We start from the raw sequence: 57671 nt of genomic DNA, 5'->3' as shown, positions 1-57671 counted from the left end.
AACAGAATCTATACTTGTTCCCTTTTTAGGGATAGAGATAGAAACTTCGGAAGTTCCTGGATTGATAACCAGATAATCAGGTCTTGAATCGCCAAGGGTTCCATAACCACCGCCAGGATATGGATAACGGGTTTTAATTAAGGTACTAACCCTTTGTCCGTTAATATTAATCTGAACGTTTGGGTCTGCACTGTAAGCGATGTTGTAATTCACCTTCAACATTGCCTGATCATCTTTTAAAACTGTAAAATCTCCGTAGTTGATTTCGTTTTTGCCACAAGAGATTGCAAATGCAATTACCCCAAGGGCTAAAAATATTCTTATAATCGATTTCATATCTATAATTTTAATTTATGGAAGATTAGACCATGTTTCTTTGGTATGATAATCCGTTTGCAATCCACCCCATTTAGCCAGTTCATCCTGATTCCAGACATATTCAGAGCTATATCTCGGTCTTAAACGGTAAGCATATTTTCCGTTGTTTCTTTCAAAGAAATCTCCCGCCTCAAGCTGTTTATACGTTTTATATACTAAAGGATCGTAATGATATTTTCGCAAATCGCTCCATTGTTCCATGCCAGCCCAACCCCATTGTGCAATATACTTTTGTTGCATAATATCGGCTATTGTTAAGGCGCCCGCATTTTGAGCCACTTCTGTGCTTGCCAAATAGTTGTTAATCTCTGTCGTCGAAATGGTAGCGGGAGCTGGCGAACCCGTTCTTCCATAAAGATTAATAAAATCCATGTGCCCTTTAATTCCGTTTACGTAAGCTGTGAATGCAGTACCCGTTGTTCCTTTTCTAAATAAGGCTTCTGCTTTTGCAAACTGTAGCTGAGCATAACTCATAATCGGATAGCGAGCCGCATTTGAATAAATGTATTTTCCAGGAAACGGTACTGTAGATGTTCCGGTTAATGCACCCAAAATATGTGGTGTTGCTGCAGTTCCGGCAAAAGGCAAAGCTCCTCTATAAACACCTGAAACCGGGATAGGATTCATCATTCGTGTTAATCTAGGATCTACACCTGGCGTAGTTGGATCAACCGCAGCTGTACCTCTAACACCACCGGTTAATAAGCTAACAACTGGCTGACCAATTCTACCATAGGTAGGTGCTGTAGTTGCTGTTGCTGTGTACATTCCAAAATTCTGGCTAAATGGATTTGAATCATTACTGTTAGATCCTCCAAAATTTATCGTTGCATCATCAGCAGCTGAAGTAAAAGATAAATCGACATATTTTACAACACTATCTGCATATTGGGTATTGAATTCTGCCTTGTTAATTAGGTGGCTATATTGTTGAGCCAACAAACCATATACAAATTTTCTCCATTTAACTCGATCGCCTTTATACATTTGATCTCCTGAAACACCTGCCAATAAAGCCGCAGTACCATTCGCATCGGTTTTATTAAAGCATTCTAAGGCCTTTTGGCTCCACTGGCGAACCCTTGCATAAACCTCTGGCTGATCCTGGTATTTAAATTTTAACTGGTTTGCATAAGCTTCATCTAAAATAACCGGCCCGTGAGCATCCGTTAACAATTGAAAGCCCCAAGCTTTAATTGCATAACCAATTCCGGCGTAAGTCCATTTATTCGTTGCTTCTGCATCCTTGATCATATCTTCCAGATTCAATCCGAAATTTATATAAACCATTCTCCACATCGATCCGCCCAAATCACTGGCGGATTGATATCCATGTTTTTCCCATGCAACAGTAAAGGTTGTTACATCCTGTCCAAACATATCCTGGGTATATTTAAAAATCAACCTATTATCTGTAGCCGTGTTGTTTGCCATTTGAAACATAATCGGCGAAAGCAGATATTCTGCCTTGGTAACTTGTGGCGTAGCAGGATCTGTATTTACATCGAGCCATTTTTTACAGCTTGTTATGCACAGCACAACAGCCGAAAACATTATTATTTTAAGATATTTCATGTTCTTACAATTTTAAACGGAAACCAATATTTACACCTAGTGGCCTTCCCATATTTCCATAATCTATACCATAACCACCAGCACCACCCAATGATGGGTTATTGGAATTTGCATCAGGATCTGTACCTGAATAATTGGTAATTAAAAAAACATCTGTTAAGGTTACGTACGCACCCAAACCCTGAAAAACTTTTGTTCTTGAAAGCATTTTAGCCGGAAAATCGTACGAAACGGTTACGTCTCTTAATCTTAAGGATTTGATGTTTTTTTCTACAAACATTTCTGGAGCAATACCGCTTGTGGTTGAGCTGTAATAATTCGTATTGGCAGAAGGGGTAACCAAAATGGTATTAACTGTAGGATTTGCTGTATTTTCCAAACCATCTTTTAAAACTCCAGTAATTACCCTTGGCACATCTCTATCAAGTGTTTTAACACTCAAGCCTCTTCTATACAATTCATACTGGGTTTGATTATACACATCGCCGCCTACTCTTAAATCTAGCAAAAAGGAAACATTAAAGCTCTTATAGTTGAAGCTGTTTACAAAGCCCAAATTAAACTTAGGTGTTCTATCTCCTATTACCGGGAATTCCTGATCGCTTCCTAAAATAGGCAAGCCAGTTGCCGGATTAATTAAAAGATCTCCTCTGCTATTGCGTTGGTTAACCCAACCAGAAATGGCAAGCGTACTTGCGCCAGGGAATACGGCACCTCTTAAACCATTTGCAACCCAGGTATCAGAATCGTAAAGCTCTGGCAATTCATCTGCTATCGATAACACAGTTCCTTTGTTGTGCGTAAAGTTAAAAGTCATATCCCAATTGAAATCTTTCGATCGGAAGGGCGAACCTTTTAACTGAATTTCGACACCCTTATTTACCACATCACCACCATTCATCAACCGAATTACAGAACCTGTTCCGTAGCTAATTCTCGGTGCAATAATCTGTTTGTGGCTATTAAGCGTGTAGTAGGTAAAATCTACGCTGATGCGATCTTTTAGAAATCCAAACTCAAAACCTGTTTCGAAATTTTTTGTTTGCTCTGGTACTAAATCTGGATTCCCACCATTGGCAAGATCATAATTAAATCCACCGCCAGTACTATTTACCGTTAATAACCTGGTAGCCAAAGCATACGCTTTATAGGGTTCTTTACCGGTTATACCATAAGAAGCCCTCAATTTACCACTACTAAAAACATCCCATTTCTTTACCGATTCCAGCTCAGTAAAATTAAACGCCAGACTCGCCGATGGATAAGCGAAATATGGATTGCTCGGCATTAACCTTGAAGCGGCATCAACCCGACCAGAAAGTGTTAAAAATATTAAAGACTGGTAACCCAAAACGGCCTGACCAAAAGCACCTGCATTTCTGTAGCGATTAATGGTTAACCTAGCCGATTGTGTTGATGGTAGGGTATTGTTGATGCTATAAAAATCTGGATCGAACATATTTTGTCCTCTGGCAGAATTAACTGTATTATTTACATCAGAAAAGTTGGCACCAATGATGTAGGTGTTATTAAACTTTCCGAATTTATGCACTGCCGATGCCGTAACCGAACCATCCAATCGTTTGTTTAGAGATTGGTAAGTATTTATTGTGCCTCCCGTTGGCGTTGCCGCACTTCCAGATCCCGAATAAGATTGAGTATGATAAACGGTTATTCCGGTTGTGTTGGAAAGATTGGTTCCCAAAATTCCTGTAACGGTTAACCATTTGGTTGGTTTGTAAGAAAGATTTGCATTACCAACAATGGCATTCGTTTTATCTTCAGATAAATTTTTATTTACATCCCAAAACGGATTATCGCTTTCACTATAAATTGTACCGGTTGTAACTACTCTATTTCCAACCGGATCAATCCAATTGTTTACATCAAATCTGGATGGGAATCTTAATAAACCCATTAAATAACCTTGAACACCTTTATTTGCCTTTTTATTGTAAGCATTGGTGTAGCTAAATCTTGTGGTTACCTTAATCTTATCAGAAACCGGAATTACTCCAGTTACGCTTGATGAAAATCGCTGATACCTTGTGGTAGGAATGGTTCCTTTATTATCTGTGTATTCGTTAGACCATCTATAAGTTAAAGCTTCTTTTCCACCTTCTACAACCACGTTATGTTTTTGTGCTGTACCTGTTTTAAAGAAACTTCCAACGTTATCATAAATTGGTAATCCCTCTGGATATTTCGGTCCGAAGAAGTTAAACGAGCCACCATTGAAAATACCATTTGCATCACCCTGGCCATAAACCTGCTGAACTTCTGGCGAATTATTAACCGTTTCAATTCTTAACGAACCATTGTATGAAACAGTCGATTTACCAACCTTAGCTTTTTTTGTTGTAATTACGATGGCACCACTGGCGCCCAAATTACCATAAAGTGCTGTTGCTTCTGGGCCTTTTAAAATTGTATAGCTTTCAATATCTGCTGGGTTAATATCCGATGCCCGGTTGGTATAATCCTGACTTCTATTATTACCGTTCATGGCCGTACTCCCCTGGTTTAACACCGAGTTATCGATCGGAACCCCATCCAAAACAATTAATGGAGAATTGTCGCCTGTCATGGAAACAATCCCTCTTAATACAATTTGCGATGATGCTCCCGGATCGCCAGAGGTTTGGTTTACGAACAAACCCGGAACCCTTCCTGCTAAACCGTTAATAAAATTTTCTCTACCGGTTTGGGTAACTTCATCGCCGCTAACTTTTGGGGTAGAGTAGCCTAAACTTTTGGCATTTCTTTCAATACCATAGGCCGTAACCACTACTTCGTTTAGCGTGCTGGCATCTTGCCTAAGCACAACATTAATTGTGCTATTAGCGCCTACTGTTTTTTCTTGAGTAACGTAACCTACATAGGTGAAGGTTATTACATCAGATTTAAGCGCTTTAATACTGTAAAGCCCGTTAGAATTTGTTTGGGCGATAACATTCGTTCCCTTAACACGAATGGATACGCCTGGTACTGGTCCATCATCAGATGTGACCTTTCCCGTCACGGTGATTTGTTGCGCAAAGACATGCGCAATCAAAAAAACCCCAGCAAGAAAAGTTAGGAGTAGTTTTTTCTTCATAAAACTGCTTTAAGAAATGGTTAAAATGAAATTAGTTGTTGTTCCGGTTTCATGTTTAAACACGCATAATAACGCATTATAACATTAGTTATCGTAAATATATAAATGTTTTTTAATATAAAAACAAAATTATGTGTAACATTTGCAATAAGCCTCAAAACTTTATCGCATAAAAACGCAAAAACACGCAAAATTTAGAAAATCACAAAATCTTTTATACATTCGTTTAAACCAAACCATCTTTATGCTGAAGAAAGAACGCCATGATTTTATTATGCGCCAAATTAACTTACATAATCGGGTGCTTACTTCCGATTTAGTTCAATTGCTTAACGTTTCCGAAGATACCATTCGAAGGGATTTACAGGAATTGGTTGATGAAGGCCTTCTTTTTAAGGTTCATGGAGGAGCACTTTCAAAATCATATCACAGCTCTTTTGATGACAGTACCGTGTATGCAAGAGATAGCAAAATCATTATTGCTAAAAAAGCTACCGATCTGATTAAAGATGGCATGGTGGTTCTTATTGGAGGCGGAACAACGATTTTAGAATTTGCTAAACAGTTGCCACAGGGCTTATCTGGAACTTTTTTTACCATAAGTCCTTTGGTTGCGGTAGAACTTGCCAAGTACAATAATATTGAAGTGATTTTGATTGGTGGTTTGTTTTCGAAAAACTCACAGATTACCTATGGTGGCCATGTAATTTCTCAACTATCAGAAATCAAGGCCGATTTGTGCTTAATGGGAACAAGTGCACTCCATCCAGAAGGTGGTTTAACCGATACCGACTGGGAAATTAATCAACTTAAAAAAGCAATGCTGGCCTGCTCGAAAAAATCAGCGGTTCTGTGTATATCGGAGAAACTTGATATAACGCTAAGGCTAAAAGTCTGCCCCATCGAAAGCATTAGTTATTTGGTTACAGAGTTAGATAAGGATCACGAATCGTTATCAAAATATCAAGTTAAGGATGTAAATATATTATAAAACAAAAGGCTCGAAAAAATCGAGCCTTTTGTTTTGTTTGCTAAAATGATGGGTCAGCAGGTGTATTTGGATTATTATCTCTTTCTTGGAAAGGATAAGGGAAGAAGTTTCTTTTCCTATCAGTTAAAGGCTGATTGAACCTTCTCATATCTTCAATTTTTAAACCAGAAGCATACAATTCGATTGAACGGTGTTTATAAATAAGATCAAGCAATTGTTGTTGCGTGTATGGCCCGGTTAATGCCGGAAGTGCTGCCGCAACTCCAAACAGATCTGATGTTTTGGTAACCACTTTATTCAGTTCGATAAGCGAATTGGTTAAATCTGGTTGCCTTGCATAAGCTTCTGCTTTAATTAACGTAATCTCTCCTGGCAAATAAATCGGAAAAGGAGATGCTGTTGCTGCAGCAAAACCATTCATCCTCAAAGTTGCAGGACTGCCCACCAAAACCGTATAAAATGGGATTCTTTTATCGGCCGCATCTGGCACGTTTGCTCCAGTAAGTCCTAAATTCGCATTTAATGGCTGGAAAACGTTATTCGAAGAGATAATTGTAAATAAAATATTTGGCGATGTTGCATCAAATTTAAAGAAAGATGTTTTCGTCAAATCTACCGCGTTTGCCTCAGTTAAGGCCAAAGTATAGTTTCCGCCAAATAAAGCATATCTAGCTTTTAAGGCATGGAGTGTATTTACAATATTAACATCAGATGGTACATTGCTGGCAAAACTTGCTGAAATTGGATTAGCGGCGACAACAGCAAGTGCATTATCCAAAACCGAAATGGCCTTTGTAAAGCCCGCGGCCCTTGTAATAAAACCAACATTTTTGCCTGTTCCATCTGGAATTTTTTCCCAGTACTGAGACATATTGCCAATTGCAAGCGCTTTAAAAATGCTCGAATAAGCGATTAAACCAGATGCATATCCTTTATCACCTAAATTATTCGCATTAGAAATTACCAAGTCTGCATCGTAAACAATCTTATTGGCGCTTGTCCATAAATTAAATAAAATGGTGTTTGTTCCATCTACAGCGCTTCCTCCGGTACTTAACTGTAACTCGGGAATGTTACCCGCATTTAACAAGGAAAGTTCGTTTGTTACAAAACCATTGGCCGCAATCGAGTTAAACATAACACCAGTTCTGCTTAATGTATAAACGCGTTGTAAACCAATTGCAACAGCCGTTAAACCTTGTTGTGTCGTTAACGCGACATCTGTTTTTGCTCTTGCTGGATCTTGATATTCTTTTGTACACGAAGATGAAAACAACATCCCAGATAGTGCAAGACAGGTTATATATTTTGAAGTATTATTTCTTAAACTTTTCATAAAATTTCCTTTAACGATTAAAATTTAACTTGTAAACCTAAACTAAAGGTTCTTGGAATTGGAACTGAACCAAAATCGATATTTCTTAAAATTGTAGATTGACCACCCGAATTCAGCTCTGGATCATATCCTTTGTAATTATCCCAAGAAACTAGGTTTCTTCCGCTTAGCGTAACTGTTAAATCTCTTAAATACTTAACCTTTCCAATATTGTAACTTAAAGAAACCTCTCTAAGCTTTACAAAAGAACCATCATCAATTCTCCATTCTTCTGTAGCATAAACTCCTGCAACATAACCTCTAGGTACTTGACCAAGATCTTCTGCCTCGGCTACTTTACCATTCCCAACACCTTGACGCGTTCTCCAATCTGCATTCCAAACATCGCCACCTTGCACGGCATCTAGTTGAATGTGAAGATTAAACTTTTTGTAGGTAAAATCATTTACAAAAGAGGCGGTGTAATCTGGGTTTGGATTTCCAAGAACCTTACGAAGGGTTGTTCCGGTTGGAAGTCCGTTTGCATCACGTTGAGGTGTAAAAGTTGTTGTAGAATTTTGGATTCCTTTTTCTAATTGAGGAATGCCTGCAGCGTTGGTTAACAAACTTCCATCTGGATTACGAGCAAAGAATGTTCCGTAAAAAACACCAATTGCCTGTCCGTCGATAATTGCAACAGGAGCGCCAGGATTGGTACTGAAAAGCCTTAAACCTCCAACGTTAAGGGCCTCATTTCTGTTTCTATTAAATACAACTGTTGTATTCCAGCTAAAATCTTTTGCCTTTAATGGTGTTCCGCCCAAAACAACTTCGATACCTTTATTTCTCAACGATCCAATATTATCTAAGAAGCTTGAGAAACCCGTTGATGGCGCCGTAACGCTTGCGATTAACAAATCGCTAACTTTTTTATTATACCAGTTAAATTGTAATGACAATCTATTTTTAAAGAACGACATATCGGTTCCCAACTCCAACTCACGTTGACGCTCTGGCTTAACATTTTCGTTTGCCAGGGTTGCGCTAGAGAATAAAGAAGCTCTGCCTAAAAACGACTGGGTTGAGTAAGCATTAATTCTATCATATGCACCAATTCCGGTTAAGTTACCCGATTCGCCATAAGCTGCTCTAATTTTAAAAGTGTCCCACCAAGATGACACACCAAAATCTTTCCAATAATCGGCAGATGATAATACATAACTCGCATTTCCTTTAAAGTAGGTTTGAGTTCTGTTATCAGCCCCAAAAACGGTTGATTGATCTACCCTTACTGCGCCCGTTAAAAAGAAATGATCTTTGTATTTAAAAGTCTGTTGCAAATAACCGCCAGTTACGGATAGCTGAGTTCTACCATCAACACTTGGCAATTGCGTAGCCGCAGCATTAACCGTTTGAATTAAAGGCGCAAGTCCGCGACCGTTAACCAATTGATATCGAGTTTGCTCATATTGAAATGAATAACCCAATTGTGTAGTAGATGAAATTAAATCCGAAATTTTAGCCTGATAGGTTGCATTAATTTCATTGTTAAACTGGAAAGCGTTGTTGCTGGCAGCACTTGCGTAACCATTTAAAGTACCATCTAAAGTAGCGCCACCGCCATAAAAATCGGGATTAACATTGTATGCAAAAGGTGGTATGTACGTCGATCCATTTGATCCAGAATTATCGGCACCGATTAAGAAATTTAAGGTTAGATTTTTTACTGGGTTTAATTTCAAATTTGCGCTGGCAATTATTCTATTTGTTTCTTGGCGCTGTTTAATATCTTCAATTACCGAAACAGGGTTAACCCGGCCACGTTCGCCCACTGCCAGTAAGTTTCCATTGGCATCTCTCGCAAAAATATCATGAAAATTACCAATAATGGTTACTGAATTCATTGGAGAGAAAAACGAGTTTCCATCAGGTTTCTCGTCTGCAGCACTTCTAATATAATTCATTCCAACGCTTAAAGAAGCCCAATCTGTAATCTTTTGATCAACATTGGCTCTTAAATTATATCGGGTGAAATCGGTATTTTTAATAATCCCCTGATTGGTAAAATAGCTTGCCGAAGTATAGAATTTGGTATTGTCCGTTCCTCCGCTTACAGAAACCGTATTGTCTGTTCCGTAACCGGTTTGGAAAATATAATCTTGATAATTATATCGGGTTACAGGTGTTGTATTGGTTAAGGTCGGCGTTAAAATATCCTGCGTTTGCGTGTTTACCGAGCCACCAAATTTAATCGGGGCCTGATTTACTTCAACCTGTTTGCGAAGTTCGCTCATGGTTAAACTCGTATTAAAACTTACTTGAGCCTTACCGCTTACGCCTCTTTTGGTAAAGATCTGAATTACACCGGAGTTTGCTCTAGAACCATAAATTGCAGCAGCGGCAGCACCATTTAAAACCTCTATCCGATCAATATCAGCCGGATTAATATCCACCATTCTATTTTGTCCGATACTTCCAACAAAGTTACCTCCATCATAATTTGCAGAAGTATTGGTAACGCGAGTGGTTGAGTTATTTACAATTACTCCATCGATAATGTAAAGCGGCTCTGATGATGAGTTTACAGAACTAATACCCCTTAACCTTACCGACATTCCTCCGGCAGGATCACCAGAGTTTTGACTAATCTGTGCCCCTGCCGTTTTGCCTTGTAAAGATGAAAGCACGTTTCCGCTTGGGGCTTTATTTAAATCATCGCCCTTAACAGTACTTACATAACTGCCCAATTCTTTTCGGGTTGTACCTGCAGATGTACCTGTAACAATCACTTCGTCTAAGCCTACAGCATCTCCTGCTAAAGATGCACCCAGCTGAACGGAGGTATCATCGCCCAATGTTATAGTTTGCACATTGGCTTTGTAACCCACAAAAGAAAACTGAAGCTGATATTTACCAGGTGCTAAATCTACTGCGAACGAGTACGCTCCGGTGCTACTCGTGCTGGTTGCTAATGTTGTGTTTAATATTTTAACAACTACTCCTGGGATGGGATCGTTATTAGAAGCATCGGTTACTTTTCCACTAATGGTATAACGCTTGCTCTGAGCCTGCGCCATTTCTGTAAACAAGAGCAACAGCAATGGCATCATCAAAATTGCTAGAAACTTTGATGACCATTTTAGGTAACTTTTTTCCATAAAATTTGGTTTTGTTAGTATTGATTAGGATTTAAACAAATTTAACAAAATCCGCAACATAGAAAATTTTTTATTCGGGCAAGCTAATTTTACCCATACAAACAGAAGGCACGCCCTGCCTGTTGCCAAAGTTTATTGGCTTTCCGCAAAGGGTTTCATTAGCAAGCACGGCAAAAAGTACCGCTTCTTTAGCATCTGGATCGATGTTTAAATCGTCTGTAGTGGCAAAAGCAGATTTAGGCAAAGATTCTTTTAAAAGCTTAACCAACAATGGATTATGCATTCCGCCGCCACTCATAAAAACTTTTGCCTTCGCATCATTTCCAAAACATTTTTTTATTGCATCGCTAATGGTTACGGCCGAAAAGTGGCAAAGCGTAGCCATTACATCTTCAGGTTTTAAGTTTTGTGTTGATGAAATTTTTTGGGCTTCTATCAAATAATCCAGATTAAACAATTCTGGCCCAGTTGTTTTTGGAAAATCGAAACTAAAGAAATCACAATTCAGCAAAGCTGATAATAGATTCTGATTGTACGTTCCTGTTAAGGCCACTGATGCATTTTTATCGTAAAACTGATTGTAATGCTTTTGCATGTACTGATCCATCAAGGTATTGCCAGGGCCAACATCGGTAGAAAAAATCTCACTCGCATTTAAATTTCCTGGCAAGTAAGTGAAGTTGGCAATACCCCCAATGTTTAACATTACTCGATCCTCATCTGTCTTCGAAAACATTAAATAATCTCCATAAACAGCTAAAGGGGCGCCTTCACCGCCAGTAGCCAAATGCTTTTGTCTGAAATCAGATAAAGTGATGATCCCGGTTTTAACGGCTATATGATCTCCATCACCAATCTGCAAAGTACCATTTGGATAATCATCCATTTTGTGTAATGATTTTGGTGCATGGAAAATGGTTTGCCCATGGCTGGCTATAAAATCAATTTCTTCATTTTTATAACCCCATTCTTCCAAAGCATTATTGATTAAATCGGCATGAGTATTGGCAATGTGCTCGTTCATTAAGCAAACCAATTGCAAATCGACTTGCTTTTTCGAAAAAACCGCTTTTATCTTGGCTCGGAAATCATCGGTAAAATCTCCCGTTTTAAATTTTAAAACTTTAATATCGGTTTCTGCACCATGGCCACAAACACGGCAAAGGGCAATGTCCAACCCATCCATCGATGTGCCGCTCATTAAACCGATAATCAATCGCTCGCTTTTACTGGCTTTGTTGTATAGTTCTTGTATTTGGCTGTTCATGAGGTTATTTTTTTCAAAACGATCAAACGTTTGTTCTTTACATTAAGGACAATTTGCAGAAATAGTTGGAATAAAAGTAGATAACCTTTGTTAGAAATTGAGCATAACTCTCTATATTTACTGCTCCGTACATTAAAATCCATACAAAAAAAATGGCTAGATTAAATCTACTGGAGGAGACACGCTTCGAAAAACTCCCTGTTAGCGTGTTCGAAAATCCAAAAATTGCTTCTGTTAATGTAGCACATCGCATTGCGAATCTCATTAAAACAAAACAAGCAAACAACGCACCTGCAGTACTGGGCTTAGCAACAGGTGTTACCCCAATTGCAGTTTACGCCGAACTGGTGAGACTGCATAAAGAAGAGGGTTTAAGTTTTAACAACGTAATTACTTTCAATCTGGATGAGTATTATCCGATGCAGCCAACGGCAGCGCAGAGTTACGTTACCTTTATGAACGAAAATCTTTTCGATCATATCGACATCAAAAAGGAAAACATTCACATTCCTGACGGTACACTTCCGTTAGAGGATATTCCGGCATTCTGCTTGGATTATGAAAAGAAAATCGGAGATCTTGGTGGCCTTGACATTCAGATTTTAGGAATCGGTCGTACCGGCCACATTGGTTTTAATGAGCCAGGTTCTGCACCAAATTCTGGAACGCGTCTGGTTACTTTAGACGACCTTACCCGTAGAGATGCGGCTAGGGATTTCGGGGGAAAAACCTTTGTTCCAACCAAGGCCATTACTATGGGCATTGGTACTATTTTTAAGGCTAGAGAAATTATCCTTATGGCCTGGAGCCGTAAAAAAGCTTCGATTATTAAAAAAGCTGTTGAAGGTGAAATTTCTGGCGATGTTCCGGCTACATATCTTCAATTATCTGATAACGTTGAGTTTATCCTAGATTCGCCTGCAGCTTCTGATCTTACCCGCTTTGATACACCATGGTTGGTTAAAGATTGTATTTGGACTGATGGCTTAATTCGCAAAGCGGTAATCTGGCTGGCCAATACTTTAAAGAAACCGATTTTAAAACTTACCGAAGATGATTACAACAACAACGGTATGGCACAGCTGGCAACAGAAAAAGGGCCTGTTTACAATATTAATATCCACATTTTCAATAAACTACAGCACACCATAACCGGCTGGCCGGGAGGAAAACCGAATGCAGATGATTCGCAGAGACCTGAAAGGGCTGAACCGGCAAAGAAACGTGTAATCATATTTTCTCCGCATCCAGATGATGATGTTATCTCTATGGGCGGAACGTTTATCCGTTTGGTTGATCAAAAGCATGATGTTCATGTTGCTTACCAAACCTCTGGCAATACTGCTGTTTGGGATGATGATGCGCTGCGGTTTGTAGAATTTAATGTAGATTTTACTGAAAAAATGGGAATGGATAATGCTCATCTGAAAGATCTTTATAACAGCATGCGAACTTTCATTGAGCAGAAAAAGCCAAATCAGGTCGATACTCCAGAAATTCAGACCGTGAAAGGTCTGATTAGAAAGGGTGAGGCTATTGCAGGTGCACGTTATTGTGGATTAGACGATGATCATATCCATTTTCAGGCGCTTCCGTTTTACGAAAGCGGAAAGAACCAAAAAAATCCTGTTACAGATGCAGATATAGAACTTACTATTGATCTTTTACAAAAAGTTAAGCCTCAGCAGGTTTTTGCTGCGGGAGATTTTGAAGATCCACACGGAACGCATATTGTTTGTTTTAATATTATTCTTGCAGCGTTGACACGTCTTCGTAAAACAGAAAGCTGGGCACAGGATTGCTGGTTGTGGATGTACCGTGGTGCTTGGCACGAGTTTGAAACACACGAAATCGAAATGGCCGTTCCGATTAGTCCGCAGGAACTGGAGCGCAAGAAATATGCAATCTTTAAACACCAGAGTCAGAAAGATAGAGCTGTTTTCCCTGGAGATGACGCGAGAGAGTTTTGGCAACGTGCTGAAGACCGTAACCGCGATACAGCCAAAGCTTATGATGAATTAGGCTTAGCCGAATATGAAGCAATGGAAGCTTTCGTTCGCTGGAAATTTTAAAAAGCTTAAAACTTGCGAAGTCTCAAAGGCCAAAAGCGTAGAAAGACTTCGCAAGTTTTAAGTGAACTCAATTCCTTGTAAGACTGATGAAGTTTCTCCAACGCAAAACAATGCTATGCGAGATGTTAGCAAAGCGTATCCCGAATAACGAATAAAATTTTTAAGGTGGACTTGTAAACCTCGTAGGTTTTAAAAACCTACGAGGTTTATTATTTGTTGATTTTTGCTGAGTAAATTTTGATGTTAAGACTTAGTGATAAACCGCATCATCTCCCTTGTAATCCAACCATTTAAAACTTGCCGAATTGCTCGAAGGAATTGCTGATGAGGTTGCATACAATGCAAATAAAGATCCAATAAATCCACCGGCCATTTGGGTACTCAAAAACTTTCCGTCAATTTTATCTTTTAATAGTTTCCAGCTATTTGATTTACTACCGTAAGAAAAACTATAATTTTCTTTGTTTGCAACGATTTGCAAATAAAGCTTACCAGAAAAATCAAGATCTTTTTGCTCAAGCAAATCCATACTTTTTGTTTTGGCATTGCCCTTAAATAATTGGATTACAGCCTTACCTTGATTTATAGATTTGCAGATGTAATAAAAATTATATTCACTTTGGAAAATTAACAAGCCTGCCTTTTCATTTTCCTTTTTTGCTGTAAAATCTAAAACTGTTGAAGCGGAACAAACCATGTGTTGCTGGCGTTTTCCGATAAAAGCAGGATTACCGTTGCCCATACAGGTTTCAGACTTTAACTTCATGGTCAGGCCATTCTTATCATCCGTTTTATACCACGAAGTATCGCGGGTTCTTAAAAACAAAAGCGACTTATCAATCCCTTTATCAAAAGTTGTTTTATATGCAAAATTTCCACTTTGAGGCGGTGTGTTTTTTTGTTTAACCGCTTTAAAATCCGCAGTATAATTGTATTGTATCTCTTTAAAATCAGGGTTAATAATGGGCCAGCCATCTGTCCATTTTACAGGAGCAATGAAAGTTTCTCTTCCAGTATTGTAAAAATTTCCCTCGTAAGGTCTAACCGCCAAAAATACGGCATACGTTTTTCCATCTGGCCCTTCTATTAATTCTGCATGCCCGGCTGATGTTATCGGATTTTTGCGGTTAGGGTCTAAATCCCGCTGGGTTAAAATAGGGTTATGTTCAAAAGGAATATATGGGCCTGTTGCTGATTTACTCCTTAAAATAACCTGCGAATGATTCACAGAAGTTCCACCCTCGGCAGCGCATAAATAATACCAGCTATCCCGTTTAAAAATATGCGGACCTTCTATCCAAACGGGTTTTTTACTAAGATCTACCCCACCATTAACCAATTGCTTTTCTTCACCCACAACCTTAAGATTTACTGGATCGAATTCAAAGGTCCTGATGGTTCTATGTCCACTATAAAGCGGTTTGTTTTCTGGTGCATCACTATTGTAAACGATATAAGCTTTATCTGTATCGAAGAATAACGAAGGGTCAATTCCCTTAACCTCGGGCAACCATGTAGGATTGCTCCATGGGCCGGCAGGATTTTTGGCCGTCATAACAAAATTGCCTTTTCTATCAATCAAAGTACAGGTTAAGTAATAAGTGCCTTTAAAATAATTAATAGATGGAGCAAATAAACCCCTCGAAGTGCCATCGCCCATAAAATCCATTTGTGCTGGCCGATCGATTACATTGCCAATCTGCTTCCAGTTTTTTAAATCTCTACTGTGAAATATGGGAATGCCCGGAAAATAGGAAAAAGTAGAATTAACCAAATAATAATCCAGCCCAACTTTTGTTATGCTTGGGTCTGGATAAAAACCAGCTAAAATGGGGTTTGTAAACTTAATTTGTGCTGAAACAGATATCGTTATGCACCATAAAATCAGCAGTAATATTTTTCTCATAATAAACTCATTTGGCTATTTCTATCGAAAAGTATAAATAAAAGATAATATATGCAACCGATTGCAGAAACTAATTTTTTTCTTATTTTAGTAGTCGATTTGATTAAGCCAGAATCTAACCAAAGCCATTACTATGAAATATCCATTTCTTTCATTTTTATTTTTAACCATTACCGTACAAGCGATTGCACAAACCTCATTAAAGCAACAGGGAACAACCAAACAGCTTTATGTTCATGATAAACCCTTTCTTATTTTAGGCGGAGAGCTTGGAAACTCCAGCGCTTCTAACAGCAAATACATGCAACCAATATGGCCGAAGGTAAAATCTCTTCATTTAAACACCATACTTGCTCCGGTTTATTGGGAACTGCTTGAACCAGAGGAAGGCAAATTTAATTTCGACTTAGTGGATAGCCTAATTTTTAATGCTCGAAAAAACGATATTAAGCTCGTGTTTTTGTGGTTTGGTGCATGGAAGAATAGCATGTCTTGCTATGCTCCTGCTTGGGTAAAAATAGATCAGAAAAGATTTCCTAGAGCTAAGGATAAGAATGGCACTGCACAGGAAATCCTGAGTCCGTTTTCGGCAAACAGCTTAAATTCAGATATAAAAGCTTTTGGGGCCTTGATGGCTCATATTAAAAAAGTTGATGCCAAAGAGGAAACCGTTTTAATGATACAGGTAGAAAATGAAATTGGAATGTTGCCCGAAGCTCGTGATCATAGCGATTTGGCAAACGCAGCATTTTCTAAACCCGTTTCTCAGAAATTTCTATCCTATTTAAAAATGAATAAGGAAACCCTGCTTCCAGAACTAAAGGAAAAGTGGGCAAAAAATGGCTCTAAAACTTCGGGAAGCTGGGAAGATTTATTCGGAAAGAGCCTAGCTACCGATGAAATTTTTATGGCCTGGTACTATGCCGATTTTATCAATCAACTTGCACTTGCTGGCAAACAGCAATACAATCTGCCCATGTACCTTAACGCTGCATTAAACTATAAAAAGGAAGCCAAACCTGGTGAATATCCAAGTGCTGGCCCTTTACCGCATATTATGGACGTTTGGAAAGCTGGAGCGCCAAGCATCGATTTATTGTCTCCCGATTTTTATAACCCTGACTTTAAATACTGGAACGATTTATATGTGAGGAGGCAAAATACACTGTTTATTCCCGAAATCCGCTTCGAACAGGGAGTTGCGGCTAAGGCATTTTATGCTATCGGACATTACGATTCTATGGGCTTCTCTCCTTTCTCAATAGAAAATGGAGATGAGAAACTGAATAAAGAAATTTCTGGCGCTTATAAACTGCTTAATCAGCTTAAACCTTTAATTCTCCAAAATCAAGGCAAGGGAACCATTAACGGAGTGCTTTTTGACAAAACCAATTCTAAGCAAGAGGTTAGGTTGGGTGATTATATTTTCTCTTTTTCTCATGATTTAAATTTGGGCTGGTCTGCAAAAGCAAAAGATGAAAATTGGCCTTTAACCGGAGGGTTGATTATTCAGCTTGCACCTGATGAATTTATAATTGCCGGAACCGGAATCGTTGCAACGTTTAAACCTTTAAAAGATGGTTCTAGAGCAGGTATTCTTCAAATAGATGAAGGCACATTTGAAGGTGGAAAATGGATTCCCGGATTAAGAATGAATGGCGATCAAGATCATCAAGGCAGACATTTAAGAATTCCAGAGGGAGATTTTAGTATTCAAAAAGTTAAACTTTACGCTTATTAATTATGAAAAAGTGGACTTTATTTTCCGTTTTACTGTTTGGCAGTTCTATCGGCTTTGCACAGATTAAACTGCCAAAATTAATTAGTAACGGAATGGTTCTTCAACGGAACGACACCACAAAAGTTTGGGGATGGGCATCGCCAAATGAAAGCATTACGCTAAGTTTCAACAAAAAAACATATCATACCAAAGCGAACAAAGATGGAGATTGGTCTATAAAAATTACTCCACAAAAAGCTGGCGGCCCTTATGAAATGATTTTTTCGGCCAGCAACAAAATTGTATTGAAAGATATTTTGTTTGGAGATGTGTTTCTATGCAGTGGCCAATCGAATATGGAATTGCCAATGGGCAGATTGATCGACAAATACCCAAAAATTATTGCGAAAAGCGAAAATTCAACCATTAGGCAGTTTCTAGTGCCCGATGAATACGATTTTAAGCAAGAACGAAAAGATTTTTCTAATGGTTCATGGCAATCTGCCAATCCTAAATCGGTGTTGGATTTTTCTGGAGTCGCTTACTTTTTCGCACTTCAAATCAATAAAAAATATCATGTTCCTGTAGGTATTATCAATTCGGCTTTGGGTGGCTCACCGGCGCAGGCCTGGATTAGTGAAAATGGAATCAAAAAATTTCCATTGTATTATTCCGAGGCTCAAAAATTTAAAAATGATGAGCTGATCAAACAAATCGAATCATCAGATCAGGCATTGTCAAATGCGTGGTACAAAAACCTAAACTCGAAAGATGAGGGCATCAAAAATAACTGGAAAACCAATATTGATGATCAGAATTGGAGTGAAATGAATGTGCCAGGCTATTGGGCGAACGAAAGCTTAGGTAAAGTAAATGGCGTAGTGTGGTTTAAGAAGGATATCGATGTTCCAAAAACGATGATCGGCAAGCCTATAAAATTGCTTCTGGGCAGAATTGTGGATGCAGATTCGGTTTTTATCAATGGAAAATTTGTAGGAACTACAAGCTACCAATATCCGCCAAGAAGATATCTTTTTGGTACCGATATTTTGCAAGAAGGGAAAAATACCATCACTGTTAAACTCATTAACAATTCAGGAAACGGAGGATTTGTATTGGATAAAAGCTATCAGCTTATTGCAGGACAAGATTCCATCGATTTGAGGGGTAAGTGGAAATATAAATTGGGCGCTAAAACAGAACCTTCACCATCGCAAACTTTTGTTAGATGGAAACCTGTTGGATTGTATAATGCAATGATTGCCCCTTTAAAAAACTACAGGGTTAAAGCCTCATTGTGGTATCAGGGCGAAGCAAACACCAGCAATTCAAAAGAATATTCGGAACTGATGAGAACTCTAATTGCAGATTGGAGGACACAATTTTCTAATCCATCACTTCCTTTCCTTTACGTTCAATTGCCAGGCTTTATGGAGACTAATTCAAATCTTACGGAAAGTAGCTGGGCCGAATTAAGAGATCAACAGCGAAAATTATTAGCTGTAAAAAACACAGCAATGGCAGTAGCTATAGATTTAGGCGAGTGGAATGATATTCATCCTTTAAACAAAGAAGATGTAGGTAAAAGATTGGCGCTTCAAGCGGAATACTCAATTTATGGCGATAAGGCTATTGATCCTTCAGGGCCATTATTCAAATCAATACTTTTGAACAACAACAAACTGGTTTTAACTTTTGATCATGTAGGAAAAGGATTGGTTTCCAAAGGAAATTCTGAGTTACAGTATTTTGAAATTGCGGGATCAAATAAGAAGTTTGTTTGGGCCAAGGCCGAAATTAAGGGCAATAAAATAACGGTTTGGAATGAGGCAATTACAAAACCTATTTATGTACGTTATGCCTGGGCTGATTATCCAGCACGTGCAAATCTTTATAACATTGAAGGCTTACCTGCATCGCCTTTTGAGGCAAGTGTAAAATAAAATCCTAATAAGTTCTATCGTCATGCTGAATTCATTTCAGCATCTTTCAAGCAAGTAAGACCCTTAAATAAATTCAGGGTGATGACCATTCTAGCCTAGAAAACATATAGTCAGCTTATCAAGCTTTGGCAACTTTCTTTCAGTAGCATTATTAAAGTTCTTAAAGCTAACTCCAAATAAAAAGCCGCTCTGAAATTAATCAGAACGGCTTATAGCTAACCAAAAAATCTTATTGTCCTTTTAAACCCTGTAGCATTCCGGCAAAGGCAACTTTCTTATTGTAAGATGCATCAAATAGTAATGGTGCATCGTTTTTGCCATTGCTTACCACAATCCAACTGTCACTATCCGCAACTCCCCAAACGGTAATTCCACCGCGTTGTGCTTCTGGAACATATTTAAAGTATGATTTAATAACATAATTATACATTGCGGCTTGTAAATTTAGCAAAGCAGCAGATGTGCCAACTGCCCCTACTTTTTCTGATGGATTTAATCTAATATCTAATTCAGAGATTCTAACCTTTAAACCCGTAGCCGCTAACTTTTGAAACATCCCATCAATCATGGCATAAGATGTATTAATATTACAGTGCATTTGCGTTCCAACTCCAGTAATACCTGTATTTGCTGCTTTTAATTCTTTCGCTAGGGTTACAAAAGCATCTAATTTTGCCGTACTCGATTCAAGATTATACTCGTTCATGTACAAATCTGCTGTCGCATCAACCGCTCTTGCATAGGTAAAGGCTTTAGAAGCATAATCTCTACCCAAATAATTTTGCCAAACAAAAACATCCGTTCTTCCTGCCGGAACTGGGGTATTGGTATTGTTTCTTAATTCAGCAGCATCAGTAAAAGGCTCGTTAATAACATCCCAAGCAGTTATTTTACCTTTATATCGATTTACCACCGTTTGGATGTGGTTTTTCATTGCATTATCAACAATAACGGTTAATGCCCCGCCAGTTGGTGGTGGCACCACAGAAGCATCAGTTATGCTTACATCGTCTAAATACAAGGTGTTTTGTGTACCGCCCAAATCGAAAGCCAACTGAAAAGCAGTTACGCCCGCAGGCACTAAGTAATCATAAGAGATTTTAGCATAACTCGTTGTTACGGCTTTTCCTCCCTGATAGCTGACTGATCCGGCAGTTGCGCCAGCGTAAGGTCTAATTTCAAATTGAATATTTTGACTTGCTGCACCTTTAATGTAATATGAAATGGTGTACGTTTTGCCCGCAGTAACCGGAATTTGAGCTTTGGTAATCAGCTGTGTGTTATAATTTTGGCCACCAGCTGGTACGTTAACCTGCAACGCCTTTAAACCACCGTTTACATTCGTGGTGGTACTTACAAACTGACCTGCCCCATTTAGTACCTGCCATCCATCTGCAGGTTCTGCAGTAGTACCAACAGTAGTGGTTTCAAACCCAGGGTTTACAGCAAAATTAGTGGCGGTAGAACTGCTTCCACCTCCGATTAAACTGTTGTAATAAGAAGCTCTTTGTTGCGTGTGCCAAACTAAAGTATGGCCAAAAACCTTTAGGCCCGCAGCCGTAGCCAAGTTGTAAAAATTATCAGCTGTAGTGAAATCGTATGATCCATCGGCTTTTACAATTGATGAATTTTTAAGTTCGTTGCCAAAGGTAATCCAGCTTGCTTCTCTTTTTACAACATTCCAATAGTTTGCATTTGATGATGCTAAAGGATATTCGACAGCCAAACCCAAAGGAAAAGATACTGCTGATTTCAATGTACTTCCATCATCTGTAAATTGTGCACCCAAAGTGCTATCGGCGCCATTGTAAACACCTTGTTTTTTGCAAGAATACAACCCAAGCACTGTTAACAACAGCAAGCCAGGTATAGTTAATTTCTTTTTCATTTCTTTCTAATTATAAGACTAGTAATAACCTGGATTTTGATATTTATTTCTGTTCGGATCTCCTTGAGGATCAACAACGCTATTAATCTGGCTTTGTGGAATCGGTCTCAAATTGTGGAAATCCTTAATGTTTGGCGCACCATCTGGGTTATAAAGTTTTACCCTTTCTACCAATTTTTTACGTACGGCCAAATCTGCCCATCTTATCCCTTCACCACAAAGTTCGCGGGTACGTTCATCCAAAATAAAATCGAGGTTAATTTGTGCTACGGTGATTGTCATTGCTGCCTTTCTTGTTGCAACATCAGCGGCGGTAAGCCATGATCTATACGCAGCACGTTCTCTTAAAGCATTGATTAGAGGTACTGCATCTGCCGGATGTCCATCTTGTAAAGCGGCTTCTGCCGCAATTAAATAAACCTCAGAAAGCTTGGCTACAATATATGGTCTACCAGAAACATCCTGAAAGTTATTACGGACGCTATCATCATATTTTTTCAAATTAGGATAAAGCTGATTGGTTTTGTTTTGATTGCTCCAAAATTCTGACGGACCTAAAACTTTATATTTTTTCCCAGCAGCTTTTAGTTGAGCAGCCATTGCATCTGTTCTGGCTAAATAAATGGCTGTATCGCCTATTGCAAAACCAACCGTAGCAAGCTTCGCTTTAAAATCATCCAAATCTTTTCCTGTACGCAATGTTGCGACTCTCCAAAGTGTTCTAAATGTAGCATCGTAGCGACTGTCGTTTGATTTATCTGCAAATACTCGATTGAAAACATTAGCCGTTGGAGCCAATTGTCTTAACGGACGGCCATACTGCAACGGACGGTCATCAATTAGGGAAACACCACCAACTGTTGCTGCGTTTTGATAATTGGCATTAAATAAATTGTTGGCCAGATTTACTTTTCCATCAAACTCAGTTCCAGGACTTGTGGTTTCGTTGTTCGAGTTATTTAAAGCCAAACGTTCAACAGAATACAAAATTTCTTTATTGTAGTCGTTTCCTTGTTTGTGCACCTGGCTGTAATCCTGAAGTAAGTCTGTTCCGTATTTTGCCTTGTTATTGATTAATTCCATCGCAGTTGTATAGGCTTTGTTAAAATCTGTCGATTCTTTAACATCCGAATACCCACGATATAAATAAACACGAGATAACAAGTGTAAAGCCGCTGCCTGAGACAGTTTAAAAGCATTTGCTGGTCTGGTTACAGGTAAATTCTGACTTGCAAAAGTTAAGTCGTTAATCATTGCCTGATAATCTTTCTTCAAAATATCATTAAAAGGAAGACGATTAAATCCATAGTAGGCAACATCGGTAAATACTTGATCACCCGAGCCCAAATCTAAAGGCACTGCGCCAAACTGCTCTACCAACAATAAGTAATAGTGTGCTCTTAAATAGCGTGCCTCAGCAATAATTACGTTTCTGGCCGCATCGCTCATGGCTACTTTTGGCGCAGCATCGACAATGAAATTACATAGATTAATGTTTGAATAATTTCTGTTCCATGGTGTTAAAATCGCACCATTTGTTGCCGGAATTTGATATGTTCCCAATTCTAAAGTCTGGCCAGAGTTACCTTGGTCGCCAAAGGTCCATTCATCTGTACCCATATTGGCTAATAATACTGCACCGATTGGTCCATAATCATAACGCATACCTGCATAAACCGAAGTTATAGCAGCTTGCAAACCATCAGGTGTTTTAAGGTATTCTGTTGTAAATACAGTATAAGGATGCTCCTCTAAGGCTTTTTTACATCCTCCAAGCAAAATTACCGCTGAAAGGAGGATAGCTTGTATAAAATATCTTGTTTTCATTTTCTAAATATTAAGATTGAGGATTATTAAAATGTAACGTTTAATCCAGCCAGGAAAGTTCTGGTTGGAGATATGGTAGCACCAATGGTTAAGGCTCTAGTAGAAATATTTCCCGGGTTAGAAACTCCTTGATTTCCTGTTCCAGTAGCTTCTGGATCTAAACCACCTGCTTTAACATAAGGTGAATACAGGATAAATGGATTTTGAGCCGTTACATAAACCTTTATTTTTTGAGCACCTAATTTATTCGCGAGTTTATTGCTTAATGAGTAACCGAAGTTTATACTTCTCATTTTAATAAAACTGGCATCATAATAACCCAAAGTACTTCCAGCATCACTTGTAAGAGCCGTTGTAATTAGGCCACCTGCAACATTTGGCGATGGGAATGCATTGGTTGGATTAGTTGGTGTCCAATAATCAACAGCCAGCTGATTTCTACGTCCATCGTTAATGGTTAAATAACCTGCAAGTGGTTGATGGATCTGACTAATTAATGTACCACCGAAGCGTGCATAAAGTACAAACGAGAAATCGAATCCTTTATAATTGAAACGGTTGGTAATACCACCCTGAATCTTGGCCTGTGCGTTACCAATTACATATTTATCATCTACAGTCAGTTTTCCATCACCATTGTGATCTTCTAACTTAAGCTGACCAGGAACAAAGCCATATTTTGCCGCTTCAGCAGCCTCATCAGTTTGCCAAATACCTAATTTTTTATAATCGAAAATGGCTGTTAAAGGCTCGCCAACAAACAATTGTGCATTTGTAACCTGTGTAACACTTCCGTTTAAGGCAACTAATTTATTTCTGTTGAAATAGAAGTTTAAATCAGTTCCCCAAGAAAAACCACTTTCGGATTTAATGTTCTGACTTGATATTGCTACCTCTAAACCTTTATTTGATACATTACCAATATTGGTGAGGTAAGGTTCCGAAATTCCAGAAGTTGGAGGCAACGGAACGCCATACAAAAGCTTGTCGGTTTTTGCAGTATAGTAATCTACACTACCAGTAATGCGGTTGTTTAAAATTCCAAAATCTAAACCGATGTTGGTTGTGCGTGTATATTCCCAATCTAATTTTGGATCTACAATTTTAGTTACATAATAACCAATTTGTGATGAGGGACCATAATTGTATCGAACATTATTTGATGCCACACCTCCCAAAGTGCTATATGCTGGTACTGCTTGATTTGAGGTAATACCAAAACCTGCACGAAGTTTTAAGTTAGAAATTACCTTTAGGTTTTGCATAAACTCTTCGTTTGTAATGCTCCAACCCGCAGAAACCGCTGGATATTCTTTCCATTTATTTCCTACTCCTAAACGTGAAGATCCATCTCTACGGCCGGTTAAGGTTATCATGTATCGATCATTGTATACATAATTTGCTCTCAACATCATTGAAATTAACGTTGCCGAGGATTCGCTTCCGCCCAATACAGCTACCGGACCAACAGAAGATTGCCCTAAATTGTAAAATTGAACAAAGTCAGCAGTAATCGAATCTTTGCTTACAGAAGTATTGTGATATTGCTCACGTTCGAAACCGAATAAAGCGGTAACCGAAACACGATGTTTTTGAGCAAAGGTTTTATCGTAGGTCACTAAGTTATCCAACGAATATTTTGTACCTGTTCCGTTATTTACGGAAGCCGTGTTTCCTAAACCTGGTCTGAAATAACTATTCGCTCCTCTAAATTGATCGCCCTCTTCCTGATTAAAATCCAAACCAGCATTTAAGCGGTATTTTAATCCATCAATAATTTGAACTTCACCATAAAGACTGTTAAACGTACGGAAACGACGAACACGGTCTACCCACTGGTTTTCGTTTGTTAGCAACATCAATGGATTATAAGTTGTGTTTAAATCGTCTAAATTTCCAGAAGGTTTAAGGTTTACGCTTCCATCAGCATTATAAGGTGAAGTTAGCGGACTTAAAGCCAACAATGGAAATACATTCAATCCAAATTGAGAACCGTTTGTAACACTATAATTGGTTAAGTTATTGAAACCAATTTTAACACGTTTGCCAATTTTAAAATCGCCGGTTGCTTTCATAGAAGCACGGGTAAAATCCTGGCTTGGCAGCGCTGAAGTTTGTTTGAAATAACCGCCGCCAACTGAAAACTGACTCTGCTCACTTCCACCAGAAATGTTCAGGTTGTTGTCTGTCATGAAACCATCTTTATACAGTAGGTCTTGCCAATCTGTATTTCTACCACTTGCAATACCCGCTTTTTCATCTGCAAGATAATCTTGAGTATAAATCGAATAATCGCGTAAAGCCCTGTACTGATCGGCATTGTAAACGTTGTATTTATCGGTAATCTTACTGATACCATAATACGTATTAAATGAAACTCGGGTATCGCCTGCTGTACCTCTTTTGGTTGTGATTAAAACCACACCATTTGCACCACGCGAACCATAAATTGCGGTTGCTGATGCATCTTTTAATACATCTAAACTTGCAATATCATCAGGGTTAATATCGTTTAATGTTCCGCTGTAGGGAATTCCATCTACCACAAAAAGTGGATCGTTCGAAGCATTGATAGATCTTTCTCCACGAATCCTAATTTGCGCACCAGCACCTGGCCTTGTGCCAACCGACTGAACTTCTACCCCGGCCATTCTACCCTGTAACGCTTGCTGAATGTTTGCAACCGGAACCTCTTTAATAGCAGCGCCACTTAAAGAAACTACCGAACCGGTAACATCTCTACGCTTTTGCGTACCATAACCAATTACCACAACCTCGTTCAGGTTTTTAGAATCTGGTGTGAGGGTTACATTGTAAGTGGTTACACCATTTTTAATATCGATTTCTTGTGCCGGATAGCCAATAAACGATACAATAATTGTTTTTTCGTTTTCTGGCGCACTAATGGTAAAAGATCCATCATCACCAGTAACGGTTGCTTTTCCAGAAAGCTTAAGTTTTACACCTGCACCGGGCAAGGGCAGATTTTTTTCATCCAATACTTTTCCCTTTAAAATTTTTTGTGCGAAAAGCAGGGAGGGTGTTAGCCCTAATAATAGGATTAGCAACACCACACACTTTAGAAAAGTTTTTTGTCTAGGTTTTCTCATAAAAGGTTCATTTTAATTCGCAGTTTTTTGGCCTGCCTTTTAAATAACCTTAAGGTTCTATTCGCCTGGTTAGAAGTGGAGAATGGAGCTTAAGTATATTTGGTTAGGTTAAAAGTAGAAATTAAAAAATTAATTTGCAACCGATTGCATAAAATATTTTTAATTTTTATTTTTTTATCTCTCAGATAGATAAAAATGGTGTATTTTTATACTGTACCGATTGCATAAATAATTTAAACAAGCAAAAAATATGAATATGATACAAACCATGCGCTGGTATGGACCAGATGATATTGTTAGCCTTTCAGACATACACCAGGCCGGATGCAGCGGAGTGGTTACAGCCTTACATCACATACCCGTTGGCGAAATTTGGACAGTAGATGAAATCCAAAAAAGAAAGTTGGAAATTGAAAAATATGATATGATTTGGAGTGTGGTAGAAAGCTTACCCGTACACGAAGACATTAAAAAAAGAGCCGGAGATTTTAAAACCTACATCGAAAATTATAAAATAAGCTTAGAAAATCTTGCAACCTGTGGTATTAAAGTCATCACCTATAACTTTATGCCTGTACTGGATTGGATGCGAACCAATTTAAAGTACAAAACCAATACTGGTGCTTTAGCCCTAAGGTTTGAAAAAACAGCTTTTATTGCTTTTGATCTGTTTTTGCTTAAAAGACCAAACGCGAAGGATGATTATACGGAGGAAGAAATAAATAAGGCTACATTATATTTTGAACAGTTAAGCGAAGAGGCTAGAGTTGAATTAATGGGAAACTGTCTTCAGGGTTTACCTGGAAGTAAAGATCATTTTACGCCAGAACAGGTTTTAGCTTTGCTTGATGGATTTAAAGGAATTACGGCTGATATTTTGCGGGAAAACCTAACTACCTTTTTATCAGAAGTTACACCCACTGCCGATCAGCATGAAATGCAAATGGCCATCCATCCTGATGATCCACCCTACCCAATATTAGGTTTGCCAAGAATTATGAGTACAGAGGCTGATGCACAGCACATTTTAAATAAAGTGCCCGCAAAATCTAATGGCTTATGTTTCTGCAGTGGCTCTTTTGGCGCCAGACCAGATAATGATTTACCCGGAATGATTGAACGCCTGGGCTCTAGAATTTATTTTCTGCACCTGAGAAGTACACAACGGGATGATGAAGGCAACTTTTATGAAGCCAACCATTTAGAGGGCAATGCAGATATGTTTGCCTTGGTTAAAGAAGCCGTAAAGTTAATGCAAAAAGAAAACCGGTCGATTCCGATGCGGCCGGATCATGGACACCAAATGATGGATGATCTTGCAAAAAATCCTTACCCTGGCTATTCGGCTATTGGCCGTTTAAAAGGATTGGCAGAAATCCGTGGATTGGAAATGGGCATCAGAAAAAGCCTTTTTGAATAATACTTAGCAAGGCAATTTATCAGTAGATTGCCTTTCTACCACTGTTGGGTTAAGTACCACGTGATCTATGTTTTGATAAGGATTTTCTTGAGCAATCATTTTCAAAAACATTTTTGCACACTCGCTTCCCATTTGGTTGGCATGCTGATCGATGGTAGAAAGATTTGGTGTAATATAGGCTGAGAAAGCTTCGTTGGCAAAACCAATTACACCGATTTGTGGTGGTGTCGCATCAATTTCCTTTAATTTTTTAATTGCGCCCAAAGCCGTAAAGTCATCTCCAGCAATAATTGCATCAGGCTTTTCGGTACAACGCATTAATTTTCCAGCCCCAAATCTGCCATCCTTAATAGATAGGCCACCGTAAATAATATGCTCCTCTAAAATTGGCAAATTATTTTCTTCTAGTGCAGCTTTGTATCCTTTTAATCGATCGTTAAAGATTTTAATTTGATGAATAGTTGTAATGAAAGCGATTTTCTTGTAGCCTTGGTCTATCAAGTGTTGCGTTGCTAGATATCCGGCTCCAAAATCATCTAGTGTTACGGTTGGAACCTTTAAAACTGGATTAACACGGTCGAATAGCACCAAAGGTTTATTCTGCTTCACAATTTCTGCGAAATGCGAAACATCTTCAGTTTCTAAAGATAGTGAAGCCATGATCCCATCTACCTGTGCTTCTAAAAGTGTTCTCACACCGTTAATTTCATTTTCTAAAGATTCGTTAGATTGATATAAGATTATTCTATAGCCACTATCTTTTAAACCTTCTTCTATACTATGGATTATGGATGCGAAAAAGTGAGCCTGCACACTGGGAACAATTACCCCAATAATATGTGTTTTACCCGATTTTAATGCGGAAGCGAGCCTGTTTGGACTGTAATTTAGTTTTTTGGCCGTTTCTATAACCGCCTTTTTGGTTGCATCGCTTATTGCAGGAAATCCGCTTAAGGCTCTAGACACAGTTGAAACTGTGATATTTAGCTCCTTAGCAATATCATATATGGTGGTTTTCTTTTTCAAACTTCAGCTTAATTCAATCGGTTGTTTGGGCCAATTTAGCAATTATACTTTAATTATGATGTTCTTTTTATACATAATCCAAAGGAGTACGTAAAAGCCAAGAACGTAAGTAATTGCCCAAACAAGTGACGCATTTATAGGCGAGAAAAAGGGCTGGTAACAAGTAGCGTAAAAATGAACAAGCAAAGGTGTTTTGGTACCATCTGCCTGAGTTATGCTGATCATATTCAACACTCTCGGCATTAATCCGGCAAGAAAGAAAACTGTGATTGCATTTACGCCATAAACAACAAAAGGTGTGGTCATTTTTTTATATCCCTGAACATCAATGAGCCAATAACATAATGCTAAACCAATGGATGCCAAACCTCCGGCATATAAAACGTAGGAGCTTGTCCACAGCGCCTTGTTTATTGGAAACTGTAAATCCCATAATAAACCAGCTACAACAGATAGTAACCCAACGGTAAATAGCCAAGAAACTTTAGTTGCAGCATCAACATCTTTTCTGCGCATCCAAACCCCAACCAAAATCCCGAATAAGCAAGTACCTATGGCAGGCAAGGTGCTCAAAACGCCTTCAGGATCCCAGGTTTTTGAAGATGCCCAAGTATGTGCTTCGGTTAAAATACCGCGATCTATCCATGCAGCCAGATTGGTTTCTTTTTCTAGGTTTGCATAACCCACCCCCGGAACTGGAACAAAAGTCATCAGTGCCCAATAAACCGCTAGGATTACAATCAAGGTTTTGAAAATAGTTTTTTCTGATGCTTTAAGAAAAATAATGCTGCTGATGATAAAAACAATCCCGATTCTTTGCAGTACACCGAGAATCCTTACGGTTTCAAAAGCCTCCCAAACCGATCTATGATCAATTATTGCATTTATAATTTTTGAAAATATGGCAAGAAAAAAACCCAGAAAATAAAGTGTGAGTCCCCTTTTAATCGCCTTTAAAATGGTTTTGTTATGCGCAGCTGGATTGGCTTTGCTCCCACTCATGGCAAATGCGATTGAAACGCCAACAATCCACAAGAAAAAAGGGAAAATTAAATCTGTTGGCGTGCAACCATTCCACTCTGCATGTTCCAATGGGGCATAAATATGCCCCCAACTTCCAGGGTTGTTTACTAAAATCATGGCGGCTACGGTTAAACCTCTAAAAAAATCTAGAGAAAGCAAGCGTTGTTTTGGTTCGGTCATGATTTGGGTTTGGTTGAGAAACCTAATTTAAAACTTTGTTTTTATAATGAGAAATAAATCGTTGAAATCAACTGGAAGTTAGATGCAATTAACAAGTTAGTATAATCGACTTACAAAATTTTGGAAGGTTGTGTTTGGGTAAACTTTGTCAGTCTTACAAAGAAATTAAACTTTCCTTAAAAACTGACGAAGTCCTTCTGCGCTCTTGGCCCTGGAGACTTCGTAAGTTAGTATAATCGACTTGCGAAGTTTCGGAGGGTTGTGTTGGGGAAACTTCGTCAGTCTGACCAAGAAATTAAACTTTCCTTTAAAACTGACGAAATCCTTATACGCTCTTGGCACTGGAGACTTCGTAAGTTAATCGAATCGACTTGCGAAGTTTTGAAGGATATTGCGCTGGGAAACTTCGCCAGTTAACTTACGCAAATTTTTTCCGCATCCATTTACGAACTGGCTCATCATACCATTTTAACGAGGCATAAGCTAAAATTATTCCCCCTATTAAAATGAGCAGTGCATAAGGCCAAGCCTGTACAATCGTTGTGCCTTTATTATTACTGATCCACGCAACGTAAAAATAAACTAGGGGATAATGTACCAAATAAAGCGGATAGGATATATCACCTAAAAATTTGCAGATTTTGCGCTCTCTTTGAGATTGAATAATACCACTTGCTCCAATATAAACTATAAGTGGAAAAATGATGATGATACAAATAGATTCATAGAGTCCATTCATCCAAAGATGCTCAGCTCCGCCAATGCGTGGCATATAAAGTACAATGGCGACCAAAAGACTACACCATAAAAAAGCATTTTTAATTTTGGCTGGCTTCGCTATCCGTGAAAGTAATAAACCAGCAAAAAACGGATACATGGTACGGGTTAACCCAATGCGTACCTGCTCTACGTTTAGTGTCCACCCACCACTAACATCACCATTTGTAATGGCCAATTGTGCAAGTGCGATGGCTGCAACAACAACCAATATGCATAAGGCGGTTTTAGAAAACTTTCTGATCCAAACAGCATAAAGAATGTTGGCAATATATTCGAAAAACAACGACCATCCAACGCTATTGAGCGGATGCATTTCTTCCCAACCACGAATATCAAGCGATAATGGCACAGGCAAAATGGTGTAACCGATAAGCATGACCAATAGCATTTTCCAGAGCGGAATGGTGTGGATGAGTGGCCAAATTGTAGAATCTGTAAAATAGAATCCGATTGCGCCAAGCGTCATGCCCAAAATTACCATTGGCTGAAGACGTTGAATACGGCGCTTGAAAAAATTGCCAACTGTCATTTTGTTCCAGCGATCATCATAAGCGTATCCCATTACAAAGCCCGACAATAAAAAGAAAAAATCCACGGCAAGATAACCGTGGTTAACCAAAATATCCAAGTGTCCGGTACCTAGTGGTTCAGTTAAATGAAATGTGACAACTATTATGGCTGCAATACCGCGAAGGCCATCTAAGATGGGATAGTGTGGCTTGGTGGCCAGTTCATTATATTGGTCAGTTTTCATGTAATGTATTAAAAATTGCAATTTGTAAAAAATTGCCAACATTAGCTGCTAATTTTTAACTCAAACACATAACTACATAAAAATTTTACCATTTTATCTGGTTTGATGCAAACTTTCAGAAAATTCAACCTTATTTTTTTTTGTTCATTAAAAGCGAAAATCGGGATGAATTAAATCGACTTGCGAAGTTTTGCAGGATTGTGTATTGGGAAAACTTCGTCAGTCTCGCAAAGAATTAAACTTTCCTTTAAAACTGGCGAAGTCCTTCTGCGCTCTTAGCCCTTGAGACTTCGCAAGTTGATATCACCGACTTGCGAAGTTTTGCAGGATTGTGTATTGGAAAAACTTCGTCAGTCTTAGAAAGAACCAAACTTTCCGTTAGAACTGGCAAAGTCCCTTTGCGATCTTGGCCCTTAAGACTTCGCAAGTTGATATCAACGACTTACGAAGTTTTGAAGGGCTGTGTATTGGGGAAACTTCGTCAGTCTTGCAAAGAATTAAACTTTCCTTTAAAACTGGCGAAGTCCCTTTGCGCTCTTGGCCCTTAGAAACTTCGCAAGTTGAATTATTTTTTCATCGGCTCGATCAGCGCAATGGTTCCATCTGGGTTATGCGTTAATTCAGTTACTTTAATATTTCTTAAATGGGTTTTACCCGAAAGCTGCGTATCGTGATAGAAAATGTACCACTTGCCTTTGATTTCTACAATAGAATGGTGCGTTGTCCAGCCTTCTACAGGATTCATAAAAGTTCCTTGATAAGTAAATGGGCCATAAGGTTTATCGCCAATAGCCGAAGCCAAGAAATGGGTATCGCCAGTGGAGTAAGTAAAATAATATTTACCGTTGTATTTGTGCATCCAAGCGCCTTCAAAAAACCGCCTATCGTGATCTTTAGTTAAAAGCGGTTTTCCGTTCTGATCTAAAATGACCACATCTTTAACCGCCCCATCGAAACTCAGCATATCTTTACTCAATTTTGCAACTTTTGCCGTTAAGGCAGGTTCATTTTCCTTTCCAGAATCGGTTTTAGAACCATTTGCATCGTATTTTCCGTTGTTCCACCGTTGAAGCTGACCACCCCAAATACCACCATAATACATGTAGGTACTGCCATCAGTATCCGTAAATACAGCTGGATCGATACTAAAACTGCCTTCAATAGGTTTTGCTTCGGCTTTAAAAGGCCCGGCCGGATTTTTAGCTGTTGCCACTCCAATTCGGAAAACATCATTTTTATCCTTTACAGGAAAATATAGATAGTAAGTTCCGTTTTTAAAGGCTGCATCGGGTGCCCAAAGCTGTCTACCTGCCCAAGGAATATCCTTTACACTAAGCGCTACTCCATTATCGGTCACTTTTCCATTAATGCTATCCATGCTGAGGATGTGATAATCCCGCATATCAAAATGATCGCCGTTATCGTTTTCTTTTATTCCTGCTTCAATATCGTGAGACGGATAGATGTAAATTTTCCCGTTGAAAACATGTGCCGAAGGATCGGCGGTGTAAATATCTGAGATTAGTGGCTGAGATAAATATTTAGATTTTTTAGAAGTATCGCCAGTTTCTGAAGTAGTTTTTTTAGCGTTTTGCTGACATGCACTGGTTATCGCCACCGTCATCATGAGCGCCAGCCCAGATAATTTTTTAAAATTGTTCATCGTTATTCGGTTTATAAATGGTTAAGGTTATTTTATTTCGCTAACAAAGGTTTCTGGCGGACCCAAGAAACTCGGTTTTAGTCCTCCAAGATCTAAAATCAGTTTTTGCAATACCACTCCAGGATTTATCATCCAGTATTTGATGGTGTACTTGCCGGATTTAGCAAATTGAAGAGATGTTTTAAAAATTTTAATGTTATCTGCAACCGATTGACGCCAAGCACTTTCTGTTTTATAATCAGCACTAATATTTACAATTATCGGCGCTTCTTCATCCACCGAAACTGCAAATTTCAGCCCATCACTGTTTGTAAAATCGATTGTTGGGGAAATAAAAGTATTTAGTTTAAATGTGCCAGTTTCATTGAGATAAACATCGTATTCTAAGTGTGGTGTATTGGCATCTAATTTTTGAATTGGAGCAGTAACCGGAACTGGAATTACGCCACCCAAAGTTTTACCATAATTCGGAATGGTTTTCCAAAAAACTGGCCGACTCCCAACGGCTTTAGTATAATTTTGGGCTTCAATAGAAATATATCCATCTTGCGGTACAAAAGCGTTGATCTTCTCCTCGGCAAAACGTGCATTATTTAGGGTTATCGGGATCAACATTTTTGATCCGTCATTTCCTGAAACTGCAACTGTTGTTTCCGTTTTTCCCTTAGGTGCCTTTGCCCAATCTATGGTTAAGAAAATTCTATTCTCGGTGCTTATATTTCCCTTTGGTTCGCTAGAAATTATATATGCTGGGGTTTTGATCTGATAAGTAAATGATCCTTTAGCTTTATTAAATAAATCTATATAATGAGGTTTGTTATTGTAGTAATCGAAAGTTGGAAGGGCCAGATTTACTTTTTCTTTACCTATCCAAGATGAATCGCTTCCCTCAATAGCCAAACCCATTTGGGCTTTATTTATATTATTTGTAAACGTAAGAATCTGGGTTTCTGGGATCGAGTTTTTTTCTGGTTGTTGCCAGTATGTGTAACCGATATGTGTCTGGTCCATCATGTGGTCCCACTTTCCACCAGCCATGGTTTTGTTGTAGTAATTCGTAATTTCCGAATCTCTTTTGTAAAGGCTATCAACCTTTTCGGCTAAGGCATTCGCAGCAAAACGACCCTGCTTTGCGTAAAGTTTATTTTTGGCAACGGTATAATAAAGTTCGTATAAATTTGCACTGGCCTCTACCGGGTGGAGCACCAACTGATAAAAAGCATCTTTTTGATTGTCAGGAATGTTATTGTAAATGAATTTGGCTTTGGTTTCTAGCTTTTTATAATCGTTAACTACAGTTTCAAATTCATTGTAATTATTTAGGCTATAGGTGTTCTCGTTCAGCAATTCTGGCTTAATCCGCCCGTTATATTTCGAGTAAAAATCTAAAATATCGGCAATTTCTTCTGCGTATTGTACTCCAAATTGTTGAATTACCCAATTTGTTGTGTAGGCTTTCAGTCTCTCTGCTGGAATGGCATCAGGCGCCCATGCATAATCTAGAAAAAACGAAATTGGAAACTCCATTGGCTTTAAATCGCCCACATTTACAATCCAGATTTGATTGGCATTGTACTCGTAAGCCAAGTTCATTTGTTCCCAAACTTTTTGAATGGGATTGGTATTAATCCACTTATAATTTCGAGGATCGCCTACATAATCAAAATGATAATAAATGCCATAACCACCTGTTCTTGGTGCTTCGTTAAGTTTTGGAAGTTTTCTAATGTTGCCCCAGTTATCATCGCAAAGCAAAAGTGTAACATCATCTGGCACCCGCATTCCTTTGTCGTAATACGCCTGAACTTCTTTATATAGCGCCCATAATTGTGGTGTTTGTGAGGCAGGTTTTTGAGTTACTTTTTCAATAATTTCACGCTGATCTTTTACAATTTTTTCGAGTAGAGCGGTTGCCGTTCCCTCTGTCATTGGTTCATCGCCATCACCACGCATGCCCACCGTAATAATCTGTTCCTTATCGGCAACCCGTTTCAATCCGCTTTCCCAAAATGCTCTTAACTGTTCCGGGTTTTGATCGTAATTCCACTTGCCTCCTTTGTATCTTTTCCATTCGTCATGTGCCCTGCTTAAGGGTTCGTGGTGCGATGTCCCAATTACAACTCCATATTCGTCTGCCAAAACAGGGTTCATTTTATCATCGTCGTTAAACGCACTTCCCCACATTGCAGGCCATAAATAGTTACCTTTTAATCGAAGAATAAGCTCGAAAACCTTCTCGTAAAATTTGTGGTTAAAACCTCCAAATTCTTTTTGGCTCCATCCGGATAATGCGGGTGCTTCATCGTTTAAAAAGATTCCTCTATATTTTACTGCTGGCGAAGAAATAATATGTCTTCCACCGATAGCGAATAATGCATTGCTTTTTTTTACCGGAACATCGGCCCAATAATACCATGGCGAAACACCAATTTGGGCAGACAATTCGTAAATGCCATAAATGGCTCCCCGTTTATCGCTTCCGGCAATAACCAATGCTGAATCTACACCTGCCATTGGGTTTTTAACCACTTGTATTAGTGTACTTTCCCATTTACCTGCAATGCCCGCAACATCAATTTTATGACTTTCGATCAGCTCATCAATAATCGCACTTTTTCCAATGGTGCCAACAATAATGAGCATGCCAGCCGATTTCTTATTCAACAAATTCGGATGAATTCCCGAAACCTTTTCTATATCAGCCTGAAGATTTTTTACCGCTCTGCTTACGCCTGCCCAATCATCATCACCAACCAAAATTGGGGTTGCTTTGCCATTATTTACAACTGAAAAACTTCCGGGAGTATAGGTTTTTGACACAAATGAATCGATGCCGGAAGCAATACAAATAGATTGGAACCCGATTAAAATAACGAATAGTAGAAGCTTTTTCATGAGTGTATAATTTTGATGAACCTGAGATTTATTGCCTCCATTTTATTTGTTTTTAAAATTGACAACCTCCCAGTACGCTTTTTTTGGCTGAAGATTTACATCAAAAAGCAAAGGATAATTTTTTCTGCCCATTACCGGATATTCATCTAGCCAGGTATGCCGATCAGAAATATTCCAGAAAGTAACATTGGTGATTACGCTTTTATACTCTCTAAAAACCCTGAAAACCATTGCATACTGAGCAATTTGTTTTTGCTCAAGTTCTGGTGTATACTGATCTGATTCGTTCGCTTTTCGGGCTCTTTTATTTTTTTCCCAAGGATAAATTGACATGTCCAATTCTGTAAACTGAATTTTTAAACCCAGTGAAGCATAACGTTCAATTGCAGTTCTTAATTCATTTTCGGTAGGCTCTTGAAGCGACCAATGTGCCTGCAAACCTATACCATCAATCGGAACGCCTTTGTCCTTTAAGCTTTTTAACAGTTTATAAATTCGCTCTCTTTTTTCGGGTCGTTCGGTGTTGTAATCATTGTAATAGAGTTTTGCGTTCGGATCGGCCGCATGTGCATATTCAAACGCTTTTACAATAAAATCATCGCCACAGATTTGATACCATTTTGAGTTTCGCATAAACTGATTTGGGTCATCGTCAATCGCTTCGTTAACCACATCCCATGCATAAATTTTTCCTTTATACCTACCGACAACAGCTGTAATGTGATCTTTTAAACGTTGCAATAAAACTGCTTTCGAAACTTCTTTCCCATCTTTCCCCGTAAAAATCCAGTTAGGCGTTTGCTCGTGCCAGCACAAGTTATGTCCACGAATTTTTATACCATTTTTAACGGCAAAGCTTACAATTGAGTCTGCGTCTTTCCAATAAAACTGGCCTTCTCTGGGCTGGAGACTTCCCATCTTCATGGCGTTTTCTGCGGTAATGCTGTTGAATTGTTTTTTAATTAATACAGATTCATCACCCGATAATTTTCTAACCCCAACAGCTACTCCGATTGGAAAATAAGCTTTATAAAAATCTTTTAAGCCTCGATTATCGCTCCTATATTTTGCAATCGTTTGTTGAGATTTGCAGGAACCAAAAAGTAGGAGCATAGCTAAACAAATCCATACCGATCTAATCCTTTTTAAAAAATTGAAATTCCTGCTCATAATATTTGGTTGTATGTTTTGATCAAGAGGCTACTTTATTCCCCTCCTGATGTTTTAAAATCCGATGGAATTTCCACCATCTACAGGCATTACAACACCCGTAACGTATTTTGCTCCTGCCGAACAGAAGAAATATACAGCTTCTGCCACATCGTCCGGATCGCCCATTTTTCCCATTGGCGTTCTCGAAAAAACCTTATTTTTTCTTTCTGGATCAGCATCTAAAGCTTTTGCAGACATATCTGTTTTTATAAAGCCAGGCGCTACACAATTTATTCTGATGCCCAAAGGAGAAAGCTCAGTAGCCATTGCCCTTGTCATGCCTTCAATGCCTGTTTTGGCTGCCGAATAGGCAATTACCTTTGGGATTCCATACTGTGCGGCCATAGAGCTGATGTTCACAATGCTTCCGCTCTTTGCATCGATCATCTTCTTAACTACCTCTCTACTAATGGCAAAAACCGATGATAGATTGGTTTGGATTACACTGGCAAAATCTTCATCTGTTACCTCAATAAAAGGCTTTTTCATATTGATGCCTGCATTATTAACCAGTATATCAATTTGACCAAATTCTGTATATATTTCTTCTATTAATGCAGGAATTTCTTTCAAATTTTGAAGATCAAAGGCTCTATAACTGCTTAATGATCCAAATTCGTTAGCTGCACTTTTTAGTTTTTCTTCATTTCTTCCAACCATGATTACATGGATGCCTTCCTGAACTAATTTTCTGCTTATGGCCAAACCTAACCCAGCTCCACCACCGGTTACAATGGCTATTTTCTTGCTCATGTTATATTATTTTTTTCTTTGAGATGATGCCCTAACCATTAGTTCAGTGTTTAGAATTACGGTACTAGTAAAACTTAAATCGCCCGTTCCGTCTAAATGATTTATTAAAATTCGAGCAATGTTTTCGCCCATTTCATTTCCAGGATAATTAATGGTTGTAATTGCCGGTTCCGTAACTCTGGAAATCAGATCATTATTAAAACCTACAATGGCGATATCTTCAGGCACCTTTAACCCAGCCTCTTTTAAAATGGTTAGGGCAAACGCGGCAGAGGAATCGTTTGTTATAAATAAACCATCTGGTAATTTATCACGTTTTAAAACATTGTTGATCAAGGCATCCTGAACGCTCTGCTCGGTCAAATCGTTAGAAATAAATAAAGTCGGATCGAACGAAATGCTATAATCTGACAGTGCCTTTTTATAACCTTCAAATCGATCTTTATAAACGTTTCTGGCCGTGTTGCCTGTGATATGTACAATTTCTTTACAACCCTGCTCAATTAAATGCTCGGTTGCTTTATACCCAGCTTTAAAATTATCAATTAAAACTTTTGTGGACTGGATGCTTTCTGCGATACGATCAAAAAATATAACCGGAATATTCTTCTTGATAAAAGTATCAAAATGACTAAAATCCTGCGTATCGGATGCCAGAGAAACAATTAACCCATCTACCCTACTGTTAAACATAGTAGTTGTATTGGTTTTCTCTTTTGCCTCTTGCTCAAATGATTGACTGATAATTAAATTATAACCCGCATTATTAACAATTTTTTCTATCCCTGATAAAACAGATGACATAAAGAGACTGTTCAATCTAGGTACAATAACGCCAATGGTATTTGTTTTTTGCTTGCGAAGGTTGCTTGCAAATTTATTAGAACGATAACCCAGTTCAGTGGCTAAATCAAAAATTCTCTTCTTTGTTTTTTTATTAATTGCCGGATGATCTTGCAACCCTCTGCTTACCGTGGTTGCAGAAATGTTTAACCGCTCCGCTAAATCGTAAATTGTGATCTCTTTATCTTGCATACACGAATCTGAACATTACGTTCTAATATTTGGTATGACTAAAGTAAGATTAATTTTATAAAATTGCAATCGGTTGCATTAATTTTACAAAAAGTATTTTTTTTACCAGAAAAGATTAAATTTTTAAATTACTCTTTAGCGAGCGGAACCTCTACTCCGATTGGCCCGCTGGGTTCGCTTTCATTTTTTAATCGATCTAAAGCCGTTACCAAATAGCTATAGCGCTTTCCGCTTTCTACACTGGTATCGATAAAAGAAATGTAATCCTCGAAACTGATTTTGATGATGTTCTTTGGGTCTAATATGGAAATTTTTTCACCCTCGCTAAATCTATAAATTACAAAACCCGACGCAGTTTCTCCATCCTTAGCTTTTAGGGGAAGTTGCCATTTTAAATGAACACCATCTTTTAAGGCATCGGCAGACAAAGCTTGTGGCTGGTTTGGCGGCACTTCATCTAACCAAGGCATTTGCGGAGGTAGCGCAGGGTATTTATATAAATCGGTTTTTAATGAATCGCCTACTGCCCTTGCGACTGTACTTAGCGATTTTGAGGAAAAGAAAACGCTTCCCTGAACTCTATTATTTTCTCTTAAATACCTAATTTGGTTGGGTATTTCAGATGGGTTTTTCCATGCCAATTCTGCTCTTGAGTTTACCAAATAGGCGCCCTGACCAATATAAACATGCCTTCCGTAACTGTTATTGCTCCACCAATCTACCAAAGTTGCATAAGGTGCAACTCTTCTACTAAATGTAAAATATACCTGCGGATTGATATAATCTACCCAACCTTCCTTAACCCATTTCCGGCTATCGGCATATAGTTCGGCATAATTAGAAAGCCCACTGCTGGCAGAACCCTCGGGATCTTCATATTTGTTGCGCCAGATTCCGAATGGACTTATTCCAAACTTAACATATTTCTTATAATGATGAATACTGTCATCCAGCTCCTTAATTAATAAATCCACATTATTCCGTCTCCAATCTTTAATATCAGAGAAGTTATTGGGGTTTTTATAAAAGGTATCACCATCGTTAATTTTCTGCCCTTCTAGCGGATATGGATAGAAATAATCATCAAAATGAATTCCATCTACATCATATTCCTTAACTACATCTAAAATAACCTGTACAATATATTCCCTAACTTCCGGAATTCCAGGATCAAATTGCTTTTTTCCTCCATAATTGAAAAACCATTCGGGATGCTTTTTTGTAACATGATCGGCACTAAAAACAGTGCTTGAGCCCATGCTAGCCCGGTAAGGGTTAAACCATGCATGCAGTTCCATGCCACGGAAATGCGCTTCCTTAATGGCAAATGCCAAAGGATCATATCCTGGTGCCGGTGCCAAACCCTGCTTGCCCATTAACCATTGGCTCCAGGGCTCTCGAGATTTTGTATAAAATGCATCAGCTGCAGGCCTAACCTGTAAAATTATGGCATTCATGCCTTGGCTTTTGTGCCTTTCCAGTATCCCGATAAGCTCTTGTTTTTGCTGATCTACGCTTAATCCTGGCCTAGATGGCCAATCAATATTGGTTACGGTAGCCACCCAAACGCCTCTAAACTCTCTTTTTGGTGCAATTTTTGATAATGCTTGAGCATTTAATATAAAAGGTATTACAGTTAAAGATAAAAGTGCGTATAGAAAGTTTTTAAGCATTATTTCTGTCTTGTTTTTTATTCAGGATGTGTGTTTGTGCCCATTTGAATACAAAATGAACATTAGCAAGTAAACGATTTTTTTTAAAAAGTCATATAAGTTTATTTAAAAATTTTAATTTACATCCCTATTTTAAAATTAATTGTGTGCCACCATTTACCTATGGAGATCCAAAATTATATTAATTTGAGAAGATACAGCATTATTAAAAATGGAACCACAAAACGTTAATAAGGGCGATAGAAACAAAATTTACTTTTTAGTTATTGTTATTGTAGCCTTAATTGGCACTAACGCATTCTTATTCTTTAAAGATCGACAGCAAAGCCAAAAGTTTGTTACGGTAAGTACGGAGAAAGACAAGTTGCGCCTAGAGGTAGAAAAAATTGAAGTTGAACTGGATAAGGTAAATGCCCTAAATCTTGATTTGGGAGAAAAATTGGAATCGGAGCAAAAACTTGCACGAGAAAAAATTGCTGAGCTTAAGACTGCGTTAGAAAAAGGCCAGATTACGCAGGGAGAATTAGATAAAGCCTATACTCAAATTAGCGAGCTGAAGGTTTTTGTTAAAAATTATAATGATCAAATCCTACAGTTACAACGGGATAATATTTTTTTAAAAAACAGCCGCGATAGCCTTGAAAGTACCTTAAAGACCATGAGCGGTCGGGCTTCGAATCTCGAAAACGAAAATTCCAGCCTAAACGCAAAAGTTAAAACCGCAGCCGCCCTAAAACTGCAAACGGCAGAAATTATTGCTTTTAGAACAAAATCAAGCGGAAAAAAAATAGAGGTTACAAAGTCGTCTAGCGCAGAAAAGCTTAGCGTTCGTTTTAACATTGTACCTAATGAGCTTGCTGAAAAAGGTCACCACAATATATATCTAAGAGTTTTTGATCCGGCAGGTAATTTACTTGCCAATGAGAGCAATCGCTTTGAGGCCGACGGACAAGAAATGCAGTTCAGCCATTCTATCTTCATCAATTACAATAATGATGAAAGCACTTATGTTATCGATTGGCAAAACCCAAAACCATTTATAAAAGGTATTTACACAGTAATTCTGTATGCTGATGGAAATACATTGGGGAAAGCTCAAATAGAACTTAAATAAGTTTACCTAAAAATTTCTACTGTTTAAGCCAACGGGAAGGTTAAATAAAACGTTGTTCCTACACCCATAACCGATGTAAAGGTGATGGTTCCGCCTGCATTTTCGGTTGCCTGTTTAACAAAGGCTAAACCTAAACCAGTGCCCGAAGTTTTAGTGGTAAAATTTGGAACAAATATCTTATCCTGTAAAACCGTAGGGATTCCCTTGCCATTGTCTTTAATCTCAATGTAAACGTTATCCTTATCATTGTACAGAACTGTTGTGATGCAACAGGCCGAACCAGCATCAATGGCTTCTATGGCATTTTTAAATAGGTTGTTAAAAGTACGCAACAGCTGATCGCTATCTGCTAGAACATGGAGCGTAAAAGTAGCTTTATAAAGAATCTCGATTTCTACATTATCAGTACTTTTAAAAACTTCTCGGGCACGCTCTACTATAGGCAAAATTTCCAGCCTCTCAAAACGGGTATCCGGCATTTTAGCAAAATTGGAGAACTCCGATGCAATTTTAGAAAGACTATCAATCTGTTCGATAAAGGATTTACTGAATTTATTAAACTTGATTTCGAAATTGGGATCCTTCTCCTTCCACGATTTCTCCAATAGCTGAACACCTAATTTCAATGGTGTTAATGGGTTTTTAATCTCGTGCGCTACCTGTTTGGCCATCTCCCTCCAAGCACTCTCCCGCTCTGAACGGGCCAGCTTGAGGGCGCTATCCTCCAATGCTGCAATCATATTATTGTATTCTTTAATTAACGAACCAATCTCATCATGCCGGCGCCATACAATTGGCTCATTTTTTTGCCCAATTTTTGTTTTACTAATGCTTTCTTGTATAAAGGTTAACGGACTAGTAATTTGATTGGCTAAAAAAACGGCCAGTACACCAATTGCCACAAAAACCAACGCGTATATATTAATCAGATTACTAACAAATAATGCAATTTTATCGCTGTATTCTTCCTCGTTAGAATAGTTTGGCAAACTGATGTACGCAATTGTTTTATTCTGTGCATTCCTAATTGGGGCATAAGCTGCGGCATAGGTTAACGAACCAATTTTTTCCTTAGAATTTATAAACTCCGATCGCTGTAAATCATGCAGATAAATATAAGCCATAGGCCCCATTTTCTGCCCAATTACCTTCGAAGTGAAAAGCTTGGGATAGGTGGTCATCATTAAATCGCCATTCGTATCATAAAGATTTAAGTCGGCATTATTGATATCGGCAAAATTGTTAAAATCTGCAACCGAATTTTCATCATTCGAAATGATTCCATGGTTAAAAACCTGCTTTTCGAAATTCTGCTGAACCTTTCTGATTTTATCCTTAATCAGTAGATCCTGCTGACTTCTGTACTCATTATCCATATAGTAATAGGTTGTCCACCCTACAATTAAGAGTGTTGCTACAACAGAAAGTACAATGGATAACTGGATTCTGGTTTTATATAAAATCTTATTGGCATTAATCATAAGTGATCTGTTAATGCTAAACCAGCCAATCCGATCATCATCCAGATTTTTTATAAGCCAAACCAAGCCGTAGAGCAGTAGAGAGAAAACTATAAATACAATAAAGAAAAAAGAAAGGGCAGCTAATCGTTCTACATAACCTACTTTTTCTCTGCTGATAACCACCATTTTACTATCTGATGGTTTATAAATTAAATGACTGTAATGCAGAAGATCGTCACTGCTGTTTACAAAATCATCTTTAATACCTTTAAAAACACTTCCGTTTAAAGGATAAGTATAATTTCCCGATTGATTTAGCAGTTTGTTGTTGCTATACAAGGCAATAGAATAGCCTTTGAAATCATCATTTTTAATTAATTTCTGGTCGCCCAATAAATCCGGCAAGCGATTATTATAGTTATAAGGCTTTGATCGAAGTTCCAATATCAGTGTTCCTTGAAGACTGTTTTTATTAAAAACAGGAATAATTCCAAAATAATCCTGATAGCCAAATGTGTTGTTTACCTGATAGAAATAATTTGATCCATCTATTTTAACCGAACCTGCTTCAACTAAACTTTTGTACTTTTCAATAGATTGAGGATTGGCTCTATTTATCGACTTTTCGAGTTTATTGTACGGATAAATCTGATAATCGTATCGGGTTAAGTAACCATCCAAATAATTTTTTACATGATTTTTTAATACTTCATATTTACCGCTATCACTCTCTGTAAAAAACTTAACCAAAAAATTATCTGTAAGGAGTTGATTCTCCAAACCATTAAGCGCAACTATAGCGCTGGGATCATCAGATGACTGCACTTTACGGGCTAATGGCTCTCTCAAGCTTCTTTCGGTAATATCCTTATATTTAATGTATTTGATAGATGTATTAAATGCCAGGCAGAAGAAAACAATGGCTAGCAAACCTATAGAAAACCGGATTTCTTTTATATAAACGCTTCTTACGATGATAAAGAAAACCAGGGCAAATACAATAAAAAATGCGGTAAAATCGGTACTGAGCTTGTAAATAAAAACAGCCAAAAATCCTGTTATAAATATGGTTAACCTTTCGGAATTGTTTACGTTTAATTGTTTGCTAACGGAAGTGAATATAATCGTAACCAGATAAATCTGAAACCAAACCAAACACAGAATTACAATACTTACCCAGCTCGTTCCGCTTAATTTAAGCGTATTCACAATATCAAAGTTGATTTTAGAGTTGTAAATCAGTCCAAAAAACACCTCATCAGCCAGTAGTGTAATAGAGCCTATAAAAACCAGCATGGCAATGTGGATAAGGATACCCACCAGCTTATTTTGCTTAATCCATTCGCCAAATTTGTACTGTTCTTTATGATTGTAAATAAACAGCAACACCCAGGTAATTGCAATTACATTCATTAAAAAATCTCCGAGAGAGGGCATTAAAAAACTTTCGGCATAAATTACCGGATCAAATAAATCGACCATAAAACGATGGTTAAACCATCCATACGATAAATCCGATAATCTAAAAAGCAAAAAGAAACCCAATAGCAAGAGCGTGCCCAACATAATATGACCTTTTCTTGCAACTAAAGATGCAAGCGAATTAAAAAACATGCAGATGCAAAGCAGACCGGCAATAAATAACCAGAGCTGAGTAGGCGAATAATATTTATCTATATAGCCTGGCTTAATCTTTAATCCAAACAGAAATTTGTTTTCAAGACTTTTTATGGTGTAAACATCCTTATCGGTAAAAGATGCAGATGTTAACATATTCGAGTTTGAAAGCAGCGGATTTAAATCATTTTTAAAATACTGGTTCTCTTTTATCGAGTATTGGTTTTGAATCGGAATTAAGAAAATTAAGTTAAAATCGCCGTGTGTTTTTTTGATGGTTTCATACCATCCATTAGAAAGAAAAAGAACCGAAGTACCTTCCTTAATGGTCGAAGGATCGATATCTGAAACGGTAAAAGTACTCCAGAATTTTAGTTTTCCATTTTGATAGGTAAGTAGATTGATCCCATTATTTTTACGATAAACCTCTAAAAAATCTAAAGCCTCCTTCGAATTTAAATGATAGTTTTCTGCACTTAAAACTTTCTCCTTATCAGATAGAAAATTATCTACGATTCTTTCTTTAGCGGATAGGTTTTCTTGAAGTTGCTGAGCATCTCTTTCTAGCAGTTCGTTTTTGGAGGTAAATCGACTTAATGAAATTGAGGTTGCGATTAGGCAACAACCCAAAACAAGCAGTAGAAATCTTATTTTTACACCAAAGCTCAATTTCATCGATTTTGATAAAGATATTAAATATAGATAAATAAAAAAGGTGTTCGTTGGTACAGCTCGTCCTCTATTGTAAAGTTATATGCGCAAAAACTATGCTTAACTTAAGAAATGCTAGACGAGTGCCTCTGGAACACCCTTTCAAAAAAATATTATTTTAGGCTATTGTTGCGCTACTGGTTTGCACCTCGCGACTAACTTTTTTAACCAAGCCTTGCAAAACATTACCAGGACCAACTTCTACAAATTCTGTAGCGCCACCTGCAAGCATGTTTTCTACGGTTTGTGTCCAACGTACGGCTCCAGTTAATTGTTTAATTAAATTCTCTTTTATTTGAGCTGGATCAGTATACGCTTTGGCATCAACATTTTGATAAACTGGGCAAATGGGTTCAGAAATATCTGTATTTTCAATTGCTGCCTGTAATTCTATTTTAGCTGGCTCCATTAGCGGGGAGTGAAAAGCACCACCAACATTTAGTTTTAAAGCTCTTTTTGCCCCAGCCTCTGTTAACTTTGCACAAGCTAAATCAATCCCTTCTATACTACCAGAAATAACCAATTGCCCCGGGCAGTTATAATTTGCAGGCACAACAACGGCATCAATTTCTGAACAGATTTTCTCTACTACATCATCTGCCAAGCCTAAAATTGCCGCCATAGTTGATGGTTGCGCCTCACAGGCTTTTTGCATCGCATTTGCACGTGCAATAACTAATTTTAAGCCATCTTCGAAACTTAGTGCATTTGCAGATACAAGTGCAGAAAATTCGCCCAATGAATGGCCAGCTACCATATCCGGCTTAAAATCATCGCCCAAAACTTTAGCTAAAATAACCGAATGCAAAAAAATTGCGGGTTGTGTTACGTTAGTTTGTTTAAGTTCTTCATCCGTTCCAGCGAACATAATATCGCTGATGCGGAAACCGATAATTTCATTTGCCTTTTCAAATAATTCTTTAGCCAATGGGTTTTCGTAAAGATCTTTACCCATGCCAACGAATTGTGCTCCCTGTCCGGGAAAAATATATGCCTTCATACCCTTAATCCCCTAAGGGGGAAATTTAATATTTCGTTTTAAAAATTAATTATAATGCCCAAGTTCCTCTTTAGAGGTTGGGGGGTTAATCTAAACTCGCAGTTATTAACCTTAAAAATTCTGCTCTTGTTTTATCGTTACTTAAAAAAGTTCCGGTAAAAGCCGATGTTGTGGTAACCGAGTTTTGTTTTTGAACACCACGCATAGCCATGCATAAGTGTCTGCATTCCATAACTACAGCCACCCCCATAGGGCTTAAAGTATTTTGAATACAATCTCTAATTTCGTTGGTTAAGCGTTCTTGCACCTGTAATCTACGGGCAAAGGCATCAACCACTCGTGGAATTTTGCTCAATCCAACAATATGTCCATTTGGAATGTACGCAATGTGCGCTTTCCCAAAAAATGGCAACATGTGGTGCTCGCACATCGAGTAAACTTCAATATCCTTAACCACAACCATTTGGCTGTAGTCTTCTTCAAACATGGCCGATTTTAAAATCTCATCAGGTTTTAAGTCGTAGCCATGAGTTAGATATTGCAAAGCTTTGGCCACACGCTCTGGGGTTTTCAACAATCCTTCGCGTTCAGGGTCTTCACCCAATTGACCAAGAATATCTTTATAATGTGTGGCTACAGCCTCAATTTTTGATTCGTTATAACGGTCGATTTTTACATACCCGTCTCTCGATTCTCCTTTTAAATAGTCTTTTTCCATTTAAGTTTAGCCAAAGTATTCTACGTAATTATTTTCGGTTTCGTAAATTTTAACCGAGTGCAAAGTTGCTCCACTTTCGGCAATTGGTGCTAAAAGTTGCTCCCAAACTGCTATGGCCAAGTTTTCTGTTGATGCCAGTTTACCTCTCATAAAATCAACATCCAGATTTAAGTTTTTGTGGTCAACAAGATCTACAACATAAGTATTCATAACATCCTTAAGCCACTTTAAATCAACAAGGAAACCCGTTTCTGGATTAATCTCGCCTTTTACGGTAACATATAACCAATAATTATGACCGTGCCAATTTGGATTAGCACATTTGCCATAAACCTCAGTATTTTTATCATCATCCCAATCGGTACGAGCGAGTTTATGCGCTGCATTAAAGGATGCTTTTCTAGTTATATAAATCATTATAAAAAAATAAAAGGCAAATATACGTAAAAATGGATGATGTAAAATGTAAGATGGATGTAAGACTCGGCACGAAAAACTAATCGCTCTGTTTACTTATCTTTACCCTATGAAAACATTAGTTGTTGCTGCTACAAAGGCCGAGCTTGCTTTCTTTTATCAGCACTTTAATTTGCCGGAGGGAGATTTTATAGAGGCCAGAAATTTCGATTTGTTAATTACGGGCGTAGGGATGGTTGCAACTGCTTATTCTTTAGGACGGTATCTTAAATCTTCAAAATACAATCTCGTTTTAAATGTTGGCATAGCCGGAAGTTTTGATAGAAGCGTAGCGCTTGGAAGCTTATTAAACATTACCGAAGATATTTTTGCAGAACTCGGTGCAGAAAATGGAGATCAATTTTTAACCATCACCGACCTGGGCTTTGGCGAAAATCATTTTTACTCAAAATCCAACATCAGAATTGATTTACCTGTTGCAAAAAGTGTTACCGTAAACTGCGTTAGTGGCAACCAGAAAAGTATTGATGCCCTTGTAAAAAGATTAAATCCAGTAACCGAAAGCATGGAAGGCGCAGCGGTTTTTTATGCATGTAAGCAAGAACACATAGATTGTTTGCAAGTTAGAAGCATTTCCAACTATGTTGAACCCAGAAATAAAGATAAATGGAAAATTGGCCTTGCCATTAAAAATTTAAACGACTGGGCGATTGCTTTTATTGGAGATATGAATTGATTATGACGAAGTAATTTATTGCAGTACTTAATTTTGGTTTATGAACCCGACACAATTAAAATAATTATTTAATTGTCAAAGGCTCCATCTAACAACTGAAAACAAAAAATAAATAGATGAAACTTACACTCGGTTTTTCGCCCTGCCCTAACGATACGTTTATATTCGATGCTTTAATTCACCATAAAATTGATACAGAAGGTTTAGAGTTCGAGGTATTATTTGATGATGTTGAAACCTTAAACCAGAAAGCTTTAAAAGGCGAGCTTGATATTACCAAATTAAGTTTTCATGCTTTTGCATATGTTGCAAATCAATATGCACTATTAGATGCCGGAAGCGCTTTGGGTTTCGGTGTTGGCCCACTTTTAATAAGCGATAAATTTTCGCCTGAAAGTCTGGAGGAAAAACTTAAAACTGACACCAGCAATTTAAAAGTTGGGATTCCAGGAAAATACACTACAGCAAATTTCTTGCTTGGAATTGCTTATCCCCAACTTCAGAATAAGCAGGAATTGGTTTTTTCTGAGATTGAATCTGCTTTGCTTGAAGATAAAATAGATCTTGGATTAATTATTCACGAAAACAGATTTACATATCAAGATAAAGGCTTAACAAAAATTGTTGATTTGGGCGATTACTGGGAGAAATTAACGGGTTGTGCCATTCCGCTTGGTGGAATTGTAATAAATAGAAATTTACATCGTGAAATTCAGTTAAAGGTTAATCGCCTAATCCGTCAGTCGGTAGAGTATGCCTTTGCCCATCCAAAATCTGGTATCGAATTTATACGCGAACATGCCCAGGCAATGGACGAAGCCGTTATGTATAAACACATTGAACTTTACGTAAATAAATACAGTATTAATTTGGGGGTGGAAGGTAGAAAAGCAATTGATACTTTGTTTAACCTGGCGCAAGAAAAAGGAATTATTCCTGCACTTCAAAAGAATCTGTACATCTAAAAGGCCTGAATAGTTCGTATTCAAGCCTTTCAACGTTATTCTTTAGCTCACTAAAAGTTTATAGCCTTTTCCGTGTACGTTAATAATTTCCACGCTAGGATCTTCTCTTAAATATTTGCGCAGCTTGCTTAAAAAAACGTCCATGCTTCTGCCGTTAAAATAGTTATCATCGTGCCAGATGCTTAACAAAGCTTCCTCTCTAGTTAAAACCGTATTTTTCTTTAGGCACAACAAACGCAACAATTCTGCTTCTTTGGTCGATAGTTTTTGTTGCTGACCAGCAAATGTGATAATTTGTGTAGTATAATCGAAATCGTATTTGCCGATAGAGAAGTGTGTTTCTGTCGCTTCTTCGCCACCATCGGCTTTATTAGAAACCCGTTTAAACATCGCGTTAATACGCAATAAAAGTTCTTCTATACGGAAAGGTTTTGTTATATAATCATCACCCCCTAAATCATAGGCGGCAGATTTATCTTCGAGCATGGTTTTTGCCGTTGCAAAAATGATCGGAACGTGAGCATTTACTTTTCTGATGTCTTTTCCTAATGTAAAACCATCTTTTTTAGGCATCATTACATCCAGAATGCAAAGGTCGAAGTTTTGCTTATTAAAAGCCTTTAATCCTTCATCTCCATCGGTACACAGAACCACATCGAACTTACCTTTTAACTGCAAGTAATCTTGCAACAATAAACCTAAATTAGGATCGTCCTCTACCAGAAGTAATTTTTTCATTTTCTTTAATTTATTCACGTATACACCATGGCTTACACTTAAAGTTTGATTCTGCATAACGATAGAATTTATGGATAATAAGTTATTAAGCCACTATATTAACTATTTTATATGTGCAAAATCAGAATGTATCGATAAAGCAACCTTTTGTGCCGATGGTTCATCGGTTTATAAAGGTAAAGATATTTCGAACTTTGTTCCCTTATCTTTTTCGCTGCTTACTTTAATGCTGCCATTCAGTTGTTTGATAATATCTTGAACGTAATTTAGCCCGAGTCCAAAGCCCTTAACATCGTGCAAATTTCCAGTTGGAACACGGTAAAACTGATCGAAAATTCTTTTCGAATGTTCTTTCGTCATCCCAATTCCTTTATCCGAAATTTCGATAATTAAGTTCTTAGCTGTATTTCTTGTTGTAATGGTTATATCCGGTGTGTCTGTGCTATACTTATTTGCGTTATCAATTAAGTTGTACAGCACATTTGATAAATGTAGCTCATCGCCATAAATGATTGCATTTTCAGCATCCGTATTTACAGTTAAAATGGCATTTCTTTTCTGAAGCTGTAGACTCATGCTGTCCAAAACAATTAAGATCAGATCGTTCATATCTACCTCACTGTTTTCCATTTTGAGCTCATTTTTTTCTAAACGGGCAATGCTTAAAACACGTTCGATATGATTTCCCAAACGCACGTTTTCATCATAGATAATGCCTGCCAAGCGCTTCAACCGGGCTTTATCTTCTGTTACTTCCGGGTCTTTAAGCGCTTCGCTTGCAATCATAATAGTGGCCACTGGAGTTTTAAACTCGTGTGTCATATTATTAATAAAATCCGTTTTCATCTCAGATAATTTCTTCTGCTTTAAAATGGCATAAAGGGTATAAGAGAATATGAAAACAAGCACAAGAAGAAGCCCAACGGAAGAACCCAATGTAGCACCCAAATTAGATATAATGGCCGCATTTTTATCTGGAAAACTTACAATTAAAGTTCCTGGATCGCGAAATAAATCGTTTCCAAAAATTGGAACCTTGTAGGTGTTTTTTGGCAAAAACTCTTCTTTGGTATTGCTGGCTTCGATAAACAATACAGAATCTTTATTGGCCAAAGCAATTTTATATGCCGGTTTTTGAGTAATGTTATGCGCCAGCAGTTCGGTTTTAAGTAAAGAACCTAAAGCATTGTAATTGATTCTTTTATAAATTGGAACATTGCCTTCCTTCATTTCCTTGGCGACATCCTCCAACAAACGCGAGCTGGTATATGGAGTGGTATCTTTACCCAGAGCCGCGATTTTTAGATCGAGTTTCTTTTTAGCAATGTCATCCTCACGCTTAAATTTTTTCTCTAAATCATTTGGAATTTTCGCTACACTGGCAAAACCAGGATTACCATTTCTAGGATCAAAAACCAGATATCTTAGTGTATCGGGCAAACTTTGCAGACTTTTAAATTCGTATGTTTTTGGCGATAATATAAATGGCCTTGTACGCATGCTGTAGCCTTTTAACACAAGGCTTTTCATATCGATAAATGCATCCATTTGTAAATCTACCTTATCCCCGTTTCTTGAGGATAAAGAAGCATACTCTTTTTCAGTAATAACATTTGGCGAACGGTATTCTACACGAATGATACTATCTTGTTGATTAAGATAATTTTCTATCTGATTTTCGCGTTCAACCTGTCTGATTTCGGATTCTTGGGTATATTGTAGTTTTAAATCCTTTATATCTAATGCTCGTTGCCTTAAGTTTTGAAGTTGTTGCAGTTTATTTTCGGCATCTTTTTTATTGATGTGATCTGCGGCATTCCGCCTCTGCACCTTGCTAACAACATTGCTTAAGGTTTGGTTTACCTGCTCATCAAAAAGCTGAGATTTTAGATTATAAGACTCCCTGATGTAATACAATTGCATTACAAATACACCAAGTAAAGCCACCGTCATTAAAACGGTAATAATCCAAAAACTTCCTTTTTTCATTAATCCAAGTAATTCATTGCTTCAAAAACGATAAGGGTATAATCGTAAAAAACAACTTAGCTATCAAAAATACTTATAAGCTGAGTTAACTGCTTGTTTTTAACATATTTTAACAACGATTATTGCCCGTTAATGAAGGGTTAATAGGTTTTAACCAATCACTTGTAGGAACTGGAAAGCAAAATGCAGAATTGTTAATCTTAAAGTTTTGGCTCTATTTTTTGGTGTGGCGTGTGCATTAAATAAGCATAAAACTGTGCAATTTTCACACGCGACACGCGTGCGCCAGCAATGGGGCCAACGAGGGAAATATTTAGTTCTGCCAAACAACATCGTCAGTACAAATCCATTTTTTATCTCTAGATTTTGTGAAATAAAGTTTTATATATTGCTTTCTTGGAAGTAATAAAAGTTCAACTTCAATATCCCCATTTGTTATTCTATTAAATTTATAAAACTCTATAGATGACATATCCGTTTGAGCTGAATTTGGTTGATTTAATGTTTCAAAATTAAATTCTGCTATTTTAAAAGGATCTATGCTACCTGTAACTCCATTTCCAATAATGTATATATCATTAGAAATATTTCATTTGTATTTACTAACTATATACTTTGAACTCTCAAATATTATCTTTTGAGGAATTTTGCATTCATCATAAGTTTTGCATGACATCACTATGCAAATCATTAGAACGATGAATATTTGTCTAATTTTTTCTATAATAAACTCTTCCATTTCTTTTGTTATTGTATTACTCCACCATATGCCCTTGCTAGCGCACGCATGTGGCGTGTGCATTAAGTATAAATTTGCAATTCTACGCACGCGACAAGCGTGCGCCAGCGAGGGAAAATATCTCCAGAAAGTTTTATACTACGTTTTTTTTGAAATATTAATTTTCAATTTCCTCGCTAAAGGAAATATCATCCATAAGATCAACAAATTTTATATGAGGTAATTCCTTCTTTAAACATAATCTCGTTTTGTCAGATATGACGGCGCTAACTAAATCTATTTCTTTTAAATACTTACATTTTTTCAGTTTGGTCAAAATAGATTGGATATTTGACTCAGGACTTAATGGAATTGCCAAAGTTTCTAATTTACATTTTGTAATATTATCTGGTAAGTCCAGTATATATAGACTCTGTAACCGCAAATGTTTGAGATTTTTAAATTTATAAATATCTTCGGTCAATGTATAGAAATATGGGTTTAATGGCATAACATTACCCGGTGGATAAACTGTTTGATTAGGATTAAGTAGGATTAAGCCTTCCAGCTTTGAATACTCTTTAAGATACTTTTCTAAAAAGGCATCAAAATCTGTTACTGTAACCATTAAATTTTTATCAGTCTTCTGTCCCATTGAATCAGTATAAATAAATAAAGTTAAAGATATAATTAACACAACTATTTTCATTCTGGTAAGTTTTTTATTCTACCAATCAAAGCAAAGTAAGAAGATCTTGCGTTAGCATACAAATTTTGTTCTAACCTTAAGTAGACCTTTTGTTCCCCATCTACATTCTTTCTTGAAAACATAATTGCTAATCTATTCATTAATTGAGGCGCATAAATAGAATTTTTTAACTTCATGAAAGATTCAGTGTCAAAAATTAACACTGAGGCACTTATTCCAGAACTATTTGCTCTATGTTCTGCCTGTTTAATTCCTTCTGAAAAACTTGCCCATAAGTATGCTGGATCATTATAAGGACTAATGGTTTTCACTTCGTAAGAAATCCGTGCAATTTTCTGCCCCATTACTTCAGGCCCGTCAGGTTTATTCATTCTCGTAATAACTTCATTCCCATTTAAGTCTGAATTTACAACATTTAATCCCCACCCTGTTCCAGAACCTGTTTTTAAGAGAAATCCCCATTGGAGTCCGTCTAAGTGTGTAGTTCCCACCATATAACCAATTTTATACTGAAATCCTGGAGAAGTTGGCCAAGAGGTTACTCTACTGGCAGCTAATCCTTCTCCAATCGCACCTATTGCTTTTCCCCAACCATCTCCTCCTGCTAAACCTCTAGCCTGTTTATGAAAATGACGAATACTTGTATTGTTTGAGTTTGAAAGAGCCAGATATATCCATGGGCTATATGAAGCAATTGCTTCAGAAACAGGATGATTTGCTGGATAATCAGGTAAGCTAGGTGTATTTCCATAAATATTTATGCCATTTGAATTACAGGCAAAATTTGTGGCTATATTGCTAAAGTCAAAATCTGTAGAAACAGATTCAGCGTCCCAGTCAGCTGATTGGGGATAAGTTCCTGCAATTAAATCTTTAATATATGTGTCATAACCATTAATGAGAGTGTAAGAACCTATCCAATCTACAAACTCCTTGTTTTCTGGTGTATCTCCATTTACAACCAAATAGTTAACCAAGGCATCGTAGACATTATTGTGTGCCAATAAGAAATTTTGTTTATCGGTATCGGTTATGCCCATAAAACTGGTAATCATATCCATTTTCAGCCTAACTGGCTTTGGTATGCACGGAGCTACTGGAATAGAATTGGCATCTGACGGAACACCACTGCCTGTTGAACCTCGTGGTATCTGGCCACCTCCCCCACAGTCATCAGGCGGGTATGCTCCACCGCCACCAGGTGCAGATGGATTGCCTCCGCCACCACCTCCTCCGCCACCAGTTCCTGGCTCCGAAGGTAGATCGCACGAAGGACTGCAATCGAAAAAGTTACAAGACAGTTTGGCACAGATAGCTAGGCACATATCACATTTAATGCTACAGTCACTTATTTTTGGACACTTTCCAGTTGGCCATCTCGTGCAGAAACCTACAACATCGCCCGACGGAATTTCCTCGGCTCCATTAGTATTTTGGATTTTTCCGTTAGAACTTAACAGCCTATTTTTGATGGTGGATGATGTGTTAACAGATCCGATTGGACGATAAGAAAGATTTCTAATTGTTTTACCTGACCAATCCTTTACTATGATACGCCCTGAATAATTATTTTTGCTTCCGTAAAGCCAAGCGGAATCTGGCAATAACATTACCCATTCAGCATGAATAACCTGCAAACTGTCTTTATACATAAAAAGATAGTTAAGTGCACTCAATGGCATGAGTTCATTTTTGGCTTCGTTAACTACAGCATAAGCATTTCCGAAGTCGATCGGCATCTTTACCGAATTACCTGTAGAAAGCATTTTTTGGTATGCCTGGTTCCAAATAGGCTGTTTGCTGGTTAAATAGTTATCTGCATTTACTCCGTTGCCTGCTCCACTGGTTGACATCAGTTTTTCGGGCTTTGTGCCCTGCCTTAAGTTTGCATCGAAATACGCTTTCGCCTCTGCAATAGAAAGCGAGTTTTTAAGTACGCCTGAATTGGGCTGAAGTATATCTTTTCGGCATCCCTGCGCAATAAAAAGACATACGAGAATTAGACAAGCCGAGGCTCTGCCTTTGTTGAGCATTAATTTATTCATCATTCTTGGTTTATTTTCCGATTACCTTTTAGGGATGATGAAAGCACAAATTTAAAGTAACAGTTTGGCTACAAATAGTATAGAAGAAAATTTTACACCAAATAGGAATATAAAATAGTGTAAAGACTTAATAATCAGAATATATGTATCGCTTTTATTACGCGAAGAGGAACTTAAATTAAAGTCCCAAAAAAAATGCCGGAATAAAATTCCGGCATGGTTCAAAATTGTTTGCTTTAAAAAAGAATCTTTATTTAGAAAGGCAAATCATCATCCTCTCCTGGTGTGCTGCTTACATCAACCGGAGCTGCATAAGCTGGAGTGCTGGCTGCTGGTGCACCTGCAGAAATTGCATTAATGCGCCAAATAACCAAACTGTTAAAATATGATGTTTTACCTGCTTTATCTGTCCAAGGACGGCCACGTAAATTAAAGAAAACTTCAACCTCATCGCCTGCTTTAAATGTATCTAATAATGCAGTTTTATCTTGTAATGCCTCAAAACGGATATATTCCGGGTATGTTGGATTTTCTGCGTATTCTACTATTAAATCACGTTTTTTAAACGTTTCACTTACTTGCTGAGTGGCACCTACTTCGTGTACTTTTCCTTTAATTTCCATAACTAATACTACTTAATGTACTATAAACATCAAATCTCAATAATTTTATTGATAACTTCGCATATATTATGATGCAAGTTTTCCACAATAAAAGCAAGGTAATTATTACCTGCAACAAGCGCCTTTCTCCATATTTACAAGCTGAAGTTACAGCGCTAGGTTATACAATCGAAAGGGCATTTCAAACTGGGGTTGAGCTAAATATTACCCTTACAGAGTGTATCAAGCTTAATTTGAACTTGCGTTGTGCCAGTCAGATTTTATATGCATTAAAAAGTTTTAAGGCCGTTACGCCCGATGATTTATACAATGAGGTAAAGGAAATTGAATGGGAAGAATTGATCGATTTTGCAGGTTATTTCTCTGTAACCTCTAATGTGGATAATCCTAATATCACTACGCCACTTTTTGCCAATTTAAAGGTAAAGGATGCCATTGTAGATCGGATGAAAGAAAAAAAAGGCATTCGCCCCAATTCTGGTTCTGATGCGAATAAAGCTGTAGTACACTTATATTGGAAAGATGCTGAAGCCGATATTTTTCTAGATACATCTGGCGAAACCTTAGCTAAACATGGTTACCGTAAAATTCCAGGAAAGGCGCCCATGTTAGAAGCCTTGGCTTCAGGTGTAATTTATGCTACTCAATGGGATAAGAAATCACCTTTTATTAATCCAATGTGCGGTTCTGGAACTTTGGCAATCGAAGCCGCTTTAATTGCAACCAATCGTGCGCCTGGTTTATACCGAATGAATTATGCATTTATGCATATTTTAGGTTATGATGAGGAAGCATTTTTTGCCGAGCGGAGAATTTTGAAAGATCAGGTTATTAAAAATGTTGATTTAAAAATTATCGCTTCCGATATTTCTGAAGACGCTGTTGAGGTAACCCGAAGAAATGCAAAAACCGCGGGTGTTGATACCATTATAGAATTTGAAGTTTGCGATTTTGAGCTTACTCCAGTTCCTGAAGATGCTAAAGGTGTTGTGGTTTTTAATCCAGAATATGGTGAGCGTTTAGGTGTTCATAGCAAACTGGAACTTACCTATAAGCGAATGGGCGATTTTATGAAAAGCAAATGCAAAGGATATACTGGCTATATTTTTACCGGAAACCCTGATTTAGCTAAAAAAATCGGCTTAAAGGCTTCTAAAAAAATCGAGTTTTATAATGGCAAATTAGATTGCAGAATGTTGGAATATGAATTGTATGATGGTTCTCGCCGACTTCCTCAATCCGAAAGCCAACCAGAAAGCCTATAAAAACCTAACCTTATTTACATCCTCTAACGTAATTTATTATGGAATTTTATAGAGTGGTTAAACACTTCGAAAAAGATGAATTTGAAGATGTCTGGGGTTTATATTAATCTTTAGCGCAGACTCAATGTTTTTTTATTAATCGCTTCATTCATTTTTTGGAATGGCTTGCAGGCTTAACTATT

The 57671-nt window shown here is 37.8% G+C and carries 37 protein-coding genes (1 of these 37 running past the window's edge); 9 read left to right on the top strand and 28 right to left on the bottom strand.

Annotation, left to right across the window (positions count from 1 at the left end; genetic code table 11):
• The 3 genes in view from DF947_RS07240 to DF947_RS07230 are tightly spaced (at most 15 nt apart) and all read right to left on the bottom strand, a layout consistent with a single transcriptional unit that may run on beyond the window.
• Positions 1-336: the start of a DUF4397 domain-containing protein gene (locus tag DF947_RS07240; RefSeq protein ID WP_109929026.1), read on the bottom strand. 429 nt of this gene lie to the left of the window's left edge; the window shows 336 of its 765 coding nt (coding positions 1-336); the start codon lies at positions 334-336; its stop codon lies beyond the left edge, outside the window.
• A 15-nt stretch (positions 337-351) separates the two neighbouring features.
• Complete coding sequence (locus DF947_RS07235; RefSeq protein ID WP_109929025.1) at positions 352-1953, bottom strand: SusD/RagB family nutrient-binding outer membrane lipoprotein; 1602 nt, start codon at positions 1951-1953, stop codon at positions 352-354.
• 4 nt (positions 1954-1957) lie between these two features.
• Complete coding sequence (locus DF947_RS07230) at positions 1958-5050, bottom strand: SusC/RagA family TonB-linked outer membrane protein (protein ID WP_109929024.1); 3093 nt, start codon at positions 5048-5050, stop codon at positions 1958-1960.
• A 244-nt stretch (positions 5051-5294) separates the two neighbouring features.
• Here DF947_RS07230 and DF947_RS07225 point away from each other — a divergent pair, with 244 nt between their 5' ends.
• Positions 5295-6041, top strand: a complete 747-nt coding sequence (locus DF947_RS07225; RefSeq protein WP_109929023.1) for a DeoR/GlpR family DNA-binding transcription regulator — start codon at positions 5295-5297, stop codon at positions 6039-6041.
• Between the two features lie 40 nt (positions 6042-6081).
• On the opposite strand, the gene DF947_RS07220 is transcribed toward DF947_RS07225, so the two are convergent.
• The 3 genes from DF947_RS07220 to DF947_RS07210 form a co-directional block, all read right to left on the bottom strand.
• The gene (locus DF947_RS07220; RefSeq protein WP_109929022.1) at positions 6082-7377 is read right to left on the bottom strand and encodes a RagB/SusD family nutrient uptake outer membrane protein; all 1296 of its coding nucleotides are present in this window, start codon (positions 7375-7377) and stop codon (positions 6082-6084) included.
• Positions 7378-7394: 17 nt separating this feature from the next.
• Positions 7395-10514, bottom strand: coding sequence for a SusC/RagA family TonB-linked outer membrane protein (locus tag DF947_RS07215; RefSeq protein WP_109929021.1), 3120 nt, complete (start codon positions 10512-10514; stop codon positions 7395-7397).
• A 70-nt stretch (positions 10515-10584) separates the two neighbouring features.
• Positions 10585-11781 carry an anhydro-N-acetylmuramic acid kinase gene (locus tag DF947_RS07210; protein WP_109929020.1) on the bottom strand — a complete coding sequence of 399 codons (1197 nt, stop codon included), beginning with the start codon at positions 11779-11781 and terminating at the stop codon, positions 10585-10587.
• A gap of 152 nt (positions 11782-11933) precedes the next feature.
• On the opposite strand from DF947_RS07210, the gene nagB reads away from it, so the two are divergent.
• Entirely contained in the window at positions 11934-13853 is a 1920-nt protein-coding gene (nagB, locus tag DF947_RS07205) for a glucosamine-6-phosphate deaminase (RefSeq protein WP_109929019.1), read from the top strand.
• A gap of 250 nt (positions 13854-14103) precedes the next feature.
• On the opposite strand, the gene DF947_RS07200 is transcribed toward nagB, so the two are convergent.
• Positions 14104-15759 carry a glycoside hydrolase family 43 protein gene (locus DF947_RS07200; protein WP_109929018.1) on the bottom strand — a complete coding sequence of 552 codons (1656 nt, stop codon included), beginning with the start codon at positions 15757-15759 and terminating at the stop codon, positions 14104-14106.
• A gap of 133 nt (positions 15760-15892) precedes the next feature.
• Between DF947_RS07200 and DF947_RS07195 the strand changes: the two genes are divergently transcribed.
• Together DF947_RS07195 and DF947_RS07190 are read left to right on the top strand one after the other, a co-directional pair.
• Entirely contained in the window at positions 15893-17500 is a 1608-nt protein-coding gene (locus DF947_RS07195; RefSeq protein WP_109929017.1) for a GH35 family beta-galactosidase, read from the top strand.
• 2 nt (positions 17501-17502) lie between these two features.
• Positions 17503-19422: a sialate O-acetylesterase gene (locus tag DF947_RS07190; protein ID WP_109929016.1), complete on the top strand. Its 1920-nt coding sequence runs from the start codon at positions 17503-17505 to the stop codon at positions 19420-19422.
• Between the two features lie 229 nt (positions 19423-19651).
• Here DF947_RS07190 and DF947_RS07185 read toward each other — a convergent pair whose 3' ends face one another.
• From DF947_RS07185 to DF947_RS07175, 3 genes are read right to left on the bottom strand one after another with little or no spacing between them, the layout of a single operon-like run.
• Entirely contained in the window at positions 19652-21310 is a 1659-nt protein-coding gene (locus tag DF947_RS07185) for an endo-1,4-beta-xylanase (RefSeq protein WP_109929015.1), read from the bottom strand.
• A gap of 18 nt (positions 21311-21328) precedes the next feature.
• Positions 21329-23137, bottom strand: coding sequence for a RagB/SusD family nutrient uptake outer membrane protein (locus DF947_RS07180; RefSeq protein ID WP_109929014.1), 1809 nt, complete (start codon positions 23135-23137; stop codon positions 21329-21331).
• 26 nt (positions 23138-23163) lie between these two features.
• Positions 23164-26247, bottom strand: coding sequence for a SusC/RagA family TonB-linked outer membrane protein (locus DF947_RS07175; protein WP_109929013.1), 3084 nt, complete (start codon positions 26245-26247; stop codon positions 23164-23166).
• Positions 26248-26497: 250 nt separating this feature from the next.
• On the opposite strand from DF947_RS07175, the gene uxuA reads away from it, so the two are divergent.
• The gene (gene uxuA / locus DF947_RS07170; protein WP_205940751.1) at positions 26498-27667 is read left to right on the top strand and encodes a mannonate dehydratase; all 1170 of its coding nucleotides are present in this window, start codon (positions 26498-26500) and stop codon (positions 27665-27667) included.
• 3 nt (positions 27668-27670) lie between these two features.
• Here the strand turns inward: uxuA and DF947_RS07165 are convergent, their stop codons facing one another.
• The 9 genes from DF947_RS07165 to DF947_RS07125 form a co-directional block, all read right to left on the bottom strand.
• Positions 27671-28693 carry a LacI family DNA-binding transcriptional regulator gene (locus DF947_RS07165; protein WP_109929012.1) on the bottom strand — a complete coding sequence of 341 codons (1023 nt, stop codon included), beginning with the start codon at positions 28691-28693 and terminating at the stop codon, positions 27671-27673.
• A 42-nt stretch (positions 28694-28735) separates the two neighbouring features.
• Positions 28736-29896 carry an acyltransferase family protein gene (locus tag DF947_RS07160; protein ID WP_109929011.1) on the bottom strand — a complete coding sequence of 387 codons (1161 nt, stop codon included), beginning with the start codon at positions 29894-29896 and terminating at the stop codon, positions 28736-28738.
• A 418-nt stretch (positions 29897-30314) separates the two neighbouring features.
• Positions 30315-31430 (bottom strand): acyltransferase family protein, encoded by a 1116-nt coding sequence (locus tag DF947_RS07155; protein WP_109929213.1) that lies wholly within the window; start codon positions 31428-31430, stop codon positions 30315-30317.
• A gap of 565 nt (positions 31431-31995) precedes the next feature.
• The gene (locus tag DF947_RS07150) at positions 31996-33093 is read right to left on the bottom strand and encodes a glycoside hydrolase family 43 protein (protein WP_109929010.1); all 1098 of its coding nucleotides are present in this window, start codon (positions 33091-33093) and stop codon (positions 31996-31998) included.
• 27 nt (positions 33094-33120) lie between these two features.
• Entirely contained in the window at positions 33121-35988 is a 2868-nt protein-coding gene (locus tag DF947_RS07145; protein WP_109929009.1) for a glycosyl hydrolase 115 family protein, read from the bottom strand.
• Positions 35989-36030: 42 nt separating this feature from the next.
• Positions 36031-37158: an endo-1,4-beta-xylanase gene (locus DF947_RS07140; protein ID WP_240615329.1), complete on the bottom strand. Its 1128-nt coding sequence runs from the start codon at positions 37156-37158 to the stop codon at positions 36031-36033.
• A 54-nt stretch (positions 37159-37212) separates the two neighbouring features.
• Positions 37213-37953 (bottom strand): SDR family NAD(P)-dependent oxidoreductase, encoded by a 741-nt coding sequence (locus tag DF947_RS07135; RefSeq protein ID WP_109929008.1) that lies wholly within the window; start codon positions 37951-37953, stop codon positions 37213-37215.
• Between the two features lie 6 nt (positions 37954-37959).
• Positions 37960-38988: a LacI family DNA-binding transcriptional regulator gene (locus DF947_RS07130; RefSeq protein WP_109929007.1), complete on the bottom strand. Its 1029-nt coding sequence runs from the start codon at positions 38986-38988 to the stop codon at positions 37960-37962.
• 128 nt (positions 38989-39116) lie between these two features.
• Positions 39117-40661: a glycoside hydrolase family 10 protein gene (locus DF947_RS07125; protein WP_109929006.1), complete on the bottom strand. Its 1545-nt coding sequence runs from the start codon at positions 40659-40661 to the stop codon at positions 39117-39119.
• Positions 40662-40872: 211 nt separating this feature from the next.
• On the opposite strand from DF947_RS07125, the gene DF947_RS07120 reads away from it, so the two are divergent.
• Complete coding sequence (locus tag DF947_RS07120) at positions 40873-41775, top strand: hypothetical protein (RefSeq protein WP_109929005.1); 903 nt, start codon at positions 40873-40875, stop codon at positions 41773-41775.
• Between the two features lie 23 nt (positions 41776-41798).
• On the opposite strand, the gene DF947_RS07115 is transcribed toward DF947_RS07120, so the two are convergent.
• The 4 genes from DF947_RS07115 to DF947_RS07100 form a co-directional block, all read right to left on the bottom strand.
• Positions 41799-45530 carry a sensor histidine kinase gene (locus tag DF947_RS07115; RefSeq protein WP_109929004.1) on the bottom strand — a complete coding sequence of 1244 codons (3732 nt, stop codon included), beginning with the start codon at positions 45528-45530 and terminating at the stop codon, positions 41799-41801.
• A 154-nt stretch (positions 45531-45684) separates the two neighbouring features.
• The gene (fabD, locus tag DF947_RS07110; RefSeq protein WP_109929003.1) at positions 45685-46566 is read right to left on the bottom strand and encodes an ACP S-malonyltransferase; all 882 of its coding nucleotides are present in this window, start codon (positions 46564-46566) and stop codon (positions 45685-45687) included.
• An 85-nt stretch (positions 46567-46651) separates the two neighbouring features.
• Positions 46652-47284, bottom strand: a complete 633-nt coding sequence (gene folE / locus DF947_RS07105; protein WP_109929002.1) for a GTP cyclohydrolase I FolE — start codon at positions 47282-47284, stop codon at positions 46652-46654.
• 6 nt (positions 47285-47290) lie between these two features.
• Positions 47291-47701, bottom strand: coding sequence for a 6-pyruvoyl trahydropterin synthase family protein (locus DF947_RS07100; RefSeq protein WP_109929001.1), 411 nt, complete (start codon positions 47699-47701; stop codon positions 47291-47293).
• Positions 47702-47810: 109 nt separating this feature from the next.
• On the opposite strand from DF947_RS07100, the gene mqnB reads away from it, so the two are divergent.
• Positions 47811-48437 carry a futalosine hydrolase gene (gene mqnB / locus DF947_RS07095; protein ID WP_109929000.1) on the top strand — a complete coding sequence of 209 codons (627 nt, stop codon included), beginning with the start codon at positions 47811-47813 and terminating at the stop codon, positions 48435-48437.
• Between the two features lie 116 nt (positions 48438-48553).
• Positions 48554-49402 carry a menaquinone biosynthesis family protein gene (locus tag DF947_RS07090; RefSeq protein WP_109928999.1) on the top strand — a complete coding sequence of 283 codons (849 nt, stop codon included), beginning with the start codon at positions 48554-48556 and terminating at the stop codon, positions 49400-49402.
• Between the two features lie 42 nt (positions 49403-49444).
• On the opposite strand, the gene DF947_RS07085 is transcribed toward DF947_RS07090, so the two are convergent.
• From DF947_RS07085 to DF947_RS07055, 5 genes are all read right to left on the bottom strand, one after another.
• Positions 49445-50140 carry a response regulator transcription factor gene (locus DF947_RS07085; RefSeq protein WP_109929211.1) on the bottom strand — a complete coding sequence of 232 codons (696 nt, stop codon included), beginning with the start codon at positions 50138-50140 and terminating at the stop codon, positions 49445-49447.
• 168 nt (positions 50141-50308) lie between these two features.
• The gene (locus DF947_RS07080) at positions 50309-52129 is read right to left on the bottom strand and encodes a sensor histidine kinase (protein WP_109928998.1); all 1821 of its coding nucleotides are present in this window, start codon (positions 52127-52129) and stop codon (positions 50309-50311) included.
• Positions 52130-53025: 896 nt separating this feature from the next.
• Positions 53026-53556 carry a hypothetical protein gene (locus DF947_RS07070; protein WP_109928996.1) on the bottom strand — a complete coding sequence of 177 codons (531 nt, stop codon included), beginning with the start codon at positions 53554-53556 and terminating at the stop codon, positions 53026-53028.
• On the bottom strand, positions 53553-55604 hold the full coding sequence (locus DF947_RS22195; protein ID WP_158526240.1) for a hypothetical protein: 2052 nt from the start codon (positions 55602-55604) through the stop codon (positions 53553-53555). The genes DF947_RS07070 and DF947_RS22195 overlap by 4 nt, the downstream gene beginning before the upstream one ends.
• A 251-nt stretch (positions 55605-55855) precedes the next feature.
• Positions 55856-56224, bottom strand: a complete 369-nt coding sequence (locus tag DF947_RS07055) for a DUF3127 domain-containing protein (RefSeq protein WP_109928993.1) — start codon at positions 56222-56224, stop codon at positions 55856-55858.
• Between the two features lie 71 nt (positions 56225-56295).
• On the opposite strand from DF947_RS07055, the gene DF947_RS07050 reads away from it, so the two are divergent.
• Positions 56296-57489 (top strand): THUMP domain-containing class I SAM-dependent RNA methyltransferase, encoded by a 1194-nt coding sequence (locus DF947_RS07050; protein WP_109929210.1) that lies wholly within the window; start codon positions 56296-56298, stop codon positions 57487-57489.
• The last annotated feature ends 182 nt before the right edge of the window (positions 57490-57671 follow it).

Source organism: Pedobacter paludis, from assembly GCF_003173575.1.
Taxonomy (GTDB): domain Bacteria; phylum Bacteroidota; class Bacteroidia; order Sphingobacteriales; family Sphingobacteriaceae; genus Pedobacter; species Pedobacter paludis.
The sequence above is the reverse complement of the archived record's forward strand: the minus strand, read 5'-3'. Positions and strand labels throughout refer to the sequence as shown.

Excerpts from the sequence above, each read along its gene's own strand:
- DF947_RS07230 (WP_109929024.1), bottom strand. The coding sequence starts at position 5,050 with ATGAAGAAAAAACTACTCCTAACTTTTCTTGCTGGGGTTTTTTTGATT.
- DF947_RS22195 (WP_158526240.1), bottom strand. The coding sequence starts at position 55,604 with ATGATGAATAAATTAATGCTCAACAAAGGCAGAGCCTCGGCTTGTCTA.
- DF947_RS07200 (WP_109929018.1), bottom strand. The coding sequence starts at position 15,759 with ATGAGAAAAATATTACTGCTGATTTTATGGTGCATAACGATATCTGTT.
- mqnB (WP_109929000.1), top strand. The coding sequence starts at position 47,811 with ATGAAAACATTAGTTGTTGCTGCTACAAAGGCCGAGCTTGCTTTCTTT.
- DF947_RS07225 (WP_109929023.1), top strand. The coding sequence starts at position 5,295 with ATGCTGAAGAAAGAACGCCATGATTTTATTATGCGCCAAATTAACTTA.
- DF947_RS07235 (WP_109929025.1), bottom strand. The coding sequence starts at position 1,953 with ATGAAATATCTTAAAATAATAATGTTTTCGGCTGTTGTGCTGTGCATA.
- DF947_RS07180 (WP_109929014.1), bottom strand. The coding sequence starts at position 23,137 with ATGAAAACAAGATATTTTATACAAGCTATCCTCCTTTCAGCGGTAATT.
- DF947_RS07050 (WP_109929210.1), top strand. The coding sequence starts at position 56,296 with ATGCAAGTTTTCCACAATAAAAGCAAGGTAATTATTACCTGCAACAAG.
- DF947_RS07150 (WP_109929010.1), bottom strand. The coding sequence starts at position 33,093 with ATGAACAATTTTAAAAAATTATCTGGGCTGGCGCTCATGATGACGGTG.
- DF947_RS07140 (WP_240615329.1), bottom strand. The coding sequence starts at position 37,158 with ATGAGCAGGAATTTCAATTTTTTAAAAAGGATTAGATCGGTATGGATT.
- DF947_RS07160 (WP_109929011.1), bottom strand. The coding sequence starts at position 29,896 with ATGACCGAACCAAAACAACGCTTGCTTTCTCTAGATTTTTTTAGAGGT.
- DF947_RS07125 (WP_109929006.1), bottom strand. The coding sequence starts at position 40,661 with ATGCTTAAAAACTTTCTATACGCACTTTTATCTTTAACTGTAATACCT.
- DF947_RS07145 (WP_109929009.1), bottom strand. The coding sequence starts at position 35,988 with ATGAAAAAGCTTCTACTATTCGTTATTTTAATCGGGTTCCAATCTATT.
- DF947_RS07080 (WP_109928998.1), bottom strand. The coding sequence starts at position 52,129 with ATGAAAAAAGGAAGTTTTTGGATTATTACCGTTTTAATGACGGTGGCT.
- DF947_RS07085 (WP_109929211.1), bottom strand. The coding sequence starts at position 50,140 with ATGAAAAAATTACTTCTGGTAGAGGACGATCCTAATTTAGGTTTATTG.
- DF947_RS07120 (WP_109929005.1), top strand. The coding sequence starts at position 40,873 with ATGGAACCACAAAACGTTAATAAGGGCGATAGAAACAAAATTTACTTT.
- DF947_RS07090 (WP_109928999.1), top strand. The coding sequence starts at position 48,554 with ATGAAACTTACACTCGGTTTTTCGCCCTGCCCTAACGATACGTTTATA.
- DF947_RS07190 (WP_109929016.1), top strand. The coding sequence starts at position 17,503 with ATGAAAAAGTGGACTTTATTTTCCGTTTTACTGTTTGGCAGTTCTATC.
- DF947_RS07175 (WP_109929013.1), bottom strand. The coding sequence starts at position 26,247 with ATGAGAAAACCTAGACAAAAAACTTTTCTAAAGTGTGTGGTGTTGCTA.
- DF947_RS07215 (WP_109929021.1), bottom strand. The coding sequence starts at position 10,514 with ATGGAAAAAAGTTACCTAAAATGGTCATCAAAGTTTCTAGCAATTTTG.
- DF947_RS07055 (WP_109928993.1), bottom strand. The coding sequence starts at position 56,224 with ATGGAAATTAAAGGAAAAGTACACGAAGTAGGTGCCACTCAGCAAGTA.
- DF947_RS07220 (WP_109929022.1), bottom strand. The coding sequence starts at position 7,377 with ATGAAAAGTTTAAGAAATAATACTTCAAAATATATAACCTGTCTTGCA.
- DF947_RS07155 (WP_109929213.1), bottom strand. The coding sequence starts at position 31,430 with ATGAAAACTGACCAATATAATGAACTGGCCACCAAGCCACACTATCCC.
- fabD (WP_109929003.1), bottom strand. The coding sequence starts at position 46,566 with ATGAAGGCATATATTTTTCCCGGACAGGGAGCACAATTCGTTGGCATG.
- DF947_RS07210 (WP_109929020.1), bottom strand. The coding sequence starts at position 11,781 with ATGAACAGCCAAATACAAGAACTATACAACAAAGCCAGTAAAAGCGAG.
- DF947_RS07115 (WP_109929004.1), bottom strand. The coding sequence starts at position 45,530 with ATGAAATTGAGCTTTGGTGTAAAAATAAGATTTCTACTGCTTGTTTTG.
- uxuA (WP_205940751.1), top strand. The coding sequence starts at position 26,498 with ATGAATATGATACAAACCATGCGCTGGTATGGACCAGATGATATTGTT.
- DF947_RS07130 (WP_109929007.1), bottom strand. The coding sequence starts at position 38,988 with ATGCAAGATAAAGAGATCACAATTTACGATTTAGCGGAGCGGTTAAAC.
- DF947_RS07135 (WP_109929008.1), bottom strand. The coding sequence starts at position 37,953 with ATGAGCAAGAAAATAGCCATTGTAACCGGTGGTGGAGCTGGGTTAGGT.
- nagB (WP_109929019.1), top strand. The coding sequence starts at position 11,934 with ATGGCTAGATTAAATCTACTGGAGGAGACACGCTTCGAAAAACTCCCT.
- DF947_RS07070 (WP_109928996.1), bottom strand. The coding sequence starts at position 53,556 with ATGAAAATAGTTGTGTTAATTATATCTTTAACTTTATTTATTTATACT.
- DF947_RS07100 (WP_109929001.1), bottom strand. The coding sequence starts at position 47,701 with ATGATTTATATAACTAGAAAAGCATCCTTTAATGCAGCGCATAAACTC.
- DF947_RS07195 (WP_109929017.1), top strand. The coding sequence starts at position 15,893 with ATGAAATATCCATTTCTTTCATTTTTATTTTTAACCATTACCGTACAA.
- folE (WP_109929002.1), bottom strand. The coding sequence starts at position 47,284 with ATGGAAAAAGACTATTTAAAAGGAGAATCGAGAGACGGGTATGTAAAA.
- DF947_RS07185 (WP_109929015.1), bottom strand. The coding sequence starts at position 21,310 with ATGAAAAAGAAATTAACTATACCTGGCTTGCTGTTGTTAACAGTGCTT.